Raw genomic sequence first — 57,671 nt, forward strand, 5'->3', positions numbered from 1 at the left:
GGTGCGCTGCGAGCCAAGTGGAGCAGGTGGTGCGGACTGGCGACGGCTGGGACCGCCGTGTCTGCGCGAGCGCGGGCCACCACATGCTTGGACGAGCTGCGAGTTCAGCTGGATTGGTTGGTTCAGACCGGCGGTGGCTGCCACTGCCGCATTCGGCTCGGTCAGATGATGCCGCCTCGTTCCCGCGCGGATGGGACGCGATGGCGGTGTGGAAAGTGGGGCGAGGACTGTCGGCGACGCGGACTGTCGTATCGGGACGACCGAATGTCGCCGGGTATTCGGGGGGGATGCGGTGCGAGGCCCCCGTGGAGCTTGGGGGCTTACCGGAGACAGCTCGAACTGCCGCATCGGCACCGTCGCGCGCTGTCCTGACGTGATGGTCACCAGGTGCGAGTCCCGTTCGGAGCTCGCGGCGACGATGGACAGTGGCTTGAACTGCCGCATCGGCGCGGCTGCTCACTATCGGGAACGCATTCGCCAATCAGGTACGAGTCCAAGAGATGGAGCCAGTGGCGAGGATGGGGGGAGGTTCGGGCTGTCTCGTTGGCGAACCTGCATGTCGTCCGAGTTCATGCGTAACGAGGCGCCAGGCGCGAGCCGATGGCGCAGACGGCGAGAAGTCGTGCTGACGTGGATGGGCTGCGGCGTCGGTATGGTCGCGTGGCGTCTTGAAGCGATGGGCATGAGACGCGCGTTCCGCGGGGAGCAGTCGACGCGGAGCGACCGCAACTCAGACCGAGGGGCGCAGGGGCTCGCCGTCCGGAGTCCACGCTCACCAAGTCGTGAACGGCTCGTGATGCAGTCGGCGAAACATGGTGGCAACTCAGCCTGCGACGTCCGTAGGGCCGCGGTCGTTCGGAACTCATGATCACCAAGGCGCGAGTTCCGTGTGACGCAGCCGACGAGGCCCGACGGCAACTCGCTCCGTGACGTCTGTCCGGCCACATGCGGTCCGGAGTCTCTGCGCGCCGAGGCGCGAGTGTCGCGTGATGCAGTCTGCGAGGACTGGAGCCGCCGCAGACCGCGACGTCAGCCCGGCCACATGTGGTCCGGAGTTCATGCTCATCAATGCCGAGGTTCGTGTGGCTCAGATGGCAGGGACATGCCGCCACTCATCGCGGCGTGCGGATGAAGCGAGCAGGCGGAGACTGTTGAGTGAGAGGAGGTACCGCCTGCCATGTCCGGTATGCATTCGCTCGACCTGCGCGAGCGGTCCATCGCAGCCTGGTAAGAGAGCCCCCCTCCTGGAGGCCATTTCTACTCGCGATGCAGCCGGTGGGTTGGCCCACTGGGGCGACGCAATCGCACAGCCCTTTTGAGGCACGCGATGAGGCGAGGCGCCCCAAGGGCCGGGGCGCACCTCGGCAGCTCGCTGTTCGGAAATGTCGGGAGATTTCGCGGCGCAAAACCCCCGACATTTCCGAACAGCGAGCTACGGGAGTGACTCCGGCTCCCCCGGCACGAGGGGCCTCCTGTGGGGACGCGCGGTCCGTTCAGCATGAAATCCACCACGGAGGTGATGGCATCCACGCGCGTCGTGCACTCTCGAGGTGCCCCCGCGCGCATGCACTTCTCAGCGAACCGCTCCGTCCTGCTGTCGCTCGTCCTGCCCTGCCTGGCGCTCGCGAGGCCCTCGGGCAACACGTCGCGGAGGGTTCGCCCATCGCGGCGGCTCCGTCGCTCAGCTCATCTGAGCTGCGCGAGCAGACTGCGACACCGGTACGGCGGCACCTCTTCCGGGGCTCATGGGCACGAAGTGCGAGTCCCGTGTGGTGCAAGTGGCGAGTACGGACTGCCCTCGTGCTGCTGCATCGGTACGGTGGACGTTTGTCGTGCGCCCCGGCTCAACAGGGGAAGCCCCGTGTGGAGCAGTCGGTGTGGACGAGCAGCAATTCGGGCCACGTCATCGGCACGGTCGCATGTCACCCTGAAGCCCTGACTCAATGCAGAACCGGGCGCCATGTGACCGCGGAGAATCTGCGGCTCACACCACTCCGTTCCGCTTGGCGGAGCGCTATCCGGTCCCTGTTCCTGAGGGGAAGCCATGGCACCTCGGCTGAGGCATCGATGTGACGGCAAGCCAGCTCGTGATTCGTGAGGCGCTCAGTGGGCGTGGAGCTCCCCGTGGTGCCACCGGACGCAGAACCTCATCGATGCGACGTCTGGCGCTGCGTACCCATGTCGAGCGGCTCGCCTCCGGCTCACTTGGAGGGCACGAAACGAAATCGCCGGGGTTGGCGAAGTCCGATGGAGTTCCTCACCTGCCGCCATTGGATGTGTGTCCCTGATGATCCTCCCTGCGACGGAAACCTCGTGCAGGTGTGAGTCGCCATCCGCATCGCCGTTCGTCGCGGCGTGCTTCGGCTCGACCGCTGCCCGTCCCGAGCGGTGAGTCCGCTGAGCTGGGCCGACACGTGGACTGACCTCGTCGATGCGATGCCTGCGGTCGTTGGTGGAAGTGAGGGGGGATGGGTCCTCGCCTGGAGTCCGCTTCGATCATGTGACTTGGTCAGACGCGTCGCGCGCGATTCCAAGAGGGTAGGGCTGCGCGGCGGGAGTCCGCAGCCAAGGCGGAACCGATGTGCGTGGCCATGTGGACCGCCGGTGGCGAGGCGCATGCGGACGGCTGACATCAAGGCTCATGTGAAACCGCCGTCGCCATGCGCAGGACGCGCTCGCCCGTTCCACGCGGAACAGGAGGAGGCGTGTCATCGTCACCCGAACCGGTGATTCATCGACGCGTGCTGATTGCACTCGGCATGGCCTGGACCGCTTCAACGCGCGTCGCATGGGGTGGCGGCATGGCTCCACTGCTCGGCATGGGGCGCTTCCAGTCGGGTGCGCGCGTTCGCTGCACTCATCTGGCTTACCGCGCGCATCTCGGGAGCGACGCTCAGCAACGGTGCCACGTCGCGCGTCCGAGAAAGCGCAGCTGAAGTGCCAAGGTCTCGCCGGAACCGGCGCCGCGCGGATCTGCGAGGCGATGCATCGGTTGCTCCACGCAGATGGGCAGCGCCAAGCCAGTCGGTTGCGGCACTACCGGACCGAACACTGCCAATGGCACCGCGTCGTGCCCGAGGACGGCCCACCACCGATCGCGTGTGATGCGCCGAAGCAATCAGCGCGCGCCAACCGGCAACCCCGGCCGCAGCCTCACGCGAGCATCGTGCGAAACGCACCCACTGCCCGCGACGGCATCACGGCGTGAGGGCAGGGGCCCTCGGACACACGCGGCGGCTCGAAACGCGCGGCGGCTTCCACGTTCAGGCAACCGAGAAGCCCGGCCTCGCGCGCGAACGCGACGCATGTTCGCGGGCTCCGCTCGAAGTCCACCGCCGCCGACCCCCTGAAAACTGGCCCAAAGGTCCGCGAACTCCGTAAGCAGACTCGGCACGCTTTATTCCGCGAGGGCTTCCTTCCCGCCTGCTCACTCGCTGCACGGCCGCGGGGTTCCACGAGGAACACGGCGTTTCCAGCCTGGGGGCGCCGTGGCCACGGCGGAGCGGAACAGGTGCGGCCCGGTGGGGGGGCCACGGACCGGCGGCTCGGCCGCATCATTATATAGGGGGCTGACACGGGCCCTCCGTGGCCTCGTTCGACTGGCACCCCGGCGCACCGCCTCCTTATATAAGGAGGCACACCCGGCCAGTCTCCAGGCCTCTTCCGGGCACCCGCCACCGGCCTCCAGGTCCGCGCAAACCCCCGAGAAGAGAGCAGGGAAGCAAGGCTCGCCGTGAATTTGATCCGATACCAAACCGCGTGCTAGCAGCGTGGATCAGCGCGCAACCGTGCACTGCATCACGCGCGGGGCCCTGGCCTACGGCCGGGGAGAGAGAGGATGGGCCACCGTGGGTCGTATCATCTGCATCTCCAACCAGAAGGGCGGCGTCGGGAAGACCACCACCGCCATCAACCTCGCCGCGAGCCTGGCCTCCGCGGAGCGCCGCACGTTGCTGGTGGACATGGACCCGCAGGGCAACGCGGGCAGTGGCCTGGGCATCAAGCAGGACAACATCACCGGCACCATCTACGAAGCGCTGCTCAATGACCGGCCCATCCAGGAGCTGCTCCATCCCACGGAGCTGCGCTACCTCCAGGTGGTGCCCGCCACGCCGGACCTCACCGGCGCCGAAGTCGAGCTGGTCAACCAGGACAACCGCGAGTTCCGCCTCCGCGACGCCCTGCGCCCGCTGGCCTCCGAATACGACTACATCATCATCGACTGTCCGCCGTCGCTCGGCCTGCTGACGCTCAACGCGCTGGCCGCCGCGGACTCCGTCCTCATCCCGCTCCAGTGCGAGTACTACGCGCTCGAGGGACTCTCTCAGCTCACCCACACCATCGACCTGGTGAAGCAGGGGCTCAACCCGGACCTGAAGATGGAGGGCATCCTCCTCACCATGTTCGACTCGCGGGCCAACATCGCCCACCAGGTCGTCGAAGAGGTGCGCGGGTACTTCAAGAAGCAGGTGTTCGAGGTCATCGTGCCGCGCAACGTGCGCCTGTCCGAGTGCCCCTCCTTCGGAAAGCCCATCATCCTGTACGACATCAAGTCGAAGGGGTGTGAGAGCTACCTCGCGCTGGGCCGCGAGCTGATGAAGCGGGACACCCCCAAGAGCCCTCGCAGGCGCGTGGCTTGAGCCGCGCCCTGGCTGGAGTCACGACGTGGTGAAAGCAGACATGCAGAAGCGGGCCCTGGGACGCGGGCTGTCCGCCCTCATCCCCCAGGCGGGCGCCACCGGGGCCGGCAAGGGCGAGCAGGCCCCGAAGGCCGGCGTCCTCAAGCTCCCCATCGAGTCCATCCACCGCGACAAGGACCAGCCGCGCCGCTACTTCGACGAGGAGAAGCTCCAGGAGCTCACCGAGTCCATCAAGGCGCAGGGGGTGCTCCAGCCCATCCTCGTCCGCAAGGCCAGTGACGGCTACCGCATCATCGCGGGCGAGCGACGCTGGCGCGCGTCCCAGGCCGCCGGCCTCAAGGAAGTGCCCGCCATCGTCCGCGACGTGACGGAGGTCCAGGCCTTCGAACTGGCGCTGGTGGAGAACCTCCAGCGCTCGGACCTGAACCCCATCGAAGAGGCGGAGGGCTACAAGCGCCTGGTGGAGGAGTTCAAGCTCACGCAGGAGCAGGTCAGCGTGCGCGTGGGCAAGGAGCGCTCCACGGTGGCCAACGCCCTGCGCCTGCTGGCGCTGCCCGCGGACGTCAAGGGCATGGTGGCGGATGGCTCGCTCAGCATGGGCCATGCGCGCGCGCTCCTGGGCGTGCCGCGGCTGCCGGAGCTGCAGAACCTGGCCAAGCAAGTCGCGGACAAGAAGCTCTCCGTGCGTGACACGGAGCGGCTGGTCCAGCAGAGTCGCTCCAGCGGGAAGAAGGACGCGGGCAAGGCGGCACCGAAGCAGAGCCCGCAGGTGAAGGCACTGGTGGAGGAGCTTCAGCGGCGACTGGGTACCAAGGTCCGGCTCACCGAACGAAGCCCCGGAAAGGGCACCATCGAGGTGGACTTCTTCTCGTACGATGACCTCGACCGGCTCTTGAAGCTTCTCAGGAAGGAGTAGGACGTGGCGCTCCTTGGCGGGAAAAAAGACGAATCATCCAGCAAGCCTCTGTTCAGGCGGGAGGAGGAATCCGTGTCGCAGCGTTCTGGTGAGGTCCACACGCTTCTGGGCAAGGGGAGCGAGTTCGAAGGGAAGCTGACCTTCGAAGGGCAGGTCCGTATCGACGGCAAGTTCCAGGGGCAGATCATCACCAAGGACGTGCTCGTCATTGGGGATGGCGCCAAGGTCCAGGCCGAAATCCAGGCTGGCACCGTCATCATCAACGGCCAGGTCGAAGGCAACGTGAAGGCGACGCAGATCATCGAGCTGAAGACGCCCGGCCGCGTGAAGGGCAACCTCGAGACGCCGTCGCTGTCCATGGACCGCGGTGTCATCTTCGAGGGCTCGCTGAAGATGGAGAACCTGGGCACCGCTGGCGCCCGTCCGCCTCCGCCTCCGGGTGGCGAGAAGAAGTAGACGTGCGTTCCTGGAAGCACATGGCGCCAGCCTCACTGCTGGCGCTCACCCTCCTGGGCGGCTGCAAGGGCTGTGGCCAGGAGGATGCTGCTTCCGGCACCGGAGAGGATGACGGCCGTCCGTCCTCCATCCGCTCCGGTGTGAAGGTGCCGTTGCCGGACGGCTGGTCCGCGCTGGTGGCGCCGGATGAGAGCTTCCAGGCGGGCCCGCCCGGCCAGCCCGTGTTGCGGGTGGACCTGCGGCGCGGAGACGGCGAGCAGCTGCCCTCCGTGGACACCCTGGCCGACCGCGTCCGCGAGGAGCTGAAGGGCTTCGAGCTCTCACTGGACCAGGAAGAAGAGACGGAGCGCTACTCGCTGCTGCGCATCACCCTGGCGCCCAAGCTGGCGGACGGGGGCGTGGGCCCGGAAGCCCCTGGCTTCTTCGGCGCGCGGCGCGTGGGCAATGACTTGTTCCTCTGTGCCAGCTTGCCGGGCGCGTCCGCCGAGGATGTGTTGCGTGCCACCGAGGCCTGCCGCGAAATCCAGGTCCAGGGCGCGCTGCCATAGCGAGCAGCACCGCGCGTCCAAGACAATCACACGTCGAGGCAGGTGGGAGTGTCACCTCCTGGCGGAGTCGATGCAGGCGGGCAGGCTTCCGTTACCGCTTCGTGAACATCTGGCGCGGCTCGGGTGTCCCAACGTTATGCATTTCAGGGTGCACTTCCGTGCACGCCACGCCGACATTGACGCTCCGGGACTTCCCCTGGCCGTCACGAATCTCTAACCTCACCCTCCCGGACTGCGTTGGGTGCTCGCCTCGGACCCATCCAGGACCTCCACGCAGTGCCCTCGCAAGGAGTCCCCGCATGTCGTTCTCCGGAATGCTCCCCCTCCCGTTCGCCACCGTGGACATCGCACCCGTGGGAGAGCAGCTGATCGCCGTGGGCGGCCTCGTGGCCGCCGGGCTGGGGGCGCTCTGGGCCGCCTGGACGCGGCCGTCCGCGCAGCCGGTGCCCATTCCCGTGCGCGGCGGCTCGTCGCGCCGCAACCCGCGTCGCTGAAGCACCGCGAAGGGCGCGAAGGCGGGGTGAGTCCCCGCCCCGCGCCCCTGAAAGCAACACCCCGCCTCAGCGCTTGAAGGCCAGGGAGAGGGCGAAGTCGCTCGCGGCGTCCGTCCACCACTCGGCCAGCGTGAGTCCCGCGGCCGACAGCTCGGATGCCACCTGCCGCTGGTGGAACTTGCAGCTCACCTCCGTGCGCAGCACCTCCCCTTCGGCGAAGTCCACCTGCTTGCGCAGCGTGGACAGCCACACCGTCTGCTCGCGCCGGGACACCAGGCGCATCTCAATCCAGGCGTTCTTCTCGTCGAAGGGCGCGAAGTGCTCGAAGGCGTCCGGGTCGAAGTCCCCGCCCAGCTCGCGGTTGAGCACCTTGAGCACGTTGCGGTTGAACTCGGCCGTCACGCCCGCGCTGTCGTTGTAGGCGGCGTACAGCCGCTCGCGGTCCTTGATGAGGTCGGTGCCCAGGAGCAGCCCGTCTCCCGGCTGCAGCCCGGCGGAGAGCTGCCTCAGGAAGAGCGCGCGCTGCGCCGGCTTCAGGTTGCCGATGGTGCCGCCCAGAAAGGCCACCAGCCGCCGGCCGCCGTGGGGGAGCTGGCCCAGGTGGCGCTCGAAGTCGCCCACCACCGCGTGCACGGTGATGCCCGGGTACTCGCGCGCCAGGCCCGACGCCGCGCGCCGCAGGAAGGCCTCGCTCACGTCGAAGGGGACGAAGCGCGCCAGCTGTCCCGCCTCCTCCAGCGCGTCCAGGAGCAGGCGCGTCTTCTCGCTGGTGCCGCTGCCCAGCTCGATGAGCGTGTCCGCGCCGCTCAAGCGGGCGATGTCACCGGCGTGGGCCAGCAGGATTTCCCGCTCGCGCCGCGTCGGGTAGTACTCCGGCAGCCGGGTGATGTCGTCGAAGAGCTGGCTGCCGCGCTCGTCGTAGAGCCACTTGGGAGACAGCTCCTTGGGCGTGCCGCACAGGCCCTGGAGCGCCTCTTCCCGCAGGGCGCGCTTCGCGTCGCCCGGCTTCACGTAAACGTCCACCTGGACTCCCGGCGTGTGCTGCGCGTCTTCACCCGGAGTCGCCACCGTCGGTACCGTCGTCACCCGCATCGCCTCACCTCACCTCGCGTTCCGTGCACAGCGGAAGCCGGCGAAAATCTGCCGGCGGTTGGGGAAGTCCCAATTGCGGAAGCCGTTGCGCACCGCGACCGGTGCGCTGGCCCACGCGCCTCCCCGGAGAACCTTGTAGGACTCGCCGAAGAACACCTCGGAGTACTCGGGGTACGGGAAGGCGTTGAAGCCCGCGTACGGGCGGAAGTCGCTCGCGGTCCATTCCCACACGTCGCCCAGCAGTCCCCAGACGCCGTCCTGGCTGACGCCCTGTGGGTAGCTGCCCACCGGCGCCGGGCCCCACGTGCCTCCGTCCAGGTTGCCGTGAGCGCGGGTGGGCGGCGTGTCGCCCCAGGGGTACTCGCGGGGGCGGCCGTCGCTGCCGCGCGCGGCCTTCTCCCACTCGGCCTCGGTGGGCAGCCGCTTGCCGGCCCAGCGCGCGTAGGCGTCCGCCTCGTACCAGCACACGTGCTGCACCGGCTCGTCCTTGGGCAGCGGCTCCACCTGGTCGAAGCGCCGCCGCAGCCAGGTGTGGTTGCCCTGGGGCAGCCAGAAGCCCGGGGACTTCAGCCCTTCCGCCTGGACGACCTCCCAGCCCTTGGGGTGCCACCAGCGCGGGTCCTCGTAGCCACCCGCCTCCACGAACACGAGGTAGTCGCCGTTGGTGACGGGGTGCGCGTCCATCAGGAATGGGGCGACGTGCTGGGAGAACGCGGGCCGCTCGTTGTCGTAGGCCCACGGTGACGTGCTGCCCAGCCGCACCTCGCCGCCGGGGATGAAGACCTCCGCCTGCGGCACGGCGCCGGGCCGGGGCCGCGGGCGCGCCGAGGGCACGTGGTACGCCGGCGACGTCATGAGCTGCAGCGTGGCGGCCAGCGTCTCCGCGTGCTGCTGTTCGTGTTGCGCCACCATGCCGAAGACGTAGCCGCCGGCCAGCAGCGGCGCGGTGCTGTCCTCGGGCAGCCGGTGCAGGTGCTCGCGCACCGCCTCCCGCACGCGCCGCGCGTAGGCGAAGGCGGCCTCGGGTGGCAGCAGCGGCAGCTCGGCGCGCGTGGAGCGCGGGTGCCGGAAGGCGTCATAGATGGCGTCGAACGCCGGGTCGGTGATGGCCGGCGCCCCCAGCGCCCGGAGCAGCCACTGCTCCTCGTAGTTGGCCACGTGCGCCACGTCCCAGACGAGCGGCGACATGAGCGGCGAATGCTGACGGCGCAGCGCGTCCTCGGGCAGCCCGCCGAGCATCGCCAGCACGCGCGCGCGCGCCGTCTCCAGCTCGGTCCAGGCACGGGACTTCCAGCGTGGATGGGCCCCGCCTTCCTCTCGCGGGTGACTCCGTTCCTCGGCCATTTGGAACATCACCCGTCCAAGGTAGGGAGGCGTCCGGCGCGGAGGTAAGCCCCCGCCTCACCGGCGCCCGAGCGGCTCGTGAAGGAGCGCACGTTGCCCGCGCGCCCCCAGCGCCTTGTCTCTACGCCGGGCGCGGCGCCTCGTCCTGGGGCCAACCGAGAAAACCGCCAAGAAGGTTGAAGCTCAAACACTATCCCCGGCCACGAGCGGATCCGCTCAGGGCTCGTTGGGGACGCGGGCGAGGCCGAGCAGGGTGAGCGTGCGTGAGCGTTCGTCCCACGCGTACTCCAGCTCCAGCCCGTGCTGCGGCACGACATGCCGCGCCACCAGGCCATTGGCCGCTTGGGACTCGCGCAGGGCCGGGTCGCCCAGGCGCTCCAGCACCTGCTGGAGTGCATGGAACGTCTCCGCCGTCATGCGGCCCACCTCCCGCCACGCTTGGGGTGCGTAATGCACGCGGTGAGGGCCCTGTCGTTGGCGGAGCTGCGGCATATCCCGGTGGTCCTTCGTCCTTTCGGGGGTGCTTCGTATGCCAACGGCGTGCCCACCCTCCGTCGCTTGGATTTTCAACAAGCTGGGGCAGGTGCGGGGTGACCCGGGCTGCAGGAGTTACAGGCTGGCGACCGCGGAGGCAGAAGAAAGGACAGGCTCGAAGTCCCGGGAGTCACTGTTTGGCGGCCTTTCGAGGGCCGCCTGGCCAGGTCCCATCCGGGGGGGCGTGACGCGAATGTCCCGGGAGCGGGGCGCGGCTTGGAAATGCGAGGCCGGCCCGGTGGCCGGCCAGGGAGGCGGCGTCGCGGACCCCCGCCGCGTCGTGGCTGCCCGCCTGTGCCGGGCATGTCCAGGTTGAACGCAGGGCCGAGCATGCGGCGGGCCCTGGCAAGGAGGAAGGATGGCTCGGCGGAGGTACACTCCCTGGTCCGCCACCAATGGCCTGCTCTTTGGCATGGCCGCGGGCGTGGTGCTGGCATTGGCGGAGGTGGTGCTGGCGGTGGCGTCGGGGGACAACCCGATGCGTCCGGTGCGCATGTCCGCCGGGGTGCTCCTGGGGCCGTCCGCCTTCACGGCCTCGGTCTCCGACAGCACGGCCCTGCTGCTGGGCATGGGCGTCCACCTGATGATTTCCGCGGTGGTGGGGCTCTTCTACTCCGTGCTGGATGCGTTCCTGCCGCCAGACGGGCGCAGCCGCTGGGAGTTCCAGGCCGCGGTGGGCATGCTCTACGGCATCTTCGTGTGGCTGGTGAACTTCCAGTTCATCGGGCGTGGCTCGTATCCGTGGTTCCTGGACGTGCCGCAGTTCCCCCAGATTGTGGTGCACGCCTTCTTCCTGGGACTGCCGCTGGCGTCGCTGTTCACCGCCGCGGAGCGTCGCCGGCTGCTGCTGGATGCGGCGGAGAGCACCCCCGCTCGCTGAGGCGCGCGAGCGCTTTGAAAAAACGCGGAAGGTATGGTGAAAGTACCCGACCTTGAGGGTTAGCTGGGCCGGCCCTTCTTCCGTGGACTGACACACGCATGGACACAGAACTGGCGAGCATGCTGGGGGCCGCGTCGAGGGCCGCCCGGGTGCGGATGGGGCTGACGCAGGCGGACGTCGCCGAGCGCATTGGCATGGCGTCGGAGGTGTACGGGCGGTTGGAGCGCGGCCACATGCTGCCCAGCGTCCAGAACCTACGCCGGCTGTGCATGGTGCTGAACGTGCCTCCTCACGAACTGCTGGGGCTGGGCGAGGGCTTCACCGCCCCGCCGCCGGTGAAGGAGAAGGCCGCCGCGAAGAATCGCGAGGAGGACACGCCGGAGATGCGGCGGCTGATGCGCAACCTGCGCAAGCTGACGACGGTGCAGTTGAAGCTGATGAACCTGATCGCCTCGGCGATGCAGCACAAGAAGAAGTAGCCTACGGCTGGTTCCGCGTGACGAAGGGGAACGTCTGGATGGCGAAGTTCCCCGCCGGGTCATCCATCCACACCTCCACGGTGTGCTCGCCGTCCACCAGCTCGCGCGTGTCCAGCTCCGCCGTCCAGGTGCCGTCCGGCTGGAGCGTGGCGGCCCGGATGCCGGAGCCATCCCGCGTGAAGGCCACCCACCGCACACCGCTCACCGCGTCCGTCACCCGCGCGGTGAGGTGAATCACTCCGCTGTACGTCTGCCCCGGCACCGGCAGCCGCAGTGAGGCCACCGGCGCGGCGTCGTCGTAGCGCACCGTGCGCGACAGCGTGGCGCGCATGCCCGTCTCGCTCGTCACATCGATGGTGAACGCGTTGTCCCCGGGCACCAGGTCCAGCGTCGCCTGCACGCCGCCGCCGCCCCGGGGCAGCGTGTACGTCCGCCCGGTGGACAGCGTCACCGTGGTGGCGGACGCGGAGTACACGCCGATGTCGTAGGGCATCGCGTTCCCCGGCTGCGGCCCGACGAGCCACCCATCCGGAAGGCCCGTGGACACCCACGGCGCCTCCGCGTCCACCCACACCGTCAGCATCCGCTCCGTGACGTGGCCCACCGAATCCGTGGCCCGCACCAGGATGAGGTTCTCCCCCGGCCACAGGTCCACCCGGTGCGTCACGTCTCCGCCGCCCGCGGGCACGTCCGTCACCTGCACCCAGTTGGTCTCCACGCGCACCGGCGACCAGTCACGCACCACCATCCGCACGTCCACGCTGTAGGAGCGCAGGGCCGCGCCGTTGGCCGGTGAACGGAAGGTGAGCTCCGGCGCGGTGTTGTCCACCATGACCACGGCTTCCTCGCTGGCGATGCCGCCGAACGAGTCGGTGGCCACCAGCCGGATGACGTTGGGCCCGTCCACCAGCGGCAGCACCGTGTCCACGTAGCCGCCGCTGGGGTCGGGGGCCACCGGGTGGCTGACGCCCTGGATGACGAAGGTGGCCGAGTCGATTTCCGCGCCCGCCGCCAGCGGCGTGACGAAGCCGCACACCTCCAGCGTCAGCGCGTCCGTGAAGCCCGGCAGTCCGCACAGCGTCACCGACGGCGCGGGGAAGGGGGACGGGTGCACCTCCACCGAGAACGACGCGGAGCTGCCCAGCCGGTTCTCCCGCGCGGGCGCCAGCGTCACGCCCGAGTACACCGCGCGCAGGTCCTGCACGCCCAGCTCGCTCCAGGTGGAGGCGCGCGGACGCCACACGAAGGAGTAGACGCCGTCCCCATCCGCGTCGTTGTCCGCGCCCACCGTGACGCCCGCCACGGAGAACGTCACCACGCCCATGCCCGGGCCTCGCGCCTCCCAGCCGCGGTCATCCACCACGCGCGCGGACAGGGTGTTGTTCAGCGCCACCGTGAGCTGTCCGTCCATGGGCGAAAGCAGCGTGGTGGCGGTGGGCACGCCGTTGGTGGGCGGCGGCGGGTTGGTGTAGGTGGTGACGCGCACCGAGCCCTTCACGCCCTCCGCCTCCTGGGAGGCCGCCACCACCATGACGTCCGAGGTGAGCGATGGCTCCAGCCCCTCCGGCGCGGTGATGGTGAGCGTGAGGGTGGCCTCGGTGTCTGGTGCCAGCTCCAGCGTGGTGCGGCTCAGCGTCGCCGTCCAACCGGTGAGCCCGCCCTGGGTGCTCAGCCGGTAGCTGTCCGTCCGGTAGCCATGATTGCGCACCGTGATGGGGTAGGTGACGGACTGGATGCGCGGCAAATCATGCTCGAAGGGCCGGCGTGCCCCGCCGCTCACGGTGACGCTCACGCTGTAGTCTCCGAAGCACGCCAGCCCCAGCGAGGCGAAGGTCGTGGGGATGTCCGGATAGCGCGTGTCCGCGCCCCAGCCCCCGTTCATCGCCTGCCGCGCCTTGAGCCACTCCAGCGCCTCCGACATGCGCCCATCCGCGCCGGGCTTCCGGCCCGCGAGGCACAGCGCATACAGGGAGATGCCGGTGGCGAACTCGTCCGGCACGTCGCCTTCCAGCGAGCCCCAGCCCGGCGCGCCCCCGCCCGCGCGCGTGGTCAGGAGCCGCGTGGCCAGGGTCTCCAGGGCCTGGGTGTTCACCGCGTTGGTGCCCGGGCCGGCGGCCTTGAGTCCCACCATGGCCCACGCCACCTGGTGCGTGTAGCGCTGGCCGTCGGTGGCCGGGCCATCCGTCCAGTCATTCATGTGCGCGCGCACGTAGCCGGCCGCCCGGTCCAGCGCGGCCTGGTACTGCGAGGCCTTGGCCGGGTCCACGCGCTGCCGGGCCTGGGCAATGGCCGTCATCATCCGCGCGGTGACGCCGACGTGGCCGTAGCCCACCGGGTAGAAGGGGAAGTCCTCGCGCCAGCGGCCGGTGGCCTCCTGCTGCGTCAGCGCCCAGTCCGCGGCCAGCACCAACGCGTCCGAGTACCGCGTGCCCAGGTGTGCGTCGTAGCCCGCGAGCCCGAAGGCGGAGTAGCTCGTCTTCGCGTTGGGATAGAAGATGCCCTCGTGGAACCACGAGCCGTCCGCGCGTTGCTCGGAGACGAGCCGCCCGGCGATGAACTCCAGGTTCTCCCGGTTGGTGCGCCCGTTGTACGTGAGCGCGTCCAGGTCGTAGCCGGTGGTGCGCGCGTTCGCGAGGCCGAACAGCGCCGCGCCGTGGCGGTGGCACGACGTGCAGCCGAAACGCACCGACCAGTTCGCCGCGTCCGCGCTGAGGTAGTTGATGGCGCGCTGCGCGGACTCGGCGTTGGTGGCCGCGCGTGTGGGCCCGGCGAGCAGCAGCCCCGTCACCGCGATGAGGAAGAACGTGAAGCGCGCGAGCGCGGCGCGCGGCAAGGCAGGAGAAGCGGCGTGTGAGGGCATGGGGGCTCGCTCGAAGGATACCGCTCTGGGTATTCATGCAAGCAAAGCGCCCGAGGAAGTGAGCGCATGCCTGTCTTGGAGGCATGACAGCCATCATCTTCACGTGAGGGTCACACCCCACCCCGAGGCCACTTCGCCCCGAGGCAATCGAGACACATGCGCAATCCATGTTCATCGCGCTGACGCGCCGCGTGTACGGCTCCAGCGCGATTGACATGACACGCCAGACATTCGCTGGATGCCGTGCTGGCGGTGAATCACACGCATTCACGCGACAGGCATTGCCCGGCGTCATCGCGGTGCTTCGTCGGGGCGGCGCGCGTCGCCTGGGGGCGGTGCTTCGTTTCCAGGGACGGGCGTTTCCGGCGGCAGTTGTGGCAAGGGCCAGCCTTCGAACAGGGGCCACGCGCGGTACATGGCCCGGCGCTCTTCGGGGGTGAGGGGGCGGGAGGGAGGTGGGGTGACATCAGGGACTTCGGGCGGTGGGCGGCGGAGCAGGACGATGCTCAGCACCATGCACAGCAGGCCTATGAGCACGATGCTCCATGCGCGCGCCGGTCCGTGCAGCATCCGTCTGTCTTCCACGCCGCGTTCCTCAGAAGGTCCCTTGCCTCAACACGTCCTGTTTGGAGATTGTGCCCAGCAGGCGCCGCTCTCCGTCCACGACGGGAAGCCGCTCCAGGGAGGTCTCCGTGAAGCGGGCGGCGACCTCGCTCAAGGACAGGCCAGGGGTAATCGGGCGCACGCGCATGTCCATCACGTCCGCGGCGATGGTGGCGTGCAGCTGTGAGTGGTCCGGCAGATGCCCCTTCAACTGGTCGAGCACCAGCGCGCCCCGGTACCGGCCCGCCTCATCGGTGACGTAGAGGTCCTGGCCCAGGGGCTGCTCCAGCAGGAACGCGAGCACCTGCTGGAGCGGCGCCGACGGAGGTACGCGCTGGTGCACGGGCTTGAGCAGCGCGCGGGCGCCTTCCTGGCGCAGCCAGTGCGGCACGGTGGCGGGGACGCGCACGTTGCGGCGGTTGAGCACGGAGGTGTACAGCGACTCCGGCTCCAGGCGCTGGCTGACGACCGCGGACACCACCGCGCTGAGCATCAGCGGCAGCACCAGCGGGTAGTCGCCGGTGAGCTCGAAGATGAGGAGCACCGCGGACACCGACGCGTGCGTGGTGCCCGCCAGCACCGCGCCCATGCCCAGCAGCGCGTAGGCGCCGCTGGGCGCGCCGCCGGGCAGCACCCATTCGGCGAGCATGCCAAAGGCGCCGCCCAGCAGTCCGCCGTAGAAGAGGGATGGGGTGAAGAGTCCGCCAGGCACGCCGGCGCCGGCGCAGGTGGCGGTGAGGGCCAGCTTCGCCAGCGGAAGCAGCAGCAGGTGGGCCAGGGAGAGCTTGCCGAGCAGCGCCGCGTTCACCGCGTCATAGCCGTTGCCCAGCAGCTGCGGCAGCCACACCGCCGTCATGCCCACCACTGACATGGACAGCAGGGGCAGGAAGGGCGCCAGCCACGCGGCGGCCCGGTCCAGCAGGTCCGACATGACGTTGATGCCGCGCACGTAGAAGGCGGACGCGGCGCCCAGCACCACGCCCAGCAGCATGGCCAGCACCAGCTCGCGCGGGTGCAGCAGCGTGTAGTGGGGAATCACGAAGCTGGGGTGGTCCGCGATGAGGCCGCGTGACACGAGCGTCGCCACCACGCACGAGACGACGATGGGGCCGAACAGCTCCAGCGCGAAGCTGCCCAGCAGCACCTCCAGGCCGAAGAGGGCCGCGCCAATGGGGACGTTGTACGCGGAGGCCATGCCCGCGGACGCGCCGCAGGCCACCAGCAGGCGGGCCTGGCCGGGGCCCAGCCGCAGCCAGCGGGCCAGCGACGAGCCACTGGCCGCGCCGGTGGACAGCAGCGCGCCCTCGCGGCCCAGCGGCGCGCCCATCGCCACGGCGAGGATGGAGACCAGCCCCCGCAGCAGCGAGCGCGGCAGCGACAGGCGGCCGGACTTCACCCAGATGGATTCAATGATGCCCGCGGTGCCGTGGCCCCGCAGGGGCCGGCCGACGATGAGCGTCAGCAGCGTCACCAGCGCGCCGCCGAGAATCGGGATGAGCACCCGGCGCCACGTGGGGGCCGCCGCGACGCCGGCCAGGAAGTCCTCACCCGTGCTGCGCCAGAAGAGCTGCTGGGTGAAGCGCAGCACCTTGAGCAGCGCCACCGCGCCCAACCCCGCGATGAGCCCCACCGTGACGACGAGCAGCCAGAAGCGCTGCTCCGGGCCGGTGAGGCTCCCCAGCAGCGCCCGGACGAATCCGCCTCGCCCGTGGGCGCCGTCCATGCCGGGAAGGCCATTGGCTGCGTGTCGGGCACCCACGCGGCTCCAAGTTAGGCCCTGATTCCGGGCGGGAGGGCCCGGGGCCCTGGGCTGGCCGTCGCCCGGCCGTGGGATGGAGCCCCGCGCTGCCTCGCGCCGACCTGGGAACGGCTTGCGTGCGGGGCCGCATGCCCGATGGGGAGGGGCGGACAGGCCGCTCCCGGTTGGCGCCGCGCTTGCCCTCCTGAAACTGAAACAGGTGGCAGGTGTCCGCTCGGGGGCTGCTGCCGGGGGCGGGGCGTCCGTGCACCGGGCTGTTGGTGCGCCGCGTACCGCGTGGAGCGCCCTGGCCGCGTGCATCGCAGGGGCTGGCGGGCCGCCGCGGCCTCGCATGTGTCGGCCGCGGCGCTCCACGTCGCCGGAGCCCACCCAGGATGCCAGGGTGGGCCCTGCGCTCACCGCGTCAGTTGCTGACGACGATGTTGAAGCTCTGCACGGCGAAGTTGCCCACGCCGTCGTTCATCCACAGGTCGAGGGTGTGCGCGCCGTTCACCATCTCCCGCGTGTCGAACTGCGCCGTCCACGTCCCATCCGACTGCTGGGTGCCTACGCGGATGCCGGACATGTCGCGGCTGAAGCCCACGTTCGTCACCGGGCCGAAGTTGTCGGTGACGCGCGCGCGCACGGTGAGGGCGCCGCTGACGGTGCTGCCCGCGGCGGGGCTGAGCAGCGTGGCCGTGGGGGCCTGCACGTCGTAGTTCACCCGGCGCACGAGGTTGGCCGTCATGCCCGTCTCGCTGACGACGGAGATGCCCAGCGTGTTGACGCCCGGGGCCAGCGTCACCGACGTCTGAATCTGACCGCCGCCGCGAGGCAGGTTGTGGGCGGGGCCGCCGTTGACGCGCACCGTGGTGGCGGAGACCGTCTGCACGTTGATGGCGTACTGGAAGGTGCCGTTGGGCAGCGGGCCTTGGAGCTGGCCGTCCGGGAAGTGGGTGCTCACCACGGGCGTGCCCGCGTCCACCCACAGGTACAGCAGCTTCTCGGTGACGTTGCCGGCGCTGTCGGTGGCGCGCACCAGGATGACCTGGCTGCCGTAGCTGACGTTCACCGGGTGCTCCACGGTGCCGTTGCCGAACTCCAGGAGCGAGCTGTTCACCCACTGCGTCTCCACGCGCACGGGCGTCTGGTCCTGCACGGACGAGCGCACCGTCACCACCGGCGTGTTCACCGCGGCGTTCTCCGCGGGCGACAGGATGGTGAGGATGGGGGCCACCCGGTCCACCGTGAGGTTGACCTGCTTGGTGGTGACGCCGCCGAAGCTGTCACGCGCGGTCATCTGGATGATGTTGGGGCCTTCCTCCAGGGTGATGGAGGTGTGGATGAGGCCGCCGTTGCCCGGGGTGAGGACGATGGGCGCGCCGCCGTTGATGATGAACGCGGCGTAGGTGATGACGGCGCCCGGCGCGCGCGGCGTGGCGTAGCCCCAGATGTCCAGGGCCGTCTCCCGCGTGAAGGCCGGCGGGTTGCCAATGGTGACCATGGGCGTCAGGTGGGGGAACGGGTCGATGATGAGGGTGCTCGACGCCGTGCTGCCCAGCAGGTTGGCCAGCGGGGCCTGCCGCTCCACGCCGGAGTACACCGCGCGGTAGTCCTGCGCGCCGGTGATGGTCCAGCTGTCCACCGCGGGCACCCAGTTGAAGGCGTAGATGCCGTCGCCATCCGCGTCCACGTCCGCGCCCACGGGCACGCCCGCGACGTAGAAGGTGACGACGCCATGGGCCGGGCCCGGGACGATGGCGCCCCCGTTCGTCACGCGCGCCGACAGCAGGGTGCCGTTGCCAATGGTGACGCGCGCGTTGGCCGCGGGCGTCACGATGGTGGTGACGGTGGGCAGGCCCGTCACGGGCGGCAGGGGCGGGGTGTACGCCGCCACGCGCGCGGAGCCGGTGACGCCGGGCGCGCCGCCGGACGAAGCGATGAGCGTCACCGCGGAGGTGAGCGCGGGCAGCAGCCGGGGTGGCGCATGGACGGTGACGGTGACGGTGCCTTCGCCGCCCGCGGGCAGGAAGAGGGTGACGGGGCTCACGGACGCGGTCCACCCGGGCAGGCCGCCCTGGGTGCTCAGCGTGTACGTGTCCGCCTGATAGCCGTGGTTCTTCACGGTGAAGGTGAACGTGGCCTGCTGCGGCGACGGGTTGTCCACCAGGAGCTCCTGCCGCTCCGCGCCGACGACGGAGACGCGCACGCTAAAGTCACCGAAGCACGACAGGCCCAGGGCCGCGAAGGTGGTGGGGATGTCGAAGGTGGCCGAACCGGTGCGCCAGCTGCCGTCGGCGGACTGCCGCGTCTTCATCCACTCAATCGCGTTGCGCAGGCGCGGGTCGGTGGCGGGCTCGCGGCCCGCGAGGCACAGCGCGTAGATGGCGCTGCCGGTGGCGAAGTCGTTGGCCGCCTCGTTGGGCAGGTTGCCCCAGCCCGCGTTGCCGGGGGACGTGCGGGTGATGAGCCGCTCGGCCAGGGTGTCGATGGCGCCGGTGTTGACGTCGTTGAGGCCGGGGCCCGCGGCCTTGAGGCCCAGCACCGTCCAGGCCACCTGGAAGGTGTAGGGCATTCCGTTGCCGGGCGCGCTGGTGTCGTTGTTGTTGAGGTTGGCGCGCAGGTACGCGGCGGCGCGGTCCAGCGCGGCCTGGTACGTGGCCGCGCGCGCGGGGTCCACGCGCTGCTTCGCCTGGGCCATGCCCGTCATGATGCGCGCGGTGGTGGACACGCTGCCGTGGTCCACGGGGAAGTGCGCGTGGTCGCTCGGCCACCGGCCGCTGGGCTCCTGCGTGGTCAGCGCCCAGTTGGCCGCGTTCACCAGCGCGTTGCTGTACTGGGTGGAGACGTTCTCGTCGTAGCCCGCCAGGCCGAAGACGGAGAAGGACGTCTTCTCGTAGCGGAACGCGGTGCCCTCGTGAATCCACGAGCCGTTGGCGAGCTGGTCGTTGCGGATGCGCTGGGCCAGCAGCTCCAGGTTGGCCAGGTTGGTGCGCCCGTTGCTGACGACGGCGTCCATGTCGTAGCCGTTGGCGCGCGCGCTCGACAGGCCGTACACCACCGCGCCCTGGCGGTGGCAGGCCACGCAGTTGTTCTCCTGCGTCCAGTGCACCACGTCCGCGCTGAGGAAGTTGATGGCCCGCTGCGTGGACTGGGTGTTCGTCTGTGTCTGCGCGGCTGAGGGAAGGGCGACGACGAGCGGGACGAGCGCCACCAGCCGCAGCAAGAGCGCGGGGAGGTGGCGCCAGGAGGGACGCCGGGGGACGTGAGCCATCTGAGGTCTCCGAAGAGAGGCGGGGGCCGGGATTGGCACCCCGCGCGACCTCCGGGAGGAGCGCTCCAGACGCACGAGGGCAGCGCTGGGCGAGCGCTCTCTCCGCGCTTCACCCAGAGTGGCTGTTGCGGCTTTGAGAGCATCCCCCCGGACTGCGCGATTAGGGGAATACTCCTGGGTTACTGGAACTGTCCAGTCCTGCGGGTTTCGAATGGGTTACAAGATGTAAGGGGTAGGGCTGACCCACTGGGTCATCCGTTTCCGACGATGTCGAAGGGCTGTCCGAGCCCTCGCGCCAGAGCGGCGTCGTAGAGGGCGCGAGCGAGGGCCACGTCCTGGAGCGCGAGGCCGGTGGAGTCGAAAACGGTGATTTCGGCATCGCTGGTGCGGCCGGGCTTCTTGCCGGAGACGACTTCACCCAGCGTTCCAGCGATTTGCTCGGGGCGGAGGCGGCCGTCATGCAGCGGCACGTTGACCTCGCCGGAGTGGAGGGCCTGCTCGGTGTCGTCGATGAAGACGCGGCCTTCGGTGAGCAGGCGCGCATCCAGCTCCTGCTTGCCGGGAGCGTCAGCGCCCATGGCGTTGATGTGGGCGCTGGGCTGGAACCACTCGCGCTTCACCACGGGGACGCGGGCGGGGGTGGCGGTGCAGACGATGTCGGCGCCGCAGGCCTCCTGGGTGCTGACGACGCGGCCGCCCTTCTCGGCCTGGAGCGCCTTGGCGGCGGCCTCGGAGGTGTCGGCGAGCAGCAGCTCCAGGCTGTCGCCGAAGAGGGCGCGGTGCGAGTCGATGAGCACGCGGGCCTGCACGCCGCAGCCGACGAGGCCCAGGGTGCGCGGCTGCTTCCTCGCGAGGAACTTGGAGGCCACGCCGCCCGCGGCGCCGGTGCGCCAGGCGGTGAGCAGGGTGCCGTCGAGGATGGCCAGCGGCGAGGCGGTGTCCGGGTCGCTGAGGATGTAGAGGGCGCGGACGGTGGGCAGGCCGTGCTTCTCCGGGTTGCGCGGATGGGCGTTGACCCACTTCACGCCCGCGGCGCCGTCGAGGAACGCGGGCATGGCGCGGAAGTCGCCGTCGTAGGCGGGCAGGGACAGGTACACCTTGGGCGGCATCAGCGACTCGCCGAGCCCGTGGGCACGGAAGGCCCGCTCGACGGCGGCGAGGCCGAGCTCGACGGTGTACAGACTGCGGAGGTCCTTCGCGCTGAGGATGAGGGTGGGCATGGCGGCGCTACATAGCGCTGGCTATGCCGGCTGTGCATCCACCCACTCCGCCAGGATGTCCGCGTGGCAGGGGCCGGGCTTGCACCAGCAGCCCAAGCGTTTGCCACGCAACGTCAGCACGGCGGCGCGGTGGTCCGCGTCATGCCGGGTGCGCAGCGCCAGGTACCAACGGAACGCGTCGAAGGCGTCCTCGTCCGGCCCCATGCGGCGCAGGGCTTCCTGGCGGATGCGTTCCTGCTCCGCCTCCGGAAGCGTCCCCAGCCACGGCGCGAAGTAGGTGCGCAGCATGGCGCCTGGAGTGCGCACGCCTCCGGGCTTGAAGGGGTTGCCGAAGCGGCCGGGCACCGGGTTGCGCGGGCTCGGCTTCGCATAGGCGCGGAAGGCCCGGCCCACGTACACGTCGCAGCCGTCGTGGACATGGACCGCCGTGGTGCGCGTCACGGTCATCGGCGTGGCCTCGCGGACGCTACTTCTTGCGCTTCTTGCCCGCGGCGGGCGCGACGACGGGCTCCGGGGGCTTCTCCGCGGCGGCCTTCAGCGTGTCGCGCTCCTCCTGCACCTTCGCCAACTGCCCTTCCAGCTCGCTGACGCGCTCCTTCAACGTCGCGTTCTCTCCGCGCAGCGTGTCCGCGTCCTTGCGCAGCGTGTTCGCCTCCACGCGCGCCCGCGTCAGCTCGCGCGACGACGTGCAACCCACGGCGAGGGGAACCACCGCCAGCGACACCACCGTCATCCATGCCTTCATGTGATTCAGCTCCTGGACGCCCGAGCCCAGGGCCTTGAGCCCAGTCGGCCCGGCGTCGTGGCGCGGAGCGTAGGCATGGAGCCCGCGTCACAGGAAGCCGCGTCATTTGGTTGTATCTCCAACGACATTGTCGCGGACCTCTTGAATCCAGACGTGCTCCAGTCCCCAGGTGAAGAGCAGCCGATGCTTGGAGAGGACGGTGAAGCCCGGGGCCTCCACCGGCCGCGTCACGGTGAGGATGCGCGTGCCGGGGCGGCAGGTGCGGAAGCGCTCCACCAGCCGGGCCCGCGTCTGCGGTGTCAGCGCCGTCCAGTTGGTGAAGACGTGCGTGGCGTCCTGGAGGTCCGCGCGGGTCGCGTCGCCCACGAGGAGCTGCGCGCCTGCCTTCTCCACGGACTTTCGCGCCAGGTCCACGTGGTGCTGCATCAACTCCACGCCCTGGGCCTCCGCGCCCAGCCAACGCGCGGCCAGCAGCGTGCGGCCCCGTCCCGCGCCCAGGTCCACCAGCCGCGAGCCACGGCCCAGCCCCGCCTTCCAGAAGAGCCACACCCCCGTGTGCACCGGCATCTCGCCGTACATCAGCTCCTTGAAAATCTGCCCGCTCGCTTGGAGGACCCGCGTCGTTTCGAACGAGCGCTTCAAGCGGTAGGGCGAGACGCGCACCTCGCGCAGCCACAGGCCCAGGTAGGGCGGAAGCAAGCGGGGCCGGCGCAGCAGTACCAGGATGTCGAAGAGCCGGGTGAACAGCTCGATGAACACGATGCTGATGCGCAGGACGACCAGTGCCGGCAGGGACATGCCGTAGTCGTCCTGCTCGGGCGGGCTGGAGGAGGGCTCCGTCATGTCCGTGGAGTTCGTGAGGGTAGCACCCAGAGGAACAGCGCCTGTTGCTTCGCGTCAGTGGATGCGCAGCAGCGCCGGGGGCACCGCTCCCGCCACGCGGTTCCATGAGAACATGGGGGGCAGGTATTGCACGTTCAGCGGGGGAGGTGGGAGGACCTGGCTGGCAGGTCGAACTCGCCTGACGTGCGAGCGTGCCTCCAAATCCACTCAGGCATTGGCCCAGGTCACCACCGCGCGCTCCAACTGGTTCGCGGCGAGGTCCTCGGGGTGAATCAGCACGTAGCCCTGGTTCGTGCCCCAGTGGAATCCCGAGGCGTTGTCGAAGTCGATGCGCAAGAGTTGCGCGTACGCACGAAGGGAACTGTCACGCCCGGGAGGCGGCACGAAGGAGTAGGGCTCGTCGAGCCCCGCGCTTCGGTGGCCGGACAGTCGGTGGAGGCCAGGGCGCTGCTCATCCTCCAGATAGCCTGAAGGCGTCCACGCGGTCCATGCCTCGTGGAGTTGCGTGACCCCAGCAGGTAGCGGCGCTTCCCACTCAGCACCTCCAGGGAGTGACCAGCCGGGGATGAACTGCATCCGCGTTTCCCAGCGGCCGATGCATCGAGGCGGCGAGACAGGGCGGGCGCGCGCTTCGGTCGGTTCCGGATACCAGCGCACACGGAACGCGCTGGCGGTGCAGTCCGGTACACGATGATTGCGATCGAGCGCGAAGAGGCCGCGGCGAGGCAATGTGGCAGGTGCGTCACTCAGTTGAGCGAAGTTGAGCTGCCCGAGGAAGTGGAAGCCATCCCACGTCAGGTCCGCCTCTTCGACGTAGGGAATGCCGCCGAACTTGCTATCGAGCGCGGAGAGCACGGGCTGCGCGGCCCTGTGGCCTAGCAGCCTGTGGAGGATGGAGGGCCGGAGGGGCGAGCGAGAGACGCGCTCCGAGCGGATGTACAGACACGGGGCGGGTGCCGTTTCGAGGAACCGCTCGATGTCGGACTCGAGTCCCGGTGCGTGGGAGCGGAGCATCCGCCGGAGGTCCTCGGAGAGTTCGAGTGGAGGTTTCATGGCATCGAGTCTCCCGTGGGGACGGCGCATGTGTTGTTGATGCCTGGGGGAGCTTGCCCGATTCGAGTCAGTCACCGCCGCTAGTTTGACGGGGCGCCTCGCATGGCATCGAGGCCACGGGGATGCCCATGCGGCTGTCTTGGATGCTCTTGTTGCTGCTCATCGGGCCCGCGTGCTCGACGGTGCGTGTGGTGCGTCTGGACATGGGAGAGGCTGCGCCCATCGTGCACGCACCGCGTGATGCGGAAGGCGCCAGTTCCGTGGAGTTGGACGATGAGGCGTTCGAGACCGCCGTGGTGTCATTGGCCCGGGATGTGAGGCCCTCCCTGCATCCACTGCGCGATGCGCGGCGGCGCTTCGGTGTACCGGACAGGAGTGGGGTCTACGCGTACGAGCATCGAAGCCAGCGGCTGATTCCCGTGGAGGAGCGCGCGGACGGTCCGCGCCTGTTGATGGCCTATGCGGACGAGGCGCTGACGCGCGACTACGGCCAATGGTGCGTGCGGAAGCGGCAACCGGGTGACTGCCTTCGGCTGCTGGATGAAGGCCCTCTGCTGGCCAGCGATGGAAAGTACACGCTGGCGATGGCCATCGCCATGGACTCGGTCTGGGACGAGACGGTTGAGGCTCTGCGCGACATGGCAGACCCGCAAGCCGTGATGGCCACGGTGACAGCGGCCGTCAGCATGTACTTGCTGCTGTGGGCCTTGCCGGAGCCGGTGAGCAAGGGTGTTGCCGCTCTCGTGACGGCAACCGCGATTGCCTACCTGGGCGTGGACACGGTGTGGCGCTTGCTGGATGGGTGGATTGCGCTGGTGCGCCAGGTGGACCGGGCCAGGACCTTCGCGCAGCTCAGCGAGGCGGGTGAGGCTTACGGCGAGGTGCTTGGGGAGAACGCCGCGCGCATCTTCGTCATGCTGGCCACGGCGGCCATCGGGAATACGGCGGGGCTGGCGGCGAAGGCGCCAAGGCTCCCAGGTTCCTCGCAGGCGGCGCTGACCGTTGAGGCGCAGGCGGGCTATCGCTACGCGGCCCTGGGAAGCGTGGAGTCGGTGACGATGACGGCCGATGGCTTCACCGTCGCGCTGGCGCCGCATGCCGTGGCGATGGCGGCCAGTGGCTCTAAAGGTGCGAGCCGCATACAGAAGCACCACATCGCCACGAACAAGAACGACGTCTCCGCTGCGCGTGGTGGGCCGTGGACGCCGAGATTCAAGGCCATCTTCAGACGGGCTGGGATGGAGCTGAAGGACCCTGAGAACATCGTCCCCGTCCCAGCGCACCGCGGACCACATCCACGCGAGTACCATGAGCAGGTCCTCTTCACGCTCGAAGAGGCCACGAGCACCTGTCGTGGCGTCGCCCAATGCCGCGAGGCATTGACCCGGGCCCTGAACCGCCTGGCGCGTGAAGTCTCGACACCCGGCACGCGGCTCAACACACTGGTGACTTCGGGCTCGCAGCGCTAGGAGCGTTCCATCATGCCGACGCGGTACTTCCAGCTCACGGATGACATGTATCTGCCCAATCGCTGGGAGTTGGGAACCCTCGACGGACCGGATGGAGTCCCGGTGCAGCCGGCGCTGCTCAGGAGCGGAACACCTCTATCGCTGAAGGGCCGCTTGAAGGTCGCCATCGAGGAACCTGGAGGCCCGCTCGATTTCACCCATGCGCCGTACAGCATTCCCATCGTGCACGTCCGGGTAGCATCCCTGCTCACGGAGCAGAGCCCAGACGAGGTTCAGTTCCTGCCGGTCGACATTCCCTCGCAGCCCGACCAGTACCTCGTGCTGAACGCTCTTCGGCTCATCCGGTGCATCGATGACGCCCGCTCCTCCGAGGTCCGCTACTGGGAACCGGAGGACGGTATGCCCGAGAAGCTCGGGACCTACTTTTCCATCGCGGGTCTGCGCATCGACCCCACGAAGGCCGGAGGTGCTCGGATGTTCCGGACCTGGGGTTGGCCGGGGGCCCTCATCGTCTCCGAGGACCTCAAGCAGGCCCTGGAACAGTCCGGCGCCACGGGGATGAAGTTCACCCCCGTGTGATGCGGGCGGCTACTCCGGCTTCTTCGCGCCCGTCCGCTGCCAGAACTCGCGCAGCAGAATCGTGGCGAAGCGGGAGTCATTCAGGATGTACCGCCGCCACAGGCGCCTGGGCTCGTTCACCAGCCGGTACAGCCATTCAAAGCCCGCGCGCGAAATCCAAACGGGCGCGCGCTTCGCCGTGCCGGCGATGAAGTCCAACCCCGCGCCAATGCCAATCGCCGTCGTGGGCCCCAGCTTGGAGGTCACCTGCGAAATCCACACCTCCTGCTTCGGGCTGCCCAGCGCCACCAGGAGCAGGTGCGGGTCCTTCTCGCGAATCTTCGCGACAATCGGGTCGTTCTGCGCGTCGCCGCCGTCCAGGCGCACCATGGGCGAATCCCAGCCCACCACCTCCACGCCGTACTGCTCGCTGACGATGCGGCCCACCTTCTCCGCCACGCCGGGGCCCGCGCCCAGCAGGAACACGCGCCACTTGCGCTCCGCCCCCAGCTTCATCAGCGGGAGGATGAGGTCCGAACCGGCGATGCGCTCGGGCAGCGGCACGTCCATGGCGCGCGAGGCCCAGACGATGGGCATCCCATCCACCACTGAAATCGTGGCGCGTGCGTACGCCTCGCGGAACTGCGCGTTGTCCTCGGCCAGCACCACGTGGTCCACGTTGGCGGTGAACACGTAGCCGCCCTGGCGCGAGTCCACCAGCCGGCCAATCTCCGTCACCGCCTCCTCGAAGGTGAGCTGGTCGATGGCGAGCTGGCCGATGTTCAGGCGCGCTCGGCCAGTGGTGAACGGAGTCTGCGGGGGGACGGGCGTCGCGGCGGAGCTCATGGCTTCTTCACCGTCAGGTCGAGCACGGTCATGGAATAGGGCGGCAGCCGCTGGGTCAGGGAGCCCGCGGCCTTCGCACCGGGAGTCTGCTCGGTGAACCCCCCAGGTGCGCCCGAGTAGCCCAGCACGCGCACGCTGTCGAGTGTCCCGCAGCCCTTGAGTTGAATCTGCGCCTGGGCGGCCTGGTCCGGGTCGAAGTTGAGGACCACCGCCACCATCTTCCCGCCCGCCTCGTCGCGCGAGGCGAACACGCTGGTGCCCTCGGCGGCCTTCGCGGGCACCCACCAGTCCTGGAAGCGGCTCCCCTTGCCGTCGAAGTTCCGGAACGCGCGGAACGCCCAGAACACCGGCGAGCCCTCGGTGGGGTACTGCCAGAAGTAGGCGGAGTAGATGTTCTCCTGCGCGAAGCGGCCCAGCGCCTCGGCCTGGGCCAGCCCGCCGCTCATGTGCCGGAAGGCGCCGAAGTTGTACTCACCAATGGAGATGCGCAGGCCCGGGTAGTGGTCGGCGATCCACTCCTTCATGCGCGGAATCAGCCGGATGGGCTCGCCAATCCAGGACTCGTCCTTGTACGTGGGGTCCCACAGCCCGCGCGTGGAGCGGATGCGGCGCGCGTTGGTGGCGGGGTCCGTGTTGCCCTCCAGGCCGACCCCGACGTTCGTCTGTGGATAGAAGTGCAGGTCCACGATGTCGAGCAGCCGCACGCCCGTCTTCTTCTCGTGCTCGCGCAGCTGCCGCAGGTACCAGGGCAGCAGCGGCATGTTGCCGTGCGCGCGCCGGTCGGAGTGCGGCATCTTCCCCGGCGCGAAGTCCGCCGCGGACCACAGGTAGTTCGTCCAGCCCCACTCGGCCGGGCCCGCGATGAGGCCCTCCGGGTCTTCCTTCCGCACCACCGTGCCGTAGGCAATCGTGCGCTCCAGCAGCCCGTCATACGACAGCGGCTCCGGGTGCACGTCGCGGTGCGTGGAGTTCCAGAGCATGGGCTCGTTGTCCAGGATGTACGTCTGGACGCTGCGCTGCCCCCGCTCCTGGTCCTTCTTCCGGATGGCGCGGATCCACTCGGCGATGAACTCCGGTGGGGCCTCGGTGCTGGTGAGCGTCGGTGCGCCGGGCTTCAGCGGCGTGCCATCCCGGGTGAGCCCGTTGCCCGAGCCGTTGTCCTCCTGCTGCTGCGGGCCGAAGCGCGACACGGGGAAGCCCACCGACTTCGCGTCCTTGGCCACCCAACCCAGGATGGGCACCGTCAGCGCGGACGTCATGCCGTGCTTGCGGTTGGACTCCAGGAAGTCGTCGTAGCTCAGGCCGATGTCGACGTTCTGGTAGAACCAGTCGTTCGCGGTGTTCCACGCGCCGCCCAGCTTCCAGTTGTAGCGGGACGTGGGGTTGCCGCCCCAGCGGCGCGTGGTGGCGCCCATCTCGTACTGGTGCTTGTCGCGCTTCTCCGTCAACCCGTCGAAGGCGATGCCGTAGATGAGCGGGCTGATGCGGTGGCTCGGCGCGGTGCAGTCGATGGTCATGGGCGCCTCGCGGCCACTGCCCTGGCCCATGCGTCCGCCCCCCGCGGCCAGCGCGGCGGCGAGGTCTGGCGGCAGCGGCACCAGCGCCACCTTGTCGAACAGCACCCATTCGCGGCCCACGCTCTTGGACGCGCGCAGCACCACGCGGTCGAACGGCTGGCCGCGTGGGTTGAGCTGCTCCATGGGGATGACGATCTCCGACCACTCCCCGTCCTTGCGGACCTGGAGCTCGGGGATGATGGGGACGCGTGGGAAGCTGGCGGCGCCCGGAGCGTCCAGCCGGACCTCCAGGAACTCGCCGAAGGACTCTGGCGCGCTGAAGCGGAACGACAGCGCGCCGAAGGTGCCCTCCAGCTTGGGCCGGTACAGAATCCACCCGGCGTAGTTGAACAGGCGCATGCGCGCCGGCGCGCCCTTGGGGAGCTCGCGCTGCGCCCAGCCGAGGTCCTTCCAGCCGGGGGACAGGCCGCCGTCGTACAGCATCACCGGCGCGGTCTTCTCCGTGCCGGTTGCAGGCGCCGTGGTCGTGGTGCCGCTCGCGCCCGCTGCGTTGTTCGTGTCCGGCGCCGCCGTGGCCTCGTTGCTCGTGCCCGGCGCTTCCGCGCCGACGGCCCGCGCCACGGTTACGGTGCCACCAACCAGCAGCGCACCCGACAGTACAGCGGCACCCGCCTTCGTCCGCGAACGCATCACTCTGTCCTCCATGGGCGCGTTGTCGCCACAGCACCAGCGCGCGACTTCATTCGCGAACGCTTCAAACCGACCTCCACGGCCCCGCTAGAGCGCGACGTCGTCCGTGTCCTTGCGCGGGAAGATGCGGGCGGGAATCCCCACGGCCACGCTGTCCGGCGGCACGTCCTGGAGCACCACCGCGTTGGCGCCGATGCGCGAGCGCGCGCCGATGCGCACCGGTCCCAGGATGCGGGCCCCCGCGCCAATCCAGACGTCATCCTCGATGACGGGATAGCCGTTGTCCTTTGCGGTGCCCACGGTGTTGTTCCCGTAGAAGCGCACGCGGTCGCCGATGCGCGCGTCGCCGCCGATGACGACGCCCAGGCTGTGCACGAAGTACACGCCCTTGCCGAGCGTGACGTCCTTGCCAATCTCAATCCCCATCACCGCCGTCTGCGCCACGCGCAGCACGTGGTTGACCAGGGGGATGCGGTAGGCCAGCGCGGCCTCGCGGGCGCGGTTGAGCGCGGTGATGCGGTACGAATCACTGGTCAGCACCACCTTGGCAATGGACTTCGCGTCCGAGTTGCCATTGGCGGCCTTCGCCAGCTCCAGCGCATCCGTGACGAGCGAGCCAATCATTGATTCCCTGGCCTTCAGCATGGTGTGTGACTACTCCCCCCGGCCCTGCAGGTAGCGGGCGACCTCGCGGGCAATGCCCGTCCAGCCGCCGGCCTCGCCGCGCGCGCCGCGCAGATACTCCATCCCGTACACCACGGAGGTGCCGGCGAAGGCGGCCTTCTCCAGGCCCAGCTTGTCCGCGGCGTTGGCGGCGTGCATCACCGCGCGCGTCAGCACGCGTGACGCGTCCGGCGCCACCAGGGTGGCGGCCAGCAGCGGGCGGGTCAGGGGGTGGGTCTGGAACAGCAGGCGCCACGGATTGACGTCACGCACGTCCGGGTGCTTCCGGGCCACCTGCGTGTCGAACATCCCGTAGCGGTGCGCGCGCTTCAGCCAGCGCTCGAAGGACACGTGGTCACTGCCGTGCAGCACGTACGCGTCACGCGCGAAGACGAAGGCGCAGCCGGCCTTCTCCAGCCGCACGCCCAGCTCCACGTCCTCCGACTGTCCCAATGACTGGTCGAAGCCGCCCACGCCCGCGTAGTCCGCGCGGGGGAAGGACACGTTGCCGGTGAACAGGTGGACGCCGCGGGCGCGGGCGCCGGGCGTGGAGAGCTCCTCGGCCATGCGGTTGTTGAGGTACGCGTACCAGCGCTCGAACAACGGCATGTCGCCAATGGACGGGTCCGGCCGGATGCGGCCCAGCACCACGGTGCGCGAGCCCTCCGGATGGTGCGCCAGGTGCCGCTCCAGGAAGTCCGGGGCCACCTGCATGTCGTCATCCGTGACGAGCACCACGTCACCCCGGGCGGCCATGACGCCCCGGTGCCGGGCGGCGGCGGCGCCCGCGTTCTGCTGCACCTCCACGCGCAGGGTGTAGGGCAGGGCCAGAGCCCGCAGCGGCTCGCGGGTGGGCTCCTTGGAGCCGTCGTCCACCACGACGACCTCGAACTGCTCGGGCGGCAGCGTCTGCCCGGCCAGCTGCCACAGCAGCCGGGTGATGAGGGGCAGCCGGTTGTACGTGGCGATGACGACGCTGAGCCGGGGCGCGGAGGTGGAGCTCATGCCTTCTTCTTCTGGGACGCCGCCCGGCGCTGCTTCTTCGTCAGCCGGGGAAAGGTGACGCTGCCGAGGAAGCGCTCGCGGCCCACGAACTCCAGGGTCTTGCTGGCGGCGCCGAAGTCCGTCTCGCCCAGGGTGACGCAGAGGAGGCAGCCGTCGGCGGCCAGCGCCAGCGGCAGGCTGGCCGGATGGGTCATCAACGAATCGATGACGGCGACCACACGCTCGCCCCGGGACACGCGCTCGCGCAGCTCCAGCACCTTCTGCGCGGCGGCCGTGGGCGACAGGCCGGTGGCGTCTTCCAGGTGGACCTTCTGCGTGTAGGCGTAGGGCGCGCCCGCCTCCAGCACGGCCGTGGCGGCATCCAGCGCCGGAGCACCCGGGTGGGCTGGCACCACCGTGAGGAAGCTCCACGCGTGGCGCTCCAGGGCGAACCACAGCCGTTGCAACGCCGGGGACGGAATGGCGCTGTCGGTCGAGCTGGCGTCGGCGGGAGGTGCGCTGGAATCGGCTGCCATGGGGAGGGGCTCGGTATAGCGCAACGCGTGGCGCCGGCCCAACGGCCTCTCCGGGCAGTCCGGGGCGCGGCGGCCCGCCTGGCTGCCGCGGAGCGCGCCTGCGACGCGTGCCAGTCACCGCCTCCCGAACCGGGCGTTCCGCCGCGCGCTCCCCAGTCGGCCCGGCGGGGCGCGTGAAGCCCTCCCCACCGCGAGCGTGAAGCGAGTGTGACGGGCTGGGTACGCGCCTACCCACGCCGTGGCAGGGGCAGGCAGGCGTGTTATGCCATCCACCGTGCAGAAGATTGGCTATTTGATTCCCGAGTTCCCCGGACAGACGCACATCTTCTTCTGGCGCGAGCTGCAGGCGCTCCAGGGGAAGGGCGTGACGCCGGAACTGGTGTCCACGCGTCCGCCTCCCGCGCGCATCATCTCGCACAGCTGGGCGCGCGAGGCCATGTCGCGCACGGAGTACCTGACGCCGCCGGGGCCGCTGGGGGTCGCCAAGGCCGCCGCGGAGGTGGCCCGCGCCATGCCCACGGGCTGGGCCCGGTGTCTGGCCTCCATCGCCCGAGCGGAAGGGCTGGACGCGAAGGGCCGCGCGCAGCTGCTGGCCTTCGCCGTCATGGGCGGCCGGCTGGCGTCGCTGGCGCGGGAGCGGGGCTGGACGCACGTCCACGTCCATTCATGCGCCAACGCCGCGCACGTGGCGCTCTTCGCGAACCTCCTGTCGGGGTTGCCCTACAGCCTGACGTTGCACGGGCCGCTGGATGATTACGGCCCCAACCAGCGCGAGAAGTGGCGGCACGCGCGGTTCGCCTTCGTGATTACGAAGAAGCTGCTCAAGGAAGTGAATGACGAGCTGGCCGGCGCGCTGCCGTCGCGCATCGAGCTGGCGCCCATGGGCGTGGAGCTGCGCAAGTTCAACCGCTCCGTGCCCTACTCGGCGTGGACGGGTGAAGGCCCGCTGCGCATCTTCTCCTGCGGCCGCCTCAACCCCTGCAAGGGCCACGCGGACCTCATCGACGCGGTGGGGATGTTGCGCGCGAAGGGGCTGGACGCGCGGCTGTCCATCGCGGGTGAGGACGAGGCCGGCGGCACCACGTACCGCAAGGTGCTGGAGGCCAAAATCCAGGAGACGGGCCTGAGCGACGCGGTGACGTTGCTGGGCGCGGTGAGCGAGGACACGGTGCGCGGTGAAATCGAGCGCGCGCACATCTTCTCGCTGGCGAGCCTCCAGGAGCCGTTGGGCGTGGCCATCATGGAGGCCATGGCCATGCGCGTGCCCGTGGTGGTGACGGGCGCGGGTGGGGTGCCGGAGTTGGTGGATGACGGGGTGGACGGAATCCTCGTGCCCCCGCAGCAGCCCCGCACCCTGGCGGACAAGCTGGAGGCCGTGGCGCGCGACGCGCAGGAGGCCCACCGGCTGGGTGAGGCGGGCCGTCGCAAGGTGGAGACGACGTTCAGCAGCGAGCGCAGCGCGGACATGCTCGCGCAGATGCTCCAGCGGGCGGTGGTGTAGCGGGCCACACGGTAGGAGGTCCCGCCGCGCTGGAAGGTGTTGCCAGGCCGTCACTGGCCCGGTGCGGGCCTTCCGCGGACTGGTGGGAGTCCTGGGGCGGCACCATGATGGGGCCGTCCTGACCGGGGGGCGCTGGGTTCGCCCGCCTGGCGGAGACCCGCGGGCACGGCGGGTTGGACCCGTTGCGAAATCCCCCCCTGGCGCATTACCGCCAGGGGTCAGGCACGAAGGGAGGCATCGCGGGTGAAAATGCCCGAGCAACCCACGTTCCATGCGCTCACCCGGCTGGAGCCGCTCGCCACGAGTGTCCTGCTGGTGGACGACAACGCGGCCAACCTGCTCGCGCTGGAGGCTGTCCTGGAGCCGTTGGGTCAACGGTTGGTGAGGGCGTCTTCAGGCCCCGAGGCCCTGCGATGGCTGCTTCGGGAGGAGTTCGCCGTCATCCTGCTGGACGTGCAGATGCCCGGCGTGGACGGCTTCGAGACGGCCCGCCTCATCCGCCAGCGCCAGCGCACCCGCTACACGCCCATCATCTTCCTCACCGCGCACGGCCGCGATGAAGCCCACCTGGTGCACGGCTACGCGGTGGGCGCGGCGGACTACGTGGTGAAGCCCTTCCACCCGGACGTGCTGCGCTGGAAGGTGGAGGCCTTCGTCGGGCTGTACCTCCAGCAGCAGCGGCTCCAGCGGCACGAGTCCGCGCTGTGGGAGCGCGAGCGCCGGATGCTGGAGCAGCAGGGCGAGCTGCGCTTCCGCCGGCTGGTGGACACCATGCCCCAGTTCGTCTGGGAGCTGCTGCTGGATGGCACCATCGGCTACGCCAACCGGGGCTGGCTGGACTACGCGGGGCTGTCGCCGGAGCAGGGGCGGAAGTGGAAGGACACGCTGTACTGCCTGCACCCGGAGGACGTCTCCTGCCTTCGGAACGCCTGGAAGGAAGCCCAGCGCGAGGGCCAACCGCTGGAGCAGGAGTGCCGGCTGCGGCGGGCGGATGGCGAGTACCGCTGGTTCCTGACGCGCACGATTCCAGAGCGCGACGAGCAGGGGCAGCTCGCCGGCTGGGTCTCCACGGCGACGGACATCGACGACGCGCGCCGGGCGGTGGAGACGCTGCGGGCGGCCAGTGAAGCGAAGGACATGTTCCTCACCATGGCGGCGCACGAGCTGCGCACGCCGCTGCAGGCCGCGCGGGGGTATGCGCACCTGGCCTCGGTGAAGGCGGGCGACACGCTGGCGCCGGGCGTGGACAAGGCGCTGCACGGCATCCACCGCAGCGTGAATCGCATGGCGAAGCTGGTGGAGAACCTGCTCGACGTGGGGCGCATCCAGCGGGGCGAGCTGCACGTGGAGCCGAAGGCGCTGGACGTGGGCGCGCTGCTGCGCGACGTGGCCGAGCACTTCGAGCCGCTGCCCGAAGGCCAGCACATCGAGCTGGACGCCCCCGAGGGACTGGTGGTGCCGGGAGACCGCGAGCGGCTGGACCAGGTGTTCACCAACCTGGTGTCGAACGCGCTGCGCTACTCACCGGAGGGCGGGCGCATCCGGCTCGCCGCCCGCGAAGAGGCGGGGCGCGTGCACGTGGAGGTGGTGGACCACGGGCTGGGCATCCCCGGCGAGAAGCTGGAGGACATCTTCGAGCGCTTCGGCCGCGCGCACGGGATTTCCTACGGCGGGCTGGGCCTGGGCCTGTCGATTGCGCGGGGCATCGTCGAACGCCACGGCGGGCGCATCTGGGCGGAGTCTCCCGGCAGCCAGGGCATGGGCAGCACCTTTCACGTCGTGCTGCCGGTGGAGCCGGGCAAGCCCGCGCCATGACGCCGCCGGGCCGCCTGCCTGGGTTGGCGGAAGAGGGGGAGGCGGATGGAGCCCGAGGCCGAGCCGGTCCACGAAGACGAGCTGCGTGACGCGTGGCCGGCGCTGTCGGCGCAAGAGCGGGTGGATGGTTTCCACCTGCTGCCGCCCGAGCGCGCGCGGGACTTCTTCGCCACCCTGAATGCTCCCGCGCAACTGGGGCTGCTCGAGGCGCTCTCGCCCGGGGAGCGGGGCACGTGGCTGCGGGCGATGGCGCCGGATGACGCGGCGGATGTCGTGCAGCGGCTGTCTCCCGAGGCGCGGGAGGCCTGGCTGGCCCTGCTCGACGCGCCGTCCCTGCGTGAGGTGCGGGCGCTGCTGGCGTATGGCGAGGACGCGGCGGGGGGGCTGATGAACCCGCGCTTCGTCCGGGTGCGGCCGGAGCTGCGCATCGACGAGGCCCTCAGCTACCTGCGCCGGCAGGCCCGCGAGCAGGTGGAGACCGTCTACTACGCCTATGTGCTGGACGAGGCCCAGCGACTGGAGGGCGTGGTCTCCCTGCGCCAGCTCTTCCAGGCCACGCCGGACAAGGCGGTGCGGGAGGTGATGCGCACGGACCTGATTCGCGTGCGGGACGACACGGACCAGGAGGAGGTGGGGCGCCTCTTCGCCCGGTACGGCCTGGGGGCCATCCCCGTGGTGGACGACCAGGGGCGGATGAAGGGCATCGTCACCGTGGATGACATCGTCAGCGTGGTGCAGGCGGAGGCCACCGAGGACATCCAGAAGGTCGGTGGCACGGAGGCCCTGGGGGCGCCGTACCTGGAGGTGGGCCTGCCCGCCATGCTGAAGAAGCGCGCGGGCTGGCTGCTGGTGCTCTTCCTGTCGGAGATGCTCACCGCCACCGCCATGACGCGCTACCAGGATGAGATTGCCCGCGCGGTGGTGCTCAGCCTCTTCGTGCCGCTCATCATCTCCGCGGGAGGCAACGCCGGCAGTCAGGCCTCCACGCTGGTCATCCGCGCGTTGGCGCTGGCGCAGGTGCGCCTGCGGGACGTGGTCCGCGTGCTGCGGCGGGAGCTGCTGTCCGGCCTGTCACTGGGGCTGGTATTGGGCTCGGTGGGCGTGGCGCGCATCCTGCTCTGGCAGGCGCTGTTCCACCTCTACGGCGAGCACGCCTTCCGGGTGGCCCTCACGGTGGGGCTGGCGGTGCTGGGCGTGGTGACGTGGGGGACGCTGGCGGGTTCGATGCTGCCGTTCCTGCTGCGGCGGCTCGGCTTCGACCCCGCGAGCGCGTCCGCGCCCTTCGTGGCCACGCTGGTGGACGTCAGCGGGCTGGTCATCTACTTCACCACGGCGGAGCTCATCCTCCGGGGCACCCTGTTGTAGCCGCCGCGCTCAGCGCGGGTTCGCGGCGGAGGAAGGGGCGTCCTCGTTGGGATAGGTGATGGCGCCCGGCGGTGGCACGGGCGCGGCGGGCGCGGGGCCCAGCAGCCGGCTGTGGGGCATGGGCCACGCGCCGGTGCGCACGGCGAGCTTCCCCGTCATGGCCACGGCCAGCGATATCTGGAACGTGCAGATGTACGAGATGATGCCCATGTCCCCGAACACCTGGTTGATGTACGTGGCCACCAGTCCCACGATGACGAGCGCGGCGGCGCGGTACTCCGAGACGTTGGTGCGGTGATACGAGCGCACCACCAGGTAGATGGTGACGGCCAGGTACATCCACACGCCCGTGTAGCCCAGCAGCCCCCCGAACGCGAACAGCCCCAGCAGTGAGTTGTGCGGGTGGAAGCGGTACTGGGGGAAGACGAAGGCGATGTCCGGCAGTGGGATGGGCTCCAGGAACTCGTGCCCGTAGCCGGTGCCCAGGATGGGGAACTGGGCCCACGTGGCAATCATGTCCAGGTTCTCGATGTCGCGGTAGTCCAGGTTGCCTTCGCCGCCCTGGCCGTCAATCAGCGAGCGGATGGTCTGCACCGGCGCGAAGACGGACGAGCCGGAGTTCCACCCCGCCGCGATGTACACGATGATGAAGGGCGCGAAGAACGGCAGCGTCCGCACCAGGAACCGCTTCAGCGGCGTCCACGGGTTGATGAGGAAGGCCGCCAGCAGACAGCCGGCGAAGCTGACATAGGCCAGGCGCCGGTCGTTGAAAATCATCCCAATGCCAATGAAGGCGATGATGGCCAGGCCGCGCAGCATGTGCGCGGACTTGGGCTTCTCGACGAAGCGCATCACCGCCACCAGCAGGGCGAAGACGAACGTCATCGAGTCAGAGTGGGACGTGGTGTACTCCACCTCCACGCCCAGCTCGTGCACCACGACCATGGCGAAGTAGGTGCTCACCGCGGACTTGGTGAGGCCCGCCAGGATGATGGTCTTCGCGAAGGCGGGCCAGTCCTCCGGGCCCCGCATGGCGTAGTGATACATCGCCACGATGAAGGGCATCATCGCGGCCTGGTGCCATTGCCACAGCGAGTTCTTGATGTCCCCGCCCCGGGCGATGCCGCGCACCTCCATCCAGAGGATGGCGACCAGGGACAGCGCCACCACGGCGATGAGCGGCCGGGGCATGGGCAGCGGCTCCGGGTCGATGGTGGACTTCGTCACCCGCCGGTACATCGCCAGCCCCATCAACCCGAGGATGAGCACGTCCACCAGCGGGAAGCGCAGCGCCCCGATTTTGGTGATGTAGCTGAGCTGCGCGAACATCAGCTCGCCCAGCGGGTGGAGCGGCGAGGGCCACAGGCCGGACTGGGGCCGCTCTGGCACGTAGTCCACCGCCAGGACGAGCCAGGTCACCACCAACACCGGGTACTTCACCGGCACCTTCAGGATGACCCACACCACCCCCAGGCACAGCACTGGGGCCAACGCGACCACGGGGTGGATGACGGCGCCGCCCACGGTGGCCAGCACCAGGAAGACAAGCAGTGCGCCGTAGCGCAGGTAGGGCGGCCGGTCGGGTGCGTACATCGAGACCCGGAGGAGGCTACATCCGGAGAGCGGGTTGGGATAGATGGAGTGGCACGTATGCCTGCTCCCCGCCCACGCGTCCTCCTGATTGCCGAGCTGTGCAACCCCGACTGGGTGAGTGTCCCGCTCGAAGGCTGGTCGCTCTACCGCGCGCTGGCCGAGGTGGCGGATGTGCACCTGGTCACCCACGTCCGCAACCGGGAGAACATCCTCAAGCAGGGCGTGCAGGAGGGCTCGCAGTTCACCGCGCTGGACTCCACGCCGGTGGAGAAGCCGCTCGACAAGGTGGGCGAGGTGCTGCGGGGAAAGACGGGGGTGGGCTGGACGACGGCCACCGCGCTGAGCGCGCTGCCCTACTACTACTTCGAGGAGGTGCTCTGGCGCCGCTTCGGCCCGCGCATCGAGGCGGGTGAGTTCGACCTGGTGCACCGCTACACGCCCATCAGCCCCACCACGCCCAGCACGCTGGCGGCGCGGTGCAAGAAGGCGGGTGTGCCCTTCGTCATGGGGCCGCTCAACGGTGGCCTGCCCTGGCCCAAGGGCTTTGGCGGCGCGCGGCGGCGGGAGAAGGAGTGGCTGAGCTACATCCGTGACGTCTACAAGCTGATGCCCTTCTACAAGTCCACGCGGGAGAACGCGTCCGCCATCATCACCGGCTCGCGCGCCACGCGGGGGCAGGTGTCGGGGCAGTGGCAGGGCAAGACGGTGTACGTGCCGGAGAACGCCATCGACACCCGGCGCTTCGGCACGGCGAAGTCGGAGGGCCCGGTGGAGCTGCCCCTGCGCGTGGCCTTCGTGGGCCGCTTCGTGCCGTACAAGGGCATGGCCATGCTGATGGAGGCCGCCGCGCCGCTCATCCGCGAGGGCAAGGTGGTGCTGGAGTACATCGGTGACGGTCAGGAGATGGCCAACCTCCGGGCGCAGGCGGCGCGTGAGGGAATCGAGTCCGGCGTCACCTTCGCCGGTTGGGTGAAGCACCAGGAACTCCAGGGCCGGCTGGCGAAGAACCACATCTTCGGCTTCCCCAGCGTGCGCGAGTTCGGCGGCGCGGTGGTGTGCGAGGCCATGGCGCTGGGGCTGGTGCCCATCGTCATGGACTACGGCGGCCCGGGGGAAATCGTGAGCCCGGCCACCGGCTTCGCCATCCAGATGGGGACGCCGGAGGAAATCGTCCTGCGCGTGCGCGAGGTGCTGACGAAGCTGGCGGCGGACCCGTCCGTCATCCGCCCCATGGGTGAGCGCGCCCGGGAGCGCATCTTCAAGTACTTCACCTGGAAGGCGAAGGCGGAGCAGGTGCTGGAGGTGTACCGCTGGGTGAAGGGCGAGCGCGGCCAGCCGGACTGGGGCATGCCGCTGGCGGACTGAGGCGCGGCCTCATTCGTCCAGGTCCAGCTTGCGGTACAGCGTGCGCCGGTTGATGCCCAGGATGCGCGCGGCGGCGGCCTTGTTGCCACCCTGCGCCTCCACCACCCGGCGCACATAGGCGCGCTCCACCTCTTCCAGGGGTGCGTCCTCGCCCGAGGCCCGGCTGAGCAGCGACGTCAGGCCGTTGTCGCCGCCGCCCGGGAGGTCGAAGTCCTCCGGCACCAGCGTGTCGTGGTCCGCCAGGGCCACCGCGCGCTCCAGCAGGTTGGCCAGCTCGCGCACGTTGCCGGGCCACGCGTGGGCCAGCAGTCGCTTCAGCGCGGTGGCGGACACGCCCAGCACCTCGCGTTGCTGCTGCTCGCCCAGGCGCCCGAGGAAGAAGTCCACCAGGGGCAGGATGTCCTCGCGCCGCTCGCGCAGCGGGGGCACCTCGATGCGGATGACGTTGAGGCGGTAGTAGAGGTCCGCGCGGAAGCGGCCTTCACGCAGCAACACCTCCAGCGGCTGGTTGGTGGCGGCCAGCACGCGGGCGCGCACGGGTGTCTCCGTGCTCGAGCCCAGGGGCCGCACGCGTCCCGTCTCCAGGGCCTGGAGCAGCTTGGCCTGCACCTCCAGCGACAGCTCGCCCACTTCGTCCAGGAAGAGCGTCCCGCCGCCGGCCGACACGAAGACGCCGGCCCGGTCCTCGCGCGCGTCGGTGTAGGCGCCGCGCCTGGCGCCGAACAGCTCGCTCTCCGCCAGCCCCGAGGGCAGGGCCGCGCAGTTGAGCTGGAGGAAGGGCTGGGTGCGCCGCGCGCTGGATTCGTGGATGAAGCGCGCCAGGGCGCTCTTGCCGGTGCCTGTCTCGCCGGTGAGCAGCACGGTGGCGTCGCTGCGCGCCGCGCGGCGGGACACCTCCAGCGCCTTCTGCATGGCGGGGCTGCGGGCCACCAGCCCGCCGGGCGTGTCGCCGGGGACGGCCGCGCGCAGGCGCACGATTTCGCGGCGCAGTTGCCGCTCCCGGAAGGCGCGCTCCAGCGTGAGGACGAGCGCGTCGATGTTGAAGGGCTTGGTGACGAAGTCGCAGGCGCCGGCCTTCACCGCCGCCACCGCCAGCTCCACGCTGCCGAAGGCGGTGATGAGCACCACCAGCTGGCCCGGCTTGCGCGTCAGCAGCGCCTCCAGCACCTCCGTGCCGCGCATGCGGGGCATCTCCACGTCGGTGATGACCAGGTCGAAGGACTCGCGCTCGAAGAGGGCCAGCGCCTCCTCGGGCGAGGTGCGTCCCACCGCCTCGTAGCCCCGCGCGTCCAGGGCTTCGCAGAGGAAGTCCACCACCCCCGCGTCATCATCCAGGATGAGCAGGCGCTTTCTGGGAGTGCTCATACCGCCCCCGTTCCTTCTTCCTTCTCGGAAGGAATGTGCACGACGAAGTGAGTGCCCAGGCCCGGGCGTGACGTCACCGTCACGGCGCCGCCGTGCTCCGCGACAATGGCCTTCACCACCGGCAGGCCCAGGCCCGTGCCGGCGTGGGCGCTCCAGGTGGTGAAGAAGGGCTCGAAGACGCGCTCCAGCGCCGCGTCATCCATGCCCACCCCGGTGTCCTCCACGGACAGGCGCACGCCGTGGCGCTCGCGCAGGCCGGGGGCGGGGTGGAAGGTGGACGGCGCCAGCGTCACCCGCACCTCGCCGCCACGGGGCGTGGCGCGCAGCGCGTTGGTGAGCAGGTTGAGCGTCACCTGCTGCAAGCCGTCTCCGTCCGCCAGCACGCGGGGGAGCGGCTCCTCGGAATGGAACGTCAGCCGGACGTCGCGCCCGCGCGCGTCGAACTCCAGCAGCTCCACCACCGCGCGCACGGAGGCGAGCGCGTCCAGGGACTCCAGCTTCGACGGCTTGCGGCGGGCCAGGTCCAGGAGCTGGCGGACGATGCGCTCGATGCGCTCCGACTGCTCCACCAGGATGCGCGCGTTGCGCCGCACGTCGTCGGGCAGCTCGGCGCGCGCGGCCAGGGCCTGGGCCCGTCCGTTGAGGATGAGCAGGGGGGAGCCGATTTCGTGCGCCAGCCCCGCGGACAACTGTCCCACGGCGGCCAGCTTGTCCACGCGCCGCAGGCCCGCCTCCAGTGCCAACCGGGATTCGGCCTCGGCCGACAGCCGCTGCCGCGCCTCGCCCAGCTCCTTCACCATGCCGTTGAAGGCGTGGACGACCTCGCCCACCTCGTCGTCACTGCCGGGCGTCACGGTGGCCGTGAAGTCGCCGCCGCGCACCGCGCGCATCGCGCCCACCACGCGCTCCAGGGGACGTCGGAGGTAGAGCATCAGCAGCAGCCAGCCCACCAGGGAGATGCCGGTGATGAGCGTCAGCACCGACAGCACGGTGGCGCGGCTGGTGGACTCCAGGTCCTGCCGCAGCCCGTCCAGCGGCTTCACCACGGCGAGCGCCCCCACCACGTTGGTGTTGTCGTCGCTGTGCAGGGGCAGGACGATGAGCAGGTGCGACAGCTTCTCGGGGCCCGCGAAGTGGGTGAGGGAGTGGTGCGTCTTCAGCACCCGCCGGGCGGCATCCTCCACCAGGTGCAGCGTCTGCGAGCTGCCCGGGGAGCGCACCAGTGGCACGGCCTGGGCATCGAAGACGAAGACGTCCACGGTCGGGTCCCGGTGGTCCAACGACTCGAGGATTTCGTTCACGTCCGCCGCCTGCCCGTCCCGCAGCGCGTTCTCCATGGCCACCTGGAGCGCCGTGGCCAGCAGTCGCGCTGCGTGCTCGGTGGCCGTCCGCAGGTCGTGCTCCTCCTTCTGGAGTTGGCTGTAGCCGTAGGCGCCCAGGATGACGGCGCTCGTCAGCGTCAGGCCCAGGCCCAGCTTCGTGGAGATGCGCACGCCGGACACTGTGGCGAAAGTGCACAGGTGGTTCAATAAGCACCAGTTGCGCCTGCTCGCTGAGTGTCGCCGTCCTCAATGATTCTCGTGGGTTGAACGTCCGGCGCGGTGGACCGGGACTTGCCCTGGGGCTGGGGCATGAACAGGACCCTGCTCCTTGGCCTCTGGGCCTTCTCCGCCGCCTGCTCGGGCGCGGGCACCTCCTCCGCTCCCGCCGAGCGCGCCTCGCCCGCCCCCCTGAAGGAAGGCGTGGTGCAGCTCGCCGAGGCCTCGCGGGCCTTCATCACCGTCACCCCGGTGAAGGCGGAGGCCAGCAGCGCGGCGCTCCAGGCCCCCGCGCGCGTGGCCTTCCGGGACGGGGCGCTGTCGCGGCTGGTGGCGCCCCTGGCGGGCCGGGTGGTGAGCGTCCACGTGCGTACGGGCGACACGGTGAAGCCGGGCGACGCGCTGGTGACGCTGGACTGCCCGGAGGCCGCGGCGTCGCGCACGGCGGTGGCCACCGCGACGGCGGCGCTGCGCGAGGCCCAGTCCGCCTTCGAGCGCGAGGCGCGCATGTTCGAGCAGGGCGTCACGACGGAGCGTGAGCGCCTGTCCGCGGAGACGCGGCTGGCGGAGGCGCGGGCGGAGCTGGCGCGGGCGCAGGCGTCCGTGGGCTTCGTGGGCACCGGCAGCGGCACCACCGTGGTGCTGCGCGCGCCGATGGCGGGCACGGTGCTGAGCCGGAGCGCGGCGGAGGGCATCGCCGTGCAGCCGGGCGGAGACGTGCTGGTGGAGGTGGGGGACCCTTCGGCGCTGTGGGTGATGGCGGACGTGTTCGAGCGCGACCTGCCGCTGGTGCGTGAGGGCGCGCGGGTGCGGGTGACGATGCCGTCAGTGCACGCGCCGCTGGAGGGGAAGGTGGACTCGGTGGGCGCGGTGGTGGCGAGCGGCTCGCGGACGGCGCCGGTGCGCATCACCCTGGACACGCAGGAGCCGGGACTGCGGCCCGGCATGTTCGGGCGCGTGCGCATCGACTCGCCGGACGCCAGCCTGACGCTGCCGGTGGAGGCGGTGCTGCTGCGCAACGGCAAGGACTCCGTGGTGTACGTGCAGCAGGACGCGGGCACCTTCGAGCGGCGGCCCGTCGTCGTGGCGCAGCCGGTGGAGGGACGGGTGCAGGTCATCGCGGGCCTGTCGCCGGGGGACCCGGTCGTCACCCGGGGCGCGCTGTTGCTGGATGGCGCGGCGGACCAGCTCCTCTAGGCGCGGCGAGGACACCTACCCATGCTGCGAGCACTCATCGCGTTCTGTGTCCGAAGCCGCCTGCCCGTCCTGCTGCTGACGCTGGGCATCGGCCTCTTCGGTGTGAAGGCCTATCTCGAAACGCCCGTGGAGGCGTTTCCGGATGTCACCAATCTCCAAGTGAATGTCATCGCGCAGATGCCTGGGCTGGCGCCCGAGGAAATCGAGCGGCAGGTGACGGTGCCCCTGGAGCGTGTGCTCAACGGCACGCCGGGCATGGTGCAGATGCGCAGCGAGAGCCTCTTCGGGCTGTCGCTCATCTTCCTCACCTTCGATGACGGCGTGGACCCGTTCAAGGCGCGCACCATCGTCGGGGAGCGCATGTCCAACGCGGACACGCCGGACGGCGCGGACGTGCGGCTGGCGCCCGAGGCCACGCCGCTGGGCAAGATCTACCAGTTCCGCGTGCTGAGCGACCGGCACACCCTCACCGAGACGCGCTCGGAGATGGAGTGGAACATCGCGCGGCACCTGCGCCAGGTGCCCGGCGTGGCGGACGTGCTCAGCCTGGGCGGCTTCCTCAAGGAGTTCCACGTCCAGGTGGACCCGTCGCGGCTGCTCGCGCACGAGCTGACGCTGGCGGACGTCACCGAGGCGCTGGAGCGCTCCAACCGCAACGTGGGCGGCGGCTTCCTGCGCCAGGGCGACCAGGAGTTGCTCATCCGCGGTGTGGGCTACCTGCGCAACGCGCGGGACGTGCAGGGCATCGTCCTCAAGAGCGAGGACGGCACGCCGGTGACGGTGGGCGACGTGGCGCGGGTGGTGGCGTCGCACACGCCGCGTCGCGGCTCGGTGAGCCACAACCTGGACATGGACGTCACCGAAGGCGTCGTCCTGCTGCGCCGGGGCGAGAACCCCAGCACGGTGCTGGAGGGCGTGCACGCCAAGGTGGAGGAGCTGAACTCGCGGGTGCTGCCCAAGGGCATGCGCATCGAGCCCTTCTATGACCGGAACGACCTGGTGGGGCACACGCTGTCCACGGTGCACCACAACCTGCTGCACGGCGCGCTGCTGGTGGTGGCGGTGGCGTGGCTGTTCCTGCGCAGCCTGCGCTGCTCGCTCATCGTCGCGTCCGTCATCCCCCTGGCGCTGCTGACGGCCTTCATCGGCCTGAAGATGGTGGGCCTGCCCGCGAACCTCATCTCCATGGGCGCCATCGACTTCGGCATCCTGGTGGATGGCGCGGTGGTGCTGGTGGAGAACGTGCTGCACGAGGCAGGGGTGCAGCGGCCCCGGCGGCGCAAGGAGATGCTGGGGCTCATCCTGCGCTCGGCGCTGGATGTGGCGCGGCCGACGTTCTTCGCGATGGCCATCATCATCGCCGCGCTCATCCCCGTCTTCACCCTGGAGCGCGTGGAGGGCCGCATCTTCCGGCCGCTGTCGCTGACGTACAGCTTCGCGCTGGTGGGCGCGCTCGTCTTCGCGCTGACGGTGGTGCCCGCGCTGTGCGCGCTGCTGCTTCGGCCGAAGGACGCGGAGGTGAAGGAGCCGAAGCTGCTCACCACGCTGCGGGAAGGCTACGGCCGCGCGGTGACGTGGCTGATGCCGCGCAAGCCGCTGGTGTTCGCGAGCATGGCGGCGCTGGTGCTCTTCACCGGCGTGGTGGGCTCGCGGGTGGGCAGTGAGTTCCTTCCGGAGCTGGACGAGGGCGACATCAACATCTTCGTGGAGATGCCGGCCAGCATCTCCCTGGGCAAGGGCGCGGACCTCCTCCTGGAGGTGCGGCGCAGGCTGCTGGACTTCCCGGAGGTGAAGGAGGTGCTCGTCGAGCAGGGGCGCCCGGAGGACGGCACGGACAACGAGGCCGTCAATATGGGCAAGACGTTCGTCCGCTTCAACGCCGAGGAGACGTGGCGCAAGGGCTGGGACAAGGAGCGGCTGGTGCGGGAGATGCGCGCCTCGCTGCTGGAGATTCCAGGCGTCAGCTTCAACTTCTCGCAGCCCATCAAGGACAGCGTGGAGGAGGCCATCAGCGGCGTGCGCGGCAAGGTGGTGCTGAAGATTTTCGGCACGGACCTGGCGGCCATGCGCGGCACGCTGGAGCAGGCCGTCACGTCGCTGCAGAACGTGGAGGGCGTGGTGGACCTGGGGCTCTATCGAGACTCCAGCGTGCCGCAGCTCCAGGTGGTGCTGGACCGTCCCGCGCTGGCGCGTGCCGGCATCGACGTGTCCACCGCGCAGGACCTGGTGGAGACGGCCCTGGGTGGCCGGGTGGTGACGGAGCTGTGGGAGCAGGAGCGGCCCGTCCCGGTGCGTGTCATCCTGCCGGGCACGGAGCGTGACGACGAGGCGCGCATCGGCGGCATCCTGGTGCCCACCGCCAGTGGCGGACACGTCCCGCTGCGCGAGGTGGCGCGGCTGGAGAAGGCGCTGGGCCGCGCGAGCATCAACCGCGAGGCGAACAGCCGCACCCTGGCGCTGAAGTTCAACGTGGAGGGGCGCGACATGGGCTCCACCATCCAGGAGGCCATGGCCACCGTGGAGCGCGAGGTGACGGTGCCGGAGGGCACGTTCCTCAAGTGGGGCGGCGAGTTCGAGAACCAGGAGCGCGCGCTGGGCCGGCTGGCGGTCATCGTGCCCATCTCCTTCCTGGTGGTGTTCGCGTTGCTCTACGCGGCGCTGGGCTCCATGCGGAGCGCGAGCGCGGTGCTGGCGGGGGCGCCCTTCGCGATGTGTGGCGGCGTGCTGGCGCTGGCCGTCACGGGCATCCCGTTGTCGGTGAGCGCGGCGGTGGGCTTCATCACGCTGCTGGGGCAGGTGTGTCTGGCGTCGCTGCTGGTCGTGAGCGCGGTGGATGACCGGCGGAAGGCGGGGGAGTCCCTGGAGGCCGCGCTGCCGGCGGGCGCGTCCAGTCGCTTCCGCGCGGTGTTGATGACGGCGCTGCTGGCGATGCTGGGGTTGATGCCGGCGGCGCTCTCCAGCGGAGCGGGCAGCGAGACGCAGCGGCCCTTCGCGGTGGTCATCATCGGCGGACTGGTGACGGCGGTGCTGGTGTCGCTGTTCGCGCTGCCGGCCTTCTACTCCGTCATCGTAGGGAAGCATGCCGCCTCCACGGGCTCGCGGGACGACGAGGACGAGGACCTGGACTCCGGCGTGGAGCACATCGGTTCCAAGGGGCACGGCGCGGAGCAGGGCACCGCGGGGGTGGCGGCGTGAGGCGCTTCAACGGGACGGGCGCTCAGCGGGCGTCAGTGGTGGGGCCGCCAGGCGGGAGTGGTGGTGAGGCGCGGCTCGGAGGACTCGCCGGCGGTCACTGGCGTCAGGGTGAGGTGGCGGCATGAGGCGCTTCATTGGGGCGAGAGTCCGGAGGTCTCCTGGTGGTGCACGGCGAGGCATGGCGGGCCGAAAGGCCCGGCACCGCTGGAGCATCGATGCTCTTCGGCGCGACGCCGTCTTCGGACCCGTTCTGCGAAGCGGTGTGCGTTCAGCGAACGGTGGCCTGAAGCGCTTCATGCCGGTGCGTGCCCACTGGGCGGTGCCGGAGACGGAGCCATGCGGTGCCAAGCGAGGTTTCAGCACAGAGGACGTTCCATGGTTGTCGTTGGTGTCGGAAGGCGATCAGGGCGAGGCGGAGGTGACGGAATGAGGTACTTCACCGCATGGGGTGTGCTGTGTCTGTTGATGGCCGGGCCTGCCCGGGCGGAGCAGGCCGATACTCCGTCGCCGGCGCGACTCACGCAGGAGCAGCGGCGGTCCGAGGCGACATCGCCGGACCGGCTTGCTCAGGAGCAGCGGCGGTCCGATACGCCGCCTCCAGGTCGATTCGCGTTGGCGCAGAACCGGTCGGATACCCCGCCGGACCGACTCCTGCTCGCGCAGACGCGGTCCGATACTCCTCGGGACTCACTCACGCAGGAGCAGCGGCGGTCCGAGGAGGCGCCTCCGGAGCACATCACGTTGGAGCAGGCGCTGTCGCTGTTGGACGAGCGCAGCCCGTGGGCCTTGGCGGAGCGCTCGCGCATTGCCGTAGCGGCGGCGGACCGCATCGAGGCGAGCATCCTGCCCAATCCCTCGTTCAGCTACGGAACGCAGCTCCTGGCCGCGGGCGTGAACACCGGTTCGTCGGTGGTGCACGAGCTGTCGCTGGAACAGCCCCTGATGATTTTCGGGCAGCGCGGCGTGCGCCGCGAGCTGGCGGAGCGCAACGTGTCCGCCGAGCAGGCGCGCGTGAACGCCTCACTGGCGGAGCGCGCGCTGGCCGTGCGCGAGGCCTTCGCGGCGCTGCTGACGAACCAGGAGGAACTGCGCGTGCTGGAGGAGACGGCGGTGGACCTGGGGCGCGTGGAGAAGGTGGTGAAGGGCCGGGCGGCGGCGGGTGACTCCAGCCGTTATGACGTGGAGCGCATCGAGGTGGAGAGCCGCGCGCTGGAGGTGGAGGTGTTGAACGCGCGCGCCAACGTGGCCGACGCCTCCGGACGGCTGGCCGCGTTGCTCGGCATGGAAGGGTGGCACCCGAAGGCGCAGGGCTCGTTGCGGACCACCGAATCCCTGCCAGACCTGCCGCTCCTGTGGGAGTCCGCCCAGCAGCGCCGGCCGTCGCTGGTGGCGGCGCGCGCGCGGCAGGCTGTGGCACGAGGTGGTCTGGACGTGGCCCGCAGGGAGCGGCTGCCGGTGCCATCCGTGGCGGCGGGGGTCCTGTTCACCCGGAACGAGCAGAGCACCATCGCCCTGGTGGGCGTGGGACTGCCGTTGCCGCTCTTCGACCGGAACCAGGGCGCCGTGGCCCGCGCGTCCGCGGAGATGCAGGCCGAGGCCCGCGCACTGGAAGCGGAGCTGGCCGAGGCCCGCGCGGAGCTGTCCCGGGCTCACGCCGTCCTGGAGGGACGCAAGGGCGCGTTGGCGCGGCTGGAGCATGACGTGGTGGAGCGGCTGCCCACGGTGCGCCGGATGGCCGAGGACGCCTACCGCGAGGGGCGCGGAGGCATCCTGGAGTTGCTGGACGCGTTCCGCTCGCTCAAGGACATGCGAGTGCTTCACCTGAAGCAGCAGGAGACGGTGAAGCTCGCTGAGGCTTCGGTGCTCTTCGCGGCGGGGCTGGACACGGCGCGCTGACGGGAGCTTGCGCTCGCGCCTGGCGGAGGTACCCCGCGCATGGTGGGGCATCACGCCAGGCGCGGGCATGGGGTTCAGGGCAGGGTGGGCACGCGGTCGAAGTCCATGGTGCTCACGGGCGCGAAGGCCTCGAAGCGTTCCTCGCGGTGGTCTCAGTAGGTCGCCAGAAGTTCCGAGCCCAATCCCGGTCGCATGCACAACTTCTGGGAGATGCGACCGGCAAGGAGCCCTGCCGAACTGGGGCTGGCAGCAGATGACAGGCGGGAGCTGGAGTAGCCGCTGCGGCAGGCACGCGACGCTCGCCACTTCCGTCGCCTTCTGGCCATCAAGCGCATCGCAGAGGGCAAGGGCCCTGGCGAAGCTGCGCACCTGGCGGCTGCTGGACATCTCGTCCCAGGGAGCCCTCCGCAAGGCAGGCTGCCTCGTCGAGGGCTTCTGGCTGCGCGATGGGTTAGAGAATTTCTGGAGACCTCCTTAGGTCAGCTCGCGCAAGAACGGCACGACCACGGCGCCCAGTCGCTCGGGTTGATCAAACGGAAGACCGTGGGCGGCGTTCTGTACCTGTTCGATTCGCACACGTGGGTTGAGGCTCCGCAGTTCCATTGCCATCTCGAGCGTGACGACGGGGCTGCGGTCTCCAATGACGAGGAGGGTCGGGACGTCAATCGCGCTCACCACGTCGCGATACTCGGGGTTGGGCGGCGTGAGAACGTCGAAGGCACCCAGGCGGGTGTTCAGTCTCGCCTCTGCAAGAAGGTCGATGATTTCGGGCGAGCGATGCGGGTTGCGGGCTCGGGCCTGTGCAACGAGGTCAGACTTGTGCAAGCCGAGGGCCCGGCGGTGTTGGTCGGCGACGTCGCTGTCGCGCACCTCGCGTTGGCGCTCGGGGCTCAAGAATGTCGGGTCAACCAGGATGAGGCCGCGGAGGCCCCCCGTCCCTCGACTCGCCACCACCGCGGCGGTCATTCCGCCCATCGAGTGGCCAAGCAGGACCGGGCTAGAGAGCTCCAGGCCGCGGATGAGGCCCACGACGTCGTTCGCGTGGTCGTCGTACCGGTAGCTGTGGTGAGGCGTGCTCGAACCGCCGTGTCCTCTGGCGTCGGGCATGACGACGTCGAATTCACCTTCGAGCACACGCGCCAAAGGAGTCCAGCAGGCGCCGTTCCCCATCAGTCCATGGAGCAGAACGACGGGAGGGTTGGCGCCTCCGGTCCGGAGGTAGTGAATGTTGATGCCGTTCGTTTCGCGGACTCCACTCACCCAGGTCGTCATGGAGCTGTTCCTAGCTGATCTCGAGGCCAGCTTCCCGCGAGCCAGCGCCCTGGGTGCCCTACTGGCGAAGGCCTCGGTGCCCTGAGGAATGGGCGCCGCCCGCGCCTGGCGGAAGGACCGCACCAGGCGCGTGCGCGGGACTCAGGGCAGGGTGGGCACGCGGTCGAAGTCCATGGTGCTCACGGGCGCGAAGGCCTCGAAGCGGTCCTCGCGGTGGTCCAGGGCGCGGGCCTTCTGGATGAGGGCGCCCAGCTCCGTCACGTCATCGCGGGCCTTCAGCGGTTCGCCAATCTCCTCCCAGAAGGAGAACAGGGCGTCGTAGGTCAGCGGGCGCACCCAGTAGGAGCCACGCAGCTTCTCCGCGAAGGCGGCGGCCACATAGGACAGGCGCGTGGGCGGCGTGGCGCGGCCGTAGGTGGGACGGAGGACGCTCGACGGCAGGGGCTTCTCAATGAGCTTCGAGTCCCCGCCCTCCGGCGCCTTGTACCGGATGCGCAGCGTGCCGAAGGACGCGGAGGGCTCGGTCAGCTTCACCTCGTAGAGCGCGGTGACGGCGTGGCCCGCGCCGATTTCACCCGCGTCCACGCGGTCATCGGCGAACTGCTCCTTGGTGAGCATGCGGTTCTCGTAGCCGAGCAGCCGGTAGTGGGACACGGCCTGCGGGTTGAACTCCATCTGGAGCTTCACGTCCTTGGCCACCACCTGGAGCGTGCCGGTGAGGTCGCGCACGAAGATGCGGTGCGCCTCTTCAATCCGGTCCACGTAGGCGTAGTTGCCCTCGCCCACCTGGGACAGGCGCTCCATCAACACGTCGTTGTAGTTGCCCATGCCGAAGCCGACGGTGGACAGGGTGATGCCCTTCGCCGCGCGCGCACGGATGCGCTCCCAGATGCTGTTGGCGTCGGTGAGCCCGGTGTTGGCCACGCCGTCCGAGCAGAGGATGACGCGGTTGATGCCGCCCTCCACGAGGTGGGAGGCCGCGAGCGAATAGCCCATCTCCAGGCCCGCCTGGGCGTTGGTGGAGCCCTCGGTGTGTAGGCTGTCGATGGCGGCGCGGATGACGTGTGCGTGCACGGCGCTGGTGGGCTCCAGCACCAGGCGCGCGGTGGAGCCGTACACGACGATGGAGACCTGGTCGCGCTCATCCAGTCCGTTCACGAGCAGGTGCAGTGCGCGCTTCACCAGGCCCAGCCGGTTCTCCAGGTTCATGGAGCCGGACACGTCGATGACGAAGACGAGGTGGCTCGGCTTGCGCTGCGGGCGGCTGACCTCCCGCGCTTTCACGCCGACGTGGACCACGTGGTAGCCCTTGCGCACGGGGGACGGAAACCCTTCCACCTGGACGCTGAAGGGCGCGCTGCCCTGGTGCGCGTAGCCGTAGTCGAAGGTGTTGACGAACTCCTCCACGCGGACGGCCTGTTCATTGGGCAGACCGCCGCGCTCCAGGTAGGCCCGCGTCAGGGTGTACGACGCGGAATCCGTGTCGACGGAGAAGGTGGAGAAGCGCTCCTCCTCCGTGTTGACGGTGGGATTGACCCCGTACCCCTGGAAGTACATGTGGAAGGGGGAGATCGGCGTGGGCGCCACTGCGGGTGCAGGAGGCTCGACATCCCTGCGGACGAACCGAGGCGTGCTCTGAGGCTTCGGGGGGCCCGGACGGCCCAGCGGCTGCGCGGGCAGGGTGGACGCCGGTGGACCGTTGAGGGACACACCGTGGGGGCGACTCATCGCATCGGGGGGCTCGTAGACGCGGGTCGCGCCAGTCCGGCCGCCCGGACGGGCGACAGCGACGCGCTTGATGAACTCCTGGTCGACGTTCACGCCCATGGTCGTGGAGCCCACGTCGATGGTCGGTGGAGCGCCGACGACACCTACCAGCTCCGCGGGTAGAGCTGAGAGGAGTTCCACGTCGACCCGGATGGTCCGGTCGAGACGCAGTTGGATGGCCGAGCGTGTGTAGGGCTTGAACCCTTCCTTCTCGAACGTGAGCGTGTACTCACCCGGTGGGAGCTGCGGGATGCGGTAGCTCCCTTGTGCATTGGTCGAGACTCTCAATTCCCCCTGGAGGTTGGGGGAACTCGCGGTCACGACAGCATTGGCGACGGGAACGCGCCGATATGCGTTACGCACCGTCCCGATGATGGTGCTGGTGTTCGGATGTCCGCCGGCATCGGGTTGGGCCAGGGAGGGAAGGGCGAACAACAGCAGGAAGACGCACCGCACACTGCGAGCGACGGAATGCATCGTGGGCCACCTCGGAGGAACAAGAGGTGGCCATCTTCCAGAGAGCGCTCGTGACGAACGTCATGGGCGCCTCGCCTCTTCATCACGGTTCCAGCATCAATCGCGCGCCAGGGTGCCGGGGCTGGAACGGGTCTGGGTGGGCCGCCAAGACAGTCGCCACGTCGAGAACCTCCGTGGGCTCCGTGGTGAACCTGAGCCGTTGGAGGAGCAGGCGGGTCAACGCCGGTGGACATCGAGAGCTGCTGGCAACGCTCGACACCTCGCGTGAAGGCATCGCCCGCGAGCAGGCCCGAGCTCCATCCACGCATCACGATGCCGAGGTCATCGCCGCGTTGATGTCCGGCAGGTCAATGGGAAGGGGCATCGCCGCCTTCCTCGGGCTTGCCGCGCCAATCCACCCGAAGGAGCGGCTTGTCCGGCGTCAACGCCCAGTCGATGAGGCGGCGAACGAAGCCGGGGCCCACGGCGGTGGAGTCCCAGGTGGGGACTCGCACTCGAATCCAGCAACTGCCTGCGTCTGGGAGTCCTGGAAACTCCCGGCCGACGACGGCCAGGAAGCCCTCCTCGGCGGGTTGCTCCAGCGGATACTGGACGTGGAACCGCTTGTCGTCCGCGATGACGTGCAGGACTTTTTCCGGTCCATCCGCTGCGTCCACCCACCAGATGAAGAGGCGGCCTTCCCGGTGGAGCCTACGTCGTCCCTTGGTTCGCACGCCCATCCGCGTTGCCTCCTCCCAAGCCGCATCGGCTGCCCGCGTCGCGCCGTTCCTACACACGAAACTAAAGTCCAGCTCGAGTCTCATGCAAGACAGCCTGCGCAACTGCGCCCGTCCTCCCATCGCTGACGTTGTGCGCGGCCTTGACGGTGGCTCCTGAGCACGACGGGGGAGGGGTGTCAGTCTCGCTCCTGTCGCCGTTACGGCTCGTCGTCGAGGTCTTCGAGCTGCCCGGCTGCAACGTCGCGGTAGAAGGGCACCACTTCTTCGGCGAGCACCTCCCGCATTTCTTGGCGGGCGCTGTCGAAGTCACCCGCGCGCTTGTGCTGGTACATGCGGTGAAGCGCGCGCATCAGGCGCCAAGAGCCATCCTTGATTCGGCGCATGGCTTCTCGCAGAAGTTCTGTTGCGCCTGCCTCGGTCTGTAGCGCGGTGTCCGCGTCGCTGATGGCGACTTCTCGCGCGGTGCGCCGGAGCAAGCTCCGCACGTCATCCGTCAACTCCAGCGGGATGCCTTGATTCAACACGCCATGTGCGAGGGCGCGCACCGGGTCCCAATCGGGGCTGTCGTCCATTACTTCCTCCGCGTCTTACTTCCGGGCTTGCACATCGACACGGGCCACTCTTCTTGGGCCTCGCAGCGGCGCAGGCACTCGTAGCAAGGGCCTGTCCACCCCGGCTCCGTCTTGCAGTCGCCGTAGAACCGAATGCACTCGCGCCGCCATTCGGGAAGGTCCCCGTTGTGGGCGTCGTCCCAGATGACGGGTGCCTCTTCTTCCTTGGCGGCCTCGTCCATGGCCGTCTTGACGCCAGCCATGTACATGGCGGCCTCGCTCGCCGTGAGGCCGCACGCTTCGGGGATGCCAGGGTTGCGCTGGATGCAGCACGACACGGTGTCAGAGCAGGTCGCGAGCGCGTACGCATCGCGGCGGCTGGCGGTCCCAGTGGCGCTGCTGGAGCAACCCAGCGCGAGGGTGGCGAAGAGGCACATCAGAGAGGTTTGGGTGTTCCACTTTCGCATGTTGGGCTGGAAGAACACGGCCCTGCTTCATGCGTCTATCACCTTGCATAGGTAGTCGGCAGGGGTAGAGCCACCCCTCAATTTCTACGTAGCGCAGTTGGTGGCACAGCGTCCGTATTATCGGACAACAGCGCGATGGCCTGATTCAGCAGATGGGGGAGACCTGCACCGCACCGTAATTCAGCAGCGTTCTGTGCGGTGAAGTCCCAGGGATGGGGCCGAATCAGACGCGCTCCGTTTTGCCGACGACTGCATGGTGGAACACGGTGCCGGCAGGAACGTGGAATCGGCGCTGCTTCCAGTCGGCCGGCAGCGTCAGGTGCACTCGATGCGGCAGGGCGTCCGATAGGGTGTGGAGCGCCAGGGCCGTCTGGTGGGAGAACAGACCTTGCTGCTCGGACCAGAGCCAGACGGCGACGAGGTCCTCGTGCTCACCGGCCGGAAAATGCACCAGCCGGTAGATGCCACGACGCACACGGTGGAACCTCCCGGCCCCCACGTGGTGGGCGAGCACCTGCGGCGAATATCCCGCCTCCAGTGCCTGCTGCGCCGTGAACAGGCCCGATTGCCCCGCGACGATGTCGAAGAGCCGGTCCCAATCTGGCTGGCCGCGTCGCGCCGTTCCCACGCACGAAACTAAAGTCCAATTTGAGTTTCGTGCAAGTCGCCACGCTCGACTGCACGAAACTCAAGTCCAACTTGAGTTTCGTGCACGCCGCCCGCTACCGGTTCTCGCCCTCACGCGAGGTCCGCACCCACTCGCCGCGCTTCTCCGCGCCGGGGCCGCGCAGCATGAGCCACACCTTCCACACCACGTAGACAGGCGCCCAGGCCAGGTCCAGCAGGCCGCGAACGCCCACGCCAGACACCCACCAGCCGCGCAGGACATACGCCCCCAGGCTGGCCACGCTGAAGCCCGCCACGCCCAGCGCCCACGGCATCGGGTTGTGGGACCACCAGGCGAACGCCCCGGCCATCACCATGCAGCCCACCGCTGCCAGCACCAGCTGGCTCAGCGGCGGCACCAGCACGTCCATGGCGATGTCCAACAGCGTGCCGTCCCTCTTCCGGAGTCCATCCTTCAGCAGCGGCCATCCGTGCAGCTTGCGCATCTGCGCGCGGCCACCCTCCCAGCGCTGACGCTGCGAGCGGCTCTGCTTCTCGCCGGACACCATCTCCCCCAGCACCTCCGCCTCCCAGACGTAGTGCACGCGGAAGCCGTTGCGGGCCAGACGGATGCCGTACTCCAGGTCCTCCACCACGCTGAAGGCGTCATGCGGCACCTTGGCCAGCGCGTGGTGCGTGAAGCACATGCCGTTGCCGCGCAGGCCGCACGACACGCCCAGGGCCTCGCGGCCCTGTGAGCGCACCTTGTGGAACATGCCCAGGGCAATGGTCATCAGCCGCGTGCGCCAGGACGCCGTGGGGTTCATCACCCCGTAGTGCGCCTGCATGGCGTGCGCGGCTTCGAGCCCGCCCTTCGCGCCATCGACCTCCTTGCCCTCGACACCCTCGATGCGCTTCGCGAAGGCGGTCAGCAGGTTGGGCGACACCACCGTGTCCGCGTCCACCACCACCACCGCCTCGGCGAAGCCGTCCTGCTGGCTGAACTCGAAGGCGTGGGCCAGCGCGTAGCCCTTGCCACGCTTCGTCGTGTCCTGCCGCTCCAGGACGAAGGCGCCTGCCTCACGCGCCTTCTGCGCCGTCGCGTCGGAACAGTTGTCCGCCACCACGATGATGCGCCGAAGGTGCGCCGGGTAGTCCACCTCGGACAGGTTCTTCACCGTCCGGGCGATGCCCAGCTCCTCGTTGTGCGCGGGGATGATGATGTCGAACTTCCGCGGCCCGATGCGCGTCGTCGGCGGCTGGGGCCGATAGGAGCGCAGCGTCAGGGTCAGCAGATAGCCACACGCCACCGCCACGGGAAGCTGCGCCACGCACAGCGCCACGTCCAGCCACGTCCACGATGTCACGACATGCACCCCCGAGCGCGCTGTTCAGCGCCGCTCCAGCTCCGCCAGCACGGGTAGCTTCAGAATCCGCTCGACCTGCCACTTCTCCAGAATGCGCCGGCGGATGATGTCCAGCGCCAGCGCCGCGAAGATGCCCATGCCGATTCCGCCCACCACGCCCGCGGCGACGATGAGCTTCACCTTCGGCTTGGACGGCCGCTCCGGGAAGGTGGGCGGCGACAGCACGCTGAAGCGGTGCTTCATGGACGCGCGGGAAATCTCCAGCTCCGTGCGCGCCTGGTCCAGCCGCCGCATCTTCTCCTGGTGCCGCATCACCAGCATGCGCACCCGGTCCGCCGCCACCGACACCTCCGGGTCATCCGACGTGGCCGGCCCGCCGAACGTCGCGCCGCCCATGGCCGCCGTCGCCAGCCCGGACTCCAGCTCACCCGGGTCACCGCCGTTGCGCACGTACTCGTTGATGAGCTCCGTCATCTCCGAGCGCAGCGCAATCAACTGCGGCGAATCCTCCTGGAGCGAGGAGATGCGCTGCTCCAGGTCGGTGATGATGGGGTGCTGCGGCGAATAGATGACGCGCTGCTCGGACAGCTGGTTGCGCAGCTCCGTCAGCCGCCGCGAGCGGAAGTCCTCCACGTCCCCAATGGCCCGGCGCTTCGTCTGAATCATGAAGCGCATCTGCGCCAGCAGGTGGTCGGTGTTGATGCCCAGCGCGGCGTTGGCCGCGGCGGCGGCGCCGCCCCGCCGCCCCTTCTTCTCCTCTTCCTTCTTCTGCCGGGCCTCCACGCGCTTCACCGCCGCGTTGAGCTGGCCAATGGCCTGCTGGATGCCCGCGGCCTCGTCCACCACCTGCTTCTCCAGGATGGTGATGGCCTCCTGCACCGCGCCCATCTCCGCCGCCTGGCGCATGTCGAGGAAGTTCTGCTGCGCGGCCTGCACGATGTTGAGCGCCAGCTGCGGGTCGCTCCACTCCACGCCGATGGAGACGGTGCCCGTGCCGCCCTCCACGCCGACAATCATCGCCTGCTCCAGCATGGCGGTGAGCGCGTCGCGCTTGTCCTCGTCCGACATGGGCTTGGGCGGCTTGCGGAGCACCTTCTCCTTCAGCCGGCTCAGCGGCGAGCGCTGCAGCTCCCAGTACTCCACCAGCTTCGCCTGCGCGACGATGGACTTGAGGTTGTCGTGCTTCATCACCATCTCCCACGCGGCGCGCGTGGGCTGGTCCGCGTCGACCGGGATGGAGCGCCCGGGGTTGGCCAGCGAGGAGATGATGAAGTTGCGCTGCGTCAGCATCCGCGTCTCCACGCGGTACTTGCGCGGCATGATTTTGCTGACGCCCACCGCCATGGCGGACACCGCGCCCATCACCACCAGGGCGAGGAACCAGTGCCGCAGCACCGCGTTCTTCAAGAAGAAGACCGCGTCGATGGCGAAGCCCCAGTCGATGAGGTCCGCGGGTGCGTTCGTCTCCGGGAGCTCCGGAGTGAACGCGGGTCGCGGCGGCACCAGCTGGGGGCGCGGCCCGGGAGCCCCGGGCGCGGGGACCGTCACGGCGCCCTCCTGGCCCCAGTGCTCTTGAGGAGCGACTGCACCCGCCGGGTGAACTCCTCCTGGGTGAAGGGCTTGCCCAGGTAGCCGTTGGCGCCGGCCTCCTCGGCGTGCGCCTTGTCCTCCGGCAAGTCCCGGGCGCTCACCACCAGCACCGGCACGTCCGCCATCGTCGCCGAGCGGCGGATGTGCTCGCAGAGGTCATAGCCGGAGATGTCCGGCAGCGTCAGGTCCAGACACACGAGGTCGGGACGCGCGGCCGTCTCCAGGTGCTTGAGCGCGGCGCGGCCACTGGGCAGCTCCACGACCTCCTTGAACCCCATGTCCCGCAGGTAGTCGCCCAGCATCTTCCGGAAGAAGGGGGCGTCCTCCACCAAGAGGACCGTGTGCAGGTCGGACTCCATCCGTCGTCAACCTTTCTGAAACTCGCTCAGCCGAACCCGAGCCGTGGCACCCAGACGAGGACGCCATACGTGTATGCCGCGTTGAAGAGGACGAACCAGAGGATGGCCTTCTTCAGCCCCCGCATCGGATGCGGATCCCTCGCCGCCTTGGCTGGCAGGGCGATGGTGAGGATGAGGACGGACATCAAGATGAGCTTCGCCATGGCGCCAGCCCTCAGAGAATACCAGTTTGCCGCACGGACAGGCCCAGCGTCGCAGCCCACGTCAGCCGGGCCGTCGGGAGTTCGGGCGAGCGGCTCCACGTCCCGCGGAGGTCGGTATCCACGGACACCCACCGTGTGAGAATCCAGGAACCAGTGAAGCCTCCGGAAAGGATGCTGTCCCCACGACTTCCGCCGACGGCCGCGGCGCCGCCGCCCATGGCGGACACGCGCACGCGGGGCCCCAGGGCCCAGGTCCCCGTCAGCGTCAGGTCCGCCCGAGGGTAGACGCGCGCCGTGAGCCGGTCCGTGAAGGGGACGAGCCGCAGGTCCGCCCGGCCATTGAAGTCCGCGGTGCGCGAGGGAACCCGGTGGCTCACCCCGACATTCAGGTTGGGGAGCAGCTCCGTCCGGGGCGCGTCCAGCGGGCCGGGCTCGGGCTCGCCTTCGCCGGGGGGCACGGGGATGGCGTGCACCACGCTCA

The 57,671-nt window shown here is 69.7% G+C and carries 46 protein-coding genes (1 of these 46 only partly in view); 16 read left to right on the forward strand and 30 right to left on the reverse strand.

Annotated elements, in window-relative coordinates; translation table 11 throughout:
* Window positions 1-3,848 precede the first annotated feature (3,848 nt).
* The 5 genes from BLU09_RS20135 (at window position 3,849) to BLU09_RS20155 (ending at window position 7,054) form a co-directional block, all read left to right on the forward strand.
* Window positions 3,849-4,640, forward strand: a complete 792-nt coding sequence (locus BLU09_RS20135; protein WP_090491169.1) for a ParA family protein — start codon at window positions 3,849-3,851, stop codon at window positions 4,638-4,640.
* A 25-nt stretch (window positions 4,641-4,665) separates the two neighbouring features.
* On the forward strand, window positions 4,666-5,556 hold the full coding sequence (locus BLU09_RS20140) for a ParB/RepB/Spo0J family partition protein (RefSeq protein ID WP_090491170.1): 891 nt from the start codon (window positions 4,666-4,668) through the stop codon (window positions 5,554-5,556).
* A 3-nt stretch (window positions 5,557-5,559) separates the two neighbouring features.
* Complete coding sequence (gene bacM, locus BLU09_RS20145) at window positions 5,560-6,012, forward strand: bactofilin BacM (RefSeq protein ID WP_011557381.1); 453 nt, start codon at window positions 5,560-5,562, stop codon at window positions 6,010-6,012.
* Window positions 6,013-6,014: 2 nt separating this feature from the next.
* A complete protein-coding gene (locus tag BLU09_RS20150) occupies window positions 6,015-6,560 on the forward strand; it encodes a hypothetical protein (protein WP_090491171.1) in 546 nt (181 codons plus the stop codon).
* Between the two features lie 299 nt (window positions 6,561-6,859).
* Entirely contained in the window at window positions 6,860-7,054 is a 195-nt protein-coding gene (locus BLU09_RS20155) for a hypothetical protein (RefSeq protein ID WP_090491172.1), read from the forward strand.
* A gap of 66 nt (window positions 7,055-7,120) precedes the next feature.
* Here BLU09_RS20155 and egtD read toward each other — a convergent pair whose 3' ends face one another.
* The 3 genes from egtD to BLU09_RS20170 form a co-directional block, all read right to left on the reverse strand.
* The gene (gene egtD, locus BLU09_RS20160; RefSeq protein ID WP_090491173.1) at window positions 7,121-8,146 is read right to left on the reverse strand and encodes an L-histidine N(alpha)-methyltransferase; all 1,026 of its coding nucleotides are present in this window, start codon (window positions 8,144-8,146) and stop codon (window positions 7,121-7,123) included.
* Between the two features lie 9 nt (window positions 8,147-8,155).
* Window positions 8,156-9,499 (reverse strand): ergothioneine biosynthesis protein EgtB, encoded by a 1,344-nt coding sequence (egtB, locus tag BLU09_RS20165; RefSeq protein WP_186817871.1) that lies wholly within the window; start codon window positions 9,497-9,499, stop codon window positions 8,156-8,158.
* Between the two features lie 207 nt (window positions 9,500-9,706).
* Window positions 9,707-9,907, reverse strand: coding sequence for a hypothetical protein (locus tag BLU09_RS20170; protein WP_090491175.1), 201 nt, complete (start codon window positions 9,905-9,907; stop codon window positions 9,707-9,709).
* Between the two features lie 475 nt (window positions 9,908-10,382).
* On the opposite strand from BLU09_RS20170, the gene BLU09_RS20175 reads away from it, so the two are divergent.
* Together BLU09_RS20175 and BLU09_RS20180 are read left to right on the forward strand one after the other, a co-directional pair.
* A complete protein-coding gene (locus tag BLU09_RS20175) occupies window positions 10,383-10,904 on the forward strand; it encodes a hypothetical protein (RefSeq protein ID WP_090491176.1) in 522 nt (173 codons plus the stop codon).
* 98 nt (window positions 10,905-11,002) lie between these two features.
* Window positions 11,003-11,383, forward strand: coding sequence for a helix-turn-helix domain-containing protein (locus tag BLU09_RS20180; protein ID WP_090491177.1), 381 nt, complete (start codon window positions 11,003-11,005; stop codon window positions 11,381-11,383).
* Between the two features lies 1 nt (window position 11,384).
* Here the strand turns inward: BLU09_RS20180 and BLU09_RS20185 are convergent, their stop codons facing one another.
* From BLU09_RS20185 to BLU09_RS20225, 8 genes are all read right to left on the reverse strand, one after another.
* A complete protein-coding gene (locus BLU09_RS20185; protein ID WP_090491178.1) occupies window positions 11,385-14,243 on the reverse strand; it encodes an Ig-like domain-containing protein in 2,859 nt (952 codons plus the stop codon).
* Window positions 14,244-14,838: 595 nt separating this feature from the next.
* Window positions 14,839-16,569, reverse strand: coding sequence for a chloride channel protein (locus BLU09_RS20195; RefSeq protein ID WP_244171882.1), 1,731 nt, complete (start codon window positions 16,567-16,569; stop codon window positions 14,839-14,841).
* A gap of 439 nt (window positions 16,570-17,008) precedes the next feature.
* Window positions 17,009-19,933: an Ig-like domain-containing protein gene (locus BLU09_RS20200; RefSeq protein WP_090491181.1), complete on the reverse strand. Its 2,925-nt coding sequence runs from the start codon at window positions 19,931-19,933 to the stop codon at window positions 17,009-17,011.
* 176 nt (window positions 19,934-20,109) lie between these two features.
* Window positions 20,110-21,078, reverse strand: a complete 969-nt coding sequence (locus tag BLU09_RS20205) for an ornithine cyclodeaminase family protein (protein WP_090491182.1) — start codon at window positions 21,076-21,078, stop codon at window positions 20,110-20,112.
* A 21-nt stretch (window positions 21,079-21,099) separates the two neighbouring features.
* On the reverse strand, window positions 21,100-21,525 hold the full coding sequence (locus BLU09_RS20210) for a DUF4326 domain-containing protein (protein ID WP_090491183.1): 426 nt from the start codon (window positions 21,523-21,525) through the stop codon (window positions 21,100-21,102).
* A 19-nt stretch (window positions 21,526-21,544) separates the two neighbouring features.
* Window positions 21,545-21,823, reverse strand: coding sequence for a hypothetical protein (locus tag BLU09_RS20215; protein WP_020480693.1), 279 nt, complete (start codon window positions 21,821-21,823; stop codon window positions 21,545-21,547).
* Window positions 21,824-21,925: 102 nt separating this feature from the next.
* Window positions 21,926-22,666 carry a class I SAM-dependent methyltransferase gene (locus BLU09_RS20220; RefSeq protein ID WP_244171884.1) on the reverse strand — a complete coding sequence of 247 codons (741 nt, stop codon included), beginning with the start codon at window positions 22,664-22,666 and terminating at the stop codon, window positions 21,926-21,928.
* Window positions 22,667-22,873: 207 nt separating this feature from the next.
* Window positions 22,874-23,719, reverse strand: a complete 846-nt coding sequence (locus BLU09_RS20225; RefSeq protein ID WP_167371120.1) for a DUF1963 domain-containing protein — start codon at window positions 23,717-23,719, stop codon at window positions 22,874-22,876.
* Window positions 23,720-23,847: 128 nt separating this feature from the next.
* Here BLU09_RS20225 and BLU09_RS20230 point away from each other — a divergent pair, with 128 nt between their 5' ends.
* Together BLU09_RS20230 and BLU09_RS20235 are read left to right on the forward strand one after the other, a co-directional pair.
* Window positions 23,848-25,188, forward strand: coding sequence for an AHH domain-containing protein (locus BLU09_RS20230; RefSeq protein ID WP_090491274.1), 1,341 nt, complete (start codon window positions 23,848-23,850; stop codon window positions 25,186-25,188).
* 12 nt (window positions 25,189-25,200) lie between these two features.
* Window positions 25,201-25,767: an imm11 family protein gene (locus tag BLU09_RS20235; protein ID WP_090491185.1), complete on the forward strand. Its 567-nt coding sequence runs from the start codon at window positions 25,201-25,203 to the stop codon at window positions 25,765-25,767.
* A gap of 9 nt (window positions 25,768-25,776) precedes the next feature.
* Here the strand turns inward: BLU09_RS20235 and epsA are convergent, their stop codons facing one another.
* The 5 genes from epsA to BLU09_RS20260 all read right to left on the reverse strand — a co-directional run bounded on the left by epsA (window position 25,777) and on the right by BLU09_RS20260 (window position 30,982).
* Entirely contained in the window at window positions 25,777-26,592 is an 816-nt protein-coding gene (gene epsA / locus BLU09_RS20240) for an exopolysaccharide biosynthesis glycosyltransferase EpsA (RefSeq protein ID WP_090491186.1), read from the reverse strand.
* A complete protein-coding gene (epsB, locus tag BLU09_RS20245) occupies window positions 26,589-28,799 on the reverse strand; it encodes a GH44 family glycoside hydrolase EpsB (protein ID WP_090491187.1) in 2,211 nt (736 codons plus the stop codon). Before epsB ends, epsA begins: the two co-directional genes overlap by 4 nt.
* An 87-nt stretch (window positions 28,800-28,886) precedes the next feature.
* Window positions 28,887-29,444, reverse strand: coding sequence for a serine O-acetyltransferase EpsC (gene epsC, locus BLU09_RS20250; RefSeq protein ID WP_090491188.1), 558 nt, complete (start codon window positions 29,442-29,444; stop codon window positions 28,887-28,889).
* A gap of 9 nt (window positions 29,445-29,453) precedes the next feature.
* Window positions 29,454-30,467 carry an exopolysaccharide biosynthesis glycosyltransferase EpsD gene (gene epsD, locus BLU09_RS20255; protein WP_090491189.1) on the reverse strand — a complete coding sequence of 338 codons (1,014 nt, stop codon included), beginning with the start codon at window positions 30,465-30,467 and terminating at the stop codon, window positions 29,454-29,456.
* Window positions 30,464-30,982, reverse strand: a complete 519-nt coding sequence (locus BLU09_RS20260) for a hypothetical protein (protein ID WP_244171885.1) — start codon at window positions 30,980-30,982, stop codon at window positions 30,464-30,466. The genes epsD and BLU09_RS20260 overlap by 4 nt, the downstream gene beginning before the upstream one ends.
* A gap of 262 nt (window positions 30,983-31,244) precedes the next feature.
* Between BLU09_RS20260 and epsE the strand changes: the two genes are divergently transcribed.
* The 3 genes from epsE to mgtE all read left to right on the forward strand — a co-directional run bounded on the left by epsE (window position 31,245) and on the right by mgtE (window position 35,663).
* Entirely contained in the window at window positions 31,245-32,483 is a 1,239-nt protein-coding gene (epsE, locus tag BLU09_RS20265) for an exopolysaccharide biosynthesis GT4 family glycosyltransferase EpsE (RefSeq protein ID WP_090491191.1), read from the forward strand.
* Between the two features lie 249 nt (window positions 32,484-32,732).
* Window positions 32,733-34,298 carry a response regulator EpsF gene (gene epsF / locus BLU09_RS20270; RefSeq protein WP_090491192.1) on the forward strand — a complete coding sequence of 522 codons (1,566 nt, stop codon included), beginning with the start codon at window positions 32,733-32,735 and terminating at the stop codon, window positions 34,296-34,298.
* 45 nt (window positions 34,299-34,343) lie between these two features.
* Entirely contained in the window at window positions 34,344-35,663 is a 1,320-nt protein-coding gene (gene mgtE / locus BLU09_RS20275; RefSeq protein ID WP_090491193.1) for a magnesium transporter, read from the forward strand.
* 9 nt (window positions 35,664-35,672) lie between these two features.
* On the opposite strand, the gene wzy is transcribed toward mgtE, so the two are convergent.
* On the reverse strand, window positions 35,673-37,256 hold the full coding sequence (gene wzy, locus BLU09_RS20280) for an exopolysaccharide repeat unit polymerase (RefSeq protein ID WP_186817872.1): 1,584 nt from the start codon (window positions 37,254-37,256) through the stop codon (window positions 35,673-35,675).
* A 57-nt stretch (window positions 37,257-37,313) separates the two neighbouring features.
* Here wzy and epsH point away from each other — a divergent pair, with 57 nt between their 5' ends.
* Window positions 37,314-38,621, forward strand: a complete 1,308-nt coding sequence (gene epsH, locus BLU09_RS20285) for an exopolysaccharide biosynthesis glycosyltransferase EpsH (RefSeq protein ID WP_090491194.1) — start codon at window positions 37,314-37,316, stop codon at window positions 38,619-38,621.
* A gap of 9 nt (window positions 38,622-38,630) precedes the next feature.
* Here the strand turns inward: epsH and BLU09_RS20290 are convergent, their stop codons facing one another.
* On the reverse strand, window positions 38,631-39,986 hold the full coding sequence (locus BLU09_RS20290; protein ID WP_090491195.1) for a sigma-54-dependent transcriptional regulator: 1,356 nt from the start codon (window positions 39,984-39,986) through the stop codon (window positions 38,631-38,633).
* On the reverse strand, window positions 39,983-41,479 hold the full coding sequence (locus BLU09_RS20295; RefSeq protein WP_244171886.1) for a sensor histidine kinase: 1,497 nt from the start codon (window positions 41,477-41,479) through the stop codon (window positions 39,983-39,985). The genes BLU09_RS20290 and BLU09_RS20295 overlap by 4 nt, the downstream gene beginning before the upstream one ends.
* 138 nt (window positions 41,480-41,617) lie before the next feature.
* On the opposite strand from BLU09_RS20295, the gene BLU09_RS20300 reads away from it, so the two are divergent.
* The 3 genes from BLU09_RS20300 to BLU09_RS20315 all read left to right on the forward strand — a co-directional run bounded on the left by BLU09_RS20300 (window position 41,618) and on the right by BLU09_RS20315 (window position 47,812).
* Entirely contained in the window at window positions 41,618-42,721 is a 1,104-nt protein-coding gene (locus BLU09_RS20300; RefSeq protein ID WP_143043156.1) for an efflux RND transporter periplasmic adaptor subunit, read from the forward strand.
* 21 nt (window positions 42,722-42,742) lie between these two features.
* On the forward strand, window positions 42,743-45,916 hold the full coding sequence (locus BLU09_RS20305) for an efflux RND transporter permease subunit (RefSeq protein WP_090491198.1): 3,174 nt from the start codon (window positions 42,743-42,745) through the stop codon (window positions 45,914-45,916).
* A 426-nt stretch (window positions 45,917-46,342) separates the two neighbouring features.
* Window positions 46,343-47,812 (forward strand): TolC family protein, encoded by a 1,470-nt coding sequence (locus BLU09_RS20315; protein ID WP_244171887.1) that lies wholly within the window; start codon window positions 46,343-46,345, stop codon window positions 47,810-47,812.
* A gap of 474 nt (window positions 47,813-48,286) precedes the next feature.
* Here the strand turns inward: BLU09_RS20315 and BLU09_RS20325 are convergent, their stop codons facing one another.
* From BLU09_RS20325 to epsX, 11 genes are all read right to left on the reverse strand, one after another.
* The gene (locus tag BLU09_RS20325) at window positions 48,287-49,084 is read right to left on the reverse strand and encodes an alpha/beta fold hydrolase (protein WP_090491200.1); all 798 of its coding nucleotides are present in this window, start codon (window positions 49,082-49,084) and stop codon (window positions 48,287-48,289) included.
* Window positions 49,085-49,225: 141 nt separating this feature from the next.
* A complete protein-coding gene (locus BLU09_RS20330; protein ID WP_090491201.1) occupies window positions 49,226-51,328 on the reverse strand; it encodes a YfbK domain-containing protein in 2,103 nt (700 codons plus the stop codon).
* A 347-nt stretch (window positions 51,329-51,675) separates the two neighbouring features.
* Window positions 51,676-52,047, reverse strand: coding sequence for a hypothetical protein (locus BLU09_RS20335; RefSeq protein ID WP_090491202.1), 372 nt, complete (start codon window positions 52,045-52,047; stop codon window positions 51,676-51,678).
* 197 nt (window positions 52,048-52,244) lie between these two features.
* Window positions 52,245-52,619 (reverse strand): DUSAM domain-containing protein, encoded by a 375-nt coding sequence (locus BLU09_RS20340; RefSeq protein ID WP_090491203.1) that lies wholly within the window; start codon window positions 52,617-52,619, stop codon window positions 52,245-52,247.
* Entirely contained in the window at window positions 52,619-53,065 is a 447-nt protein-coding gene (locus tag BLU09_RS20345) for a hypothetical protein (RefSeq protein WP_244171888.1), read from the reverse strand. The genes BLU09_RS20340 and BLU09_RS20345 overlap by 1 nt, the downstream gene beginning before the upstream one ends.
* Before the next feature lie 223 nt (window positions 53,066-53,288).
* The gene (locus BLU09_RS20350; RefSeq protein WP_244171889.1) at window positions 53,289-53,693 is read right to left on the reverse strand and encodes a type IV toxin-antitoxin system AbiEi family antitoxin domain-containing protein; all 405 of its coding nucleotides are present in this window, start codon (window positions 53,691-53,693) and stop codon (window positions 53,289-53,291) included.
* Between the two features lie 94 nt (window positions 53,694-53,787).
* Window positions 53,788-55,047: an exopolysaccharide biosynthesis GT2 family glycosyltransferase EpsU gene (gene epsU, locus BLU09_RS20355; RefSeq protein WP_090491204.1), complete on the reverse strand. Its 1,260-nt coding sequence runs from the start codon at window positions 55,045-55,047 to the stop codon at window positions 53,788-53,790.
* A gap of 15 nt (window positions 55,048-55,062) precedes the next feature.
* The gene (epsV, locus tag BLU09_RS20360) at window positions 55,063-56,586 is read right to left on the reverse strand and encodes a PCP family exopolysaccharide biosynthesis protein EpsV (RefSeq protein WP_090491205.1); all 1,524 of its coding nucleotides are present in this window, start codon (window positions 56,584-56,586) and stop codon (window positions 55,063-55,065) included.
* Window positions 56,583-56,987, reverse strand: a complete 405-nt coding sequence (gene epsW, locus BLU09_RS20365; RefSeq protein ID WP_090491206.1) for an exopolysaccharide biosynthesis response regulator EpsW — start codon at window positions 56,985-56,987, stop codon at window positions 56,583-56,585. The genes epsV and epsW overlap by 4 nt, the downstream gene beginning before the upstream one ends.
* 26 nt (window positions 56,988-57,013) lie before the next feature.
* The gene (locus tag BLU09_RS38820) at window positions 57,014-57,190 is read right to left on the reverse strand and encodes a hypothetical protein (RefSeq protein WP_011557330.1); all 177 of its coding nucleotides are present in this window, start codon (window positions 57,188-57,190) and stop codon (window positions 57,014-57,016) included.
* 11 nt (window positions 57,191-57,201) lie between these two features.
* Window positions 57,202-57,671, reverse strand: partial view of an exopolysaccharide export protein EpsX gene (gene epsX, locus BLU09_RS20370; protein ID WP_090491207.1) — the end only. Its footprint extends 778 nt past the window's final position; the window shows 470 of its 1,248 coding nt (coding positions 779-1,248); its start codon lies beyond the right edge, outside the window; its stop codon occupies window positions 57,202-57,204.

It is taken from the genome of Myxococcus virescens (assembly GCF_900101905.1).
GTDB classification, from domain to species: domain Bacteria; phylum Myxococcota; class Myxococcia; order Myxococcales; family Myxococcaceae; genus Myxococcus; species Myxococcus virescens.

Coding starts and splice junctions, on each gene's coding strand:
- BLU09_RS20210 (WP_090491183.1), bottom strand. CDS start 21,525: ATGACCGTGACGCGCACCACGGCGGTCCATGTCCACGACGGCTGCGAC.
- epsD (WP_090491189.1), bottom strand. CDS start 30,467: ATGAGCTCCACCTCCGCGCCCCGGCTCAGCGTCGTCATCGCCACGTAC.
- BLU09_RS20215 (WP_020480693.1), bottom strand. CDS start 21,823: ATGAAGGCATGGATGACGGTGGTGTCGCTGGCGGTGGTTCCCCTCGCC.
- BLU09_RS20195 (WP_244171882.1), bottom strand. CDS start 16,569: ATGGACGGCGCCCACGGGCGAGGCGGATTCGTCCGGGCGCTGCTGGGG.
- BLU09_RS20300 (WP_143043156.1), top strand. CDS start 41,618: ATGAACAGGACCCTGCTCCTTGGCCTCTGGGCCTTCTCCGCCGCCTGC.
- epsH (WP_090491194.1), top strand. CDS start 37,314: ATGCCTGCTCCCCGCCCACGCGTCCTCCTGATTGCCGAGCTGTGCAAC.
- BLU09_RS20345 (WP_244171888.1), bottom strand. CDS start 53,065: ATGCGAAAGTGGAACACCCAAACCTCTCTGATGTGCCTCTTCGCCACC.
- BLU09_RS20170 (WP_090491175.1), bottom strand. CDS start 9,907: ATGACGGCGGAGACGTTCCATGCACTCCAGCAGGTGCTGGAGCGCCTG.
- BLU09_RS20330 (WP_090491201.1), bottom strand. CDS start 51,328: ATGCATTCCGTCGCTCGCAGTGTGCGGTGCGTCTTCCTGCTGTTGTTC.
- BLU09_RS20220 (WP_244171884.1), bottom strand. CDS start 22,666: ATGACGGAGCCCTCCTCCAGCCCGCCCGAGCAGGACGACTACGGCATG.
- egtD (WP_090491173.1), bottom strand. CDS start 8,146: ATGCGGGTGACGACGGTACCGACGGTGGCGACTCCGGGTGAAGACGCG.
- BLU09_RS20305 (WP_090491198.1), top strand. CDS start 42,743: ATGCTGCGAGCACTCATCGCGTTCTGTGTCCGAAGCCGCCTGCCCGTC.
- BLU09_RS20315 (WP_244171887.1), top strand. CDS start 46,343: ATGAGGTACTTCACCGCATGGGGTGTGCTGTGTCTGTTGATGGCCGGG.
- epsE (WP_090491191.1), top strand. CDS start 31,245: ATGCCATCCACCGTGCAGAAGATTGGCTATTTGATTCCCGAGTTCCCC.
- BLU09_RS20175 (WP_090491176.1), top strand. CDS start 10,383: ATGGCTCGGCGGAGGTACACTCCCTGGTCCGCCACCAATGGCCTGCTC.
- BLU09_RS20225 (WP_167371120.1), bottom strand. CDS start 23,719: ATGAAACCTCCACTCGAACTCTCCGAGGACCTCCGGCGGATGCTCCGC.
- epsA (WP_090491186.1), bottom strand. CDS start 26,592: ATGAGCTCCGCCGCGACGCCCGTCCCCCCGCAGACTCCGTTCACCACT.
- BLU09_RS20325 (WP_090491200.1), bottom strand. CDS start 49,084: ATGACGACCTGGGTGAGTGGAGTCCGCGAAACGAACGGCATCAACATT.
- epsC (WP_090491188.1), bottom strand. CDS start 29,444: ATGCTGAAGGCCAGGGAATCAATGATTGGCTCGCTCGTCACGGATGCG.
- BLU09_RS20340 (WP_090491203.1), bottom strand. CDS start 52,619: ATGGACGACAGCCCCGATTGGGACCCGGTGCGCGCCCTCGCACATGGC.
- BLU09_RS20180 (WP_090491177.1), top strand. CDS start 11,003: ATGGACACAGAACTGGCGAGCATGCTGGGGGCCGCGTCGAGGGCCGCC.
- epsW (WP_090491206.1), bottom strand. CDS start 56,987: ATGGAGTCCGACCTGCACACGGTCCTCTTGGTGGAGGACGCCCCCTTC.
- BLU09_RS20185 (WP_090491178.1), bottom strand. CDS start 14,243: ATGCCCTCACACGCCGCTTCTCCTGCCTTGCCGCGCGCCGCGCTCGCG.
- wzy (WP_186817872.1), bottom strand. CDS start 37,256: ATGTACGCACCCGACCGGCCGCCCTACCTGCGCTACGGCGCACTGCTT.
- mgtE (WP_090491193.1), top strand. CDS start 34,344: ATGGAGCCCGAGGCCGAGCCGGTCCACGAAGACGAGCTGCGTGACGCG.
- epsF (WP_090491192.1), top strand. CDS start 32,733: ATGCCCGAGCAACCCACGTTCCATGCGCTCACCCGGCTGGAGCCGCTC.
- BLU09_RS20230 (WP_090491274.1), top strand. CDS start 23,848: ATGCGGCTGTCTTGGATGCTCTTGTTGCTGCTCATCGGGCCCGCGTGC.
- egtB (WP_186817871.1), bottom strand. CDS start 9,499: ATGTTCCAAATGGCCGAGGAACGGAGTCACCCGCGAGAGGAAGGCGGG.
- BLU09_RS20335 (WP_090491202.1), bottom strand. CDS start 52,047: ATGGGCGTGCGAACCAAGGGACGACGTAGGCTCCACCGGGAAGGCCGC.
- BLU09_RS20260 (WP_244171885.1), bottom strand. CDS start 30,982: ATGGCAGCCGATTCCAGCGCACCTCCCGCCGACGCCAGCTCGACCGAC.
- BLU09_RS20205 (WP_090491182.1), bottom strand. CDS start 21,078: ATGCCCACCCTCATCCTCAGCGCGAAGGACCTCCGCAGTCTGTACACC.
- BLU09_RS20290 (WP_090491195.1), bottom strand. CDS start 39,986: ATGAGCACTCCCAGAAAGCGCCTGCTCATCCTGGATGATGACGCGGGG.
- BLU09_RS20235 (WP_090491185.1), top strand. CDS start 25,201: ATGCCGACGCGGTACTTCCAGCTCACGGATGACATGTATCTGCCCAAT.
- BLU09_RS20155 (WP_090491172.1), top strand. CDS start 6,860: ATGTCGTTCTCCGGAATGCTCCCCCTCCCGTTCGCCACCGTGGACATC.
- BLU09_RS38820 (WP_011557330.1), bottom strand. CDS start 57,190: ATGGCGAAGCTCATCTTGATGTCCGTCCTCATCCTCACCATCGCCCTG.
- epsB (WP_090491187.1), bottom strand. CDS start 28,799: ATGCGTTCGCGGACGAAGGCGGGTGCCGCTGTACTGTCGGGTGCGCTG.